The organism is Kocuria rhizosphaerae, from assembly GCF_044462265.1.
Classification (GTDB): Bacteria; Actinomycetota; Actinomycetes; order Actinomycetales; family Micrococcaceae; genus Kocuria; species Kocuria rhizosphaerae.
Map to the genome: position 1 here is coordinate 1 of NZ_JBISWL010000004.1, position 55202 is coordinate 55202.

The 55202-nt window shown below is 73.6% G+C and carries 53 protein-coding genes, 3 tRNA genes and 1 pseudogene (1 of these 57 running past the window's edge); 37 read left to right on the plus strand and 20 right to left on the minus strand.

The genetic code is table 11. From position 1 onward, the window contains the following. The 8 genes and pseudogenes from ACH9EU_RS00115 to ACH9EU_RS00150 all read left to right on the plus strand — a co-directional run. Nucleotides 1–201: pseudogene (locus tag ACH9EU_RS00115) on the plus strand (sugar ABC transporter ATP-binding protein); the annotation flags it as partial. Nucleotides 202–243: 42 nt separating this feature from the next. Further along, nucleotides 244–561: a hypothetical protein gene (locus ACH9EU_RS00120; protein ID WP_396411895.1), complete on the plus strand. Its 318-nt coding sequence runs from the start codon at nucleotides 244–246 to the stop codon at nucleotides 559–561. After that, nucleotides 558–956 (plus strand): NUDIX domain-containing protein, encoded by a 399-nt coding sequence (locus ACH9EU_RS00125; RefSeq protein ID WP_396411896.1) that lies wholly within the window; start codon nucleotides 558–560, stop codon nucleotides 954–956. The genes ACH9EU_RS00120 and ACH9EU_RS00125 overlap by 4 nt, the downstream gene beginning before the upstream one ends. A 106-nt stretch (nucleotides 957–1062) precedes the next feature. Beyond that, nucleotides 1063–1536, plus strand: coding sequence for a DUF2867 domain-containing protein (locus ACH9EU_RS00130; protein WP_396411897.1), 474 nt, complete (start codon nucleotides 1063–1065; stop codon nucleotides 1534–1536). Nucleotides 1537–1668: 132 nt separating this feature from the next. Then, nucleotides 1669–5208, plus strand: coding sequence for a proline dehydrogenase family protein (locus tag ACH9EU_RS00135; RefSeq protein WP_396411898.1), 3540 nt, complete (start codon nucleotides 1669–1671; stop codon nucleotides 5206–5208). A 294-nt stretch (nucleotides 5209–5502) separates the two neighbouring features. Beyond that, the gene (locus tag ACH9EU_RS00140) at nucleotides 5503–5754 is read left to right on the plus strand and encodes a hypothetical protein (protein WP_396411899.1); all 252 of its coding nucleotides are present in this window, start codon (nucleotides 5503–5505) and stop codon (nucleotides 5752–5754) included. Between the two features lie 289 nt (nucleotides 5755–6043). Next, a complete protein-coding gene (locus tag ACH9EU_RS00145) occupies nucleotides 6044–6748 on the plus strand; it encodes a hypothetical protein (protein WP_396411900.1) in 705 nt (234 codons plus the stop codon). 86 nt (nucleotides 6749–6834) lie between these two features. Next, the gene (locus ACH9EU_RS00150) at nucleotides 6835–7869 is read left to right on the plus strand and encodes an Atu2307/SP_0267 family LLM class monooxygenase (RefSeq protein WP_396411901.1); all 1035 of its coding nucleotides are present in this window, start codon (nucleotides 6835–6837) and stop codon (nucleotides 7867–7869) included. Between the two features lie 41 nt (nucleotides 7870–7910). Here the strand turns inward: ACH9EU_RS00150 and ACH9EU_RS00155 are convergent, their stop codons facing one another. Together ACH9EU_RS00155 and ACH9EU_RS00160 are read right to left on the minus strand one after the other, a co-directional pair. Further along, nucleotides 7911–8486, minus strand: coding sequence for an isochorismatase family protein (locus tag ACH9EU_RS00155; protein ID WP_396411902.1), 576 nt, complete (start codon nucleotides 8484–8486; stop codon nucleotides 7911–7913). A gap of 100 nt (nucleotides 8487–8586) precedes the next feature. Continuing rightward, nucleotides 8587–9054 carry a hypothetical protein gene (locus tag ACH9EU_RS00160; RefSeq protein WP_396411903.1) on the minus strand — a complete coding sequence of 156 codons (468 nt, stop codon included), beginning with the start codon at nucleotides 9052–9054 and terminating at the stop codon, nucleotides 8587–8589. 205 nt (nucleotides 9055–9259) lie between these two features. On the opposite strand from ACH9EU_RS00160, the gene ppc reads away from it, so the two are divergent. From ppc to ACH9EU_RS00185, 5 genes are all read left to right on the plus strand, one after another. Then, entirely contained in the window at nucleotides 9260–12067 is a 2808-nt protein-coding gene (gene ppc, locus ACH9EU_RS00165) for a phosphoenolpyruvate carboxylase (protein ID WP_396411904.1), read from the plus strand. Nucleotides 12068–12387: 320 nt separating this feature from the next. Then, nucleotides 12388–13107, plus strand: a complete 720-nt coding sequence (locus tag ACH9EU_RS00170) for a GAF domain-containing protein (protein ID WP_396411905.1) — start codon at nucleotides 12388–12390, stop codon at nucleotides 13105–13107. Between the two features lie 9 nt (nucleotides 13108–13116). Continuing rightward, the gene (locus tag ACH9EU_RS00175; RefSeq protein WP_396411906.1) at nucleotides 13117–13494 is read left to right on the plus strand and encodes a hypothetical protein; all 378 of its coding nucleotides are present in this window, start codon (nucleotides 13117–13119) and stop codon (nucleotides 13492–13494) included. A 144-nt stretch (nucleotides 13495–13638) separates the two neighbouring features. Further along, nucleotides 13639–14358 carry a GAF domain-containing protein gene (locus ACH9EU_RS00180; RefSeq protein ID WP_396411907.1) on the plus strand — a complete coding sequence of 240 codons (720 nt, stop codon included), beginning with the start codon at nucleotides 13639–13641 and terminating at the stop codon, nucleotides 14356–14358. A 20-nt stretch (nucleotides 14359–14378) separates the two neighbouring features. Next, nucleotides 14379–14645, plus strand: coding sequence for a hypothetical protein (locus tag ACH9EU_RS00185; RefSeq protein ID WP_396411908.1), 267 nt, complete (start codon nucleotides 14379–14381; stop codon nucleotides 14643–14645). Between the two features lie 70 nt (nucleotides 14646–14715). On the opposite strand, the gene ACH9EU_RS00190 is transcribed toward ACH9EU_RS00185, so the two are convergent. Continuing rightward, nucleotides 14716–15432, minus strand: a complete 717-nt coding sequence (locus ACH9EU_RS00190) for a GAF domain-containing protein (RefSeq protein WP_396411909.1) — start codon at nucleotides 15430–15432, stop codon at nucleotides 14716–14718. Nucleotides 15433–15749: 317 nt separating this feature from the next. On the opposite strand from ACH9EU_RS00190, the gene ACH9EU_RS00195 reads away from it, so the two are divergent. Further along, nucleotides 15750–16469: a GAF domain-containing protein gene (locus ACH9EU_RS00195; RefSeq protein WP_396411910.1), complete on the plus strand. Its 720-nt coding sequence runs from the start codon at nucleotides 15750–15752 to the stop codon at nucleotides 16467–16469. Between the two features lie 446 nt (nucleotides 16470–16915). Here ACH9EU_RS00195 and ACH9EU_RS00200 read toward each other — a convergent pair whose 3' ends face one another. Together ACH9EU_RS00200 and ACH9EU_RS00205 are read right to left on the minus strand one after the other, a co-directional pair. After that, entirely contained in the window at nucleotides 16916–17350 is a 435-nt protein-coding gene (locus ACH9EU_RS00200; protein ID WP_396411911.1) for a hypothetical protein, read from the minus strand. A gap of 298 nt (nucleotides 17351–17648) precedes the next feature. Beyond that, complete coding sequence (locus ACH9EU_RS00205) at nucleotides 17649–20066, minus strand: glycoside hydrolase family 31 protein (RefSeq protein WP_396411912.1); 2418 nt, start codon at nucleotides 20064–20066, stop codon at nucleotides 17649–17651. 117 nt (nucleotides 20067–20183) lie between these two features. On the opposite strand from ACH9EU_RS00205, the gene ACH9EU_RS00210 reads away from it, so the two are divergent. The 4 genes from ACH9EU_RS00210 (at nucleotide 20184) to ACH9EU_RS00225 (ending at nucleotide 25162) form a co-directional block, all read left to right on the plus strand. Beyond that, complete coding sequence (locus ACH9EU_RS00210; RefSeq protein WP_396411913.1) at nucleotides 20184–20879, plus strand: FCD domain-containing protein; 696 nt, start codon at nucleotides 20184–20186, stop codon at nucleotides 20877–20879. A 182-nt stretch (nucleotides 20880–21061) separates the two neighbouring features. Continuing rightward, nucleotides 21062–22054 (plus strand): asparaginase, encoded by a 993-nt coding sequence (locus tag ACH9EU_RS00215; RefSeq protein WP_396411914.1) that lies wholly within the window; start codon nucleotides 21062–21064, stop codon nucleotides 22052–22054. Between the two features lie 137 nt (nucleotides 22055–22191). Further along, a complete protein-coding gene (locus tag ACH9EU_RS00220; protein WP_396411915.1) occupies nucleotides 22192–23595 on the plus strand; it encodes an aspartate ammonia-lyase in 1404 nt (467 codons plus the stop codon). Nucleotides 23596–23638: 43 nt separating this feature from the next. Further along, complete coding sequence (locus ACH9EU_RS00225) at nucleotides 23639–25162, plus strand: amino acid permease (RefSeq protein WP_396411916.1); 1524 nt, start codon at nucleotides 23639–23641, stop codon at nucleotides 25160–25162. A 125-nt stretch (nucleotides 25163–25287) separates the two neighbouring features. Here ACH9EU_RS00225 and ACH9EU_RS00230 read toward each other — a convergent pair whose 3' ends face one another. The 4 genes from ACH9EU_RS00230 to ACH9EU_RS00245 form a co-directional block, all read right to left on the minus strand. Beyond that, nucleotides 25288–25785 (minus strand): hypothetical protein, encoded by a 498-nt coding sequence (locus tag ACH9EU_RS00230; RefSeq protein WP_396411917.1) that lies wholly within the window; start codon nucleotides 25783–25785, stop codon nucleotides 25288–25290. A 110-nt stretch (nucleotides 25786–25895) separates the two neighbouring features. Further along, complete coding sequence (locus ACH9EU_RS00235; RefSeq protein WP_396411918.1) at nucleotides 25896–27059, minus strand: acetate/propionate family kinase; 1164 nt, start codon at nucleotides 27057–27059, stop codon at nucleotides 25896–25898. Nucleotides 27060–27090: 31 nt separating this feature from the next. Beyond that, nucleotides 27091–29184 (minus strand): phosphate acetyltransferase, encoded by a 2094-nt coding sequence (pta, locus tag ACH9EU_RS00240; RefSeq protein WP_396411919.1) that lies wholly within the window; start codon nucleotides 29182–29184, stop codon nucleotides 27091–27093. Between the two features lie 120 nt (nucleotides 29185–29304). Continuing rightward, complete coding sequence (locus ACH9EU_RS00245; protein ID WP_396411920.1) at nucleotides 29305–29562, minus strand: metal-sensing transcriptional repressor; 258 nt, start codon at nucleotides 29560–29562, stop codon at nucleotides 29305–29307. A 137-nt stretch (nucleotides 29563–29699) separates the two neighbouring features. Here ACH9EU_RS00245 and ACH9EU_RS00250 point away from each other — a divergent pair, with 137 nt between their 5' ends. Further along, on the plus strand, nucleotides 29700–30017 hold the full coding sequence (locus ACH9EU_RS00250; protein WP_396411921.1) for a thiamine-binding protein: 318 nt from the start codon (nucleotides 29700–29702) through the stop codon (nucleotides 30015–30017). Nucleotides 30018–30066: 49 nt separating this feature from the next. Further along, the gene (locus ACH9EU_RS00255) at nucleotides 30067–30942 is read left to right on the plus strand and encodes a fused MFS/spermidine synthase (RefSeq protein WP_396411922.1); all 876 of its coding nucleotides are present in this window, start codon (nucleotides 30067–30069) and stop codon (nucleotides 30940–30942) included. Between the two features lie 274 nt (nucleotides 30943–31216). Here ACH9EU_RS00255 and ACH9EU_RS00260 read toward each other — a convergent pair whose 3' ends face one another. Then, nucleotides 31217–31786 carry a TetR family transcriptional regulator gene (locus ACH9EU_RS00260; RefSeq protein ID WP_396411923.1) on the minus strand — a complete coding sequence of 190 codons (570 nt, stop codon included), beginning with the start codon at nucleotides 31784–31786 and terminating at the stop codon, nucleotides 31217–31219. Between the two features lie 116 nt (nucleotides 31787–31902). On the opposite strand from ACH9EU_RS00260, the gene ACH9EU_RS00265 reads away from it, so the two are divergent. Together ACH9EU_RS00265 and ACH9EU_RS00270 are read left to right on the plus strand one after the other, a co-directional pair. Beyond that, entirely contained in the window at nucleotides 31903–32151 is a 249-nt protein-coding gene (locus ACH9EU_RS00265; protein WP_396411924.1) for a hypothetical protein, read from the plus strand. After that, on the plus strand, nucleotides 32142–32657 hold the full coding sequence (locus ACH9EU_RS00270; RefSeq protein ID WP_396411925.1) for a DUF2269 domain-containing protein: 516 nt from the start codon (nucleotides 32142–32144) through the stop codon (nucleotides 32655–32657). Before ACH9EU_RS00265 ends, ACH9EU_RS00270 begins: the two co-directional genes overlap by 10 nt. Before the next feature lie 49 nt (nucleotides 32658–32706). On the opposite strand, the gene ACH9EU_RS00275 is transcribed toward ACH9EU_RS00270, so the two are convergent. After that, nucleotides 32707–34356, minus strand: coding sequence for a hypothetical protein (locus ACH9EU_RS00275; RefSeq protein WP_396411926.1), 1650 nt, complete (start codon nucleotides 34354–34356; stop codon nucleotides 32707–32709). 226 nt (nucleotides 34357–34582) lie between these two features. Here ACH9EU_RS00275 and ACH9EU_RS00280 point away from each other — a divergent pair, with 226 nt between their 5' ends. Beyond that, nucleotides 34583–34951 (plus strand): VOC family protein, encoded by a 369-nt coding sequence (locus tag ACH9EU_RS00280; RefSeq protein WP_396411927.1) that lies wholly within the window; start codon nucleotides 34583–34585, stop codon nucleotides 34949–34951. A 10-nt stretch (nucleotides 34952–34961) separates the two neighbouring features. On the opposite strand, the gene ACH9EU_RS00285 is transcribed toward ACH9EU_RS00280, so the two are convergent. From ACH9EU_RS00285 to ACH9EU_RS00295, 3 genes are all read right to left on the minus strand, one after another. Next, a complete protein-coding gene (locus tag ACH9EU_RS00285; RefSeq protein ID WP_396411928.1) occupies nucleotides 34962–35351 on the minus strand; it encodes a YchJ family protein in 390 nt (129 codons plus the stop codon). 100 nt (nucleotides 35352–35451) lie between these two features. After that, nucleotides 35452–36921, minus strand: coding sequence for a solute carrier family 23 protein (locus ACH9EU_RS00290; RefSeq protein ID WP_396411929.1), 1470 nt, complete (start codon nucleotides 36919–36921; stop codon nucleotides 35452–35454). Between the two features lie 124 nt (nucleotides 36922–37045). Further along, entirely contained in the window at nucleotides 37046–37582 is a 537-nt protein-coding gene (locus ACH9EU_RS00295; protein ID WP_396411930.1) for a hemerythrin domain-containing protein, read from the minus strand. 202 nt (nucleotides 37583–37784) lie between these two features. Between ACH9EU_RS00295 and ACH9EU_RS00300 the strand changes: the two genes are divergently transcribed. The 8 genes from ACH9EU_RS00300 to ACH9EU_RS00335 are packed head-to-tail and all read left to right on the plus strand — an operon-like array spanning nucleotide 37785 to nucleotide 47193. Next, nucleotides 37785–39479, plus strand: coding sequence for a nitrite/sulfite reductase (locus tag ACH9EU_RS00300; protein ID WP_396411931.1), 1695 nt, complete (start codon nucleotides 37785–37787; stop codon nucleotides 39477–39479). Next, the gene (locus ACH9EU_RS00305) at nucleotides 39476–40243 is read left to right on the plus strand and encodes a phosphoadenylyl-sulfate reductase (protein WP_396411932.1); all 768 of its coding nucleotides are present in this window, start codon (nucleotides 39476–39478) and stop codon (nucleotides 40241–40243) included. The genes ACH9EU_RS00300 and ACH9EU_RS00305 overlap by 4 nt, the downstream gene beginning before the upstream one ends. An 8-nt stretch (nucleotides 40244–40251) precedes the next feature. Then, complete coding sequence (cysD, locus tag ACH9EU_RS00310; RefSeq protein ID WP_396411951.1) at nucleotides 40252–41232, plus strand: sulfate adenylyltransferase subunit CysD; 981 nt, start codon at nucleotides 40252–40254, stop codon at nucleotides 41230–41232. Between the two features lie 2 nt (nucleotides 41233–41234). After that, nucleotides 41235–42617, plus strand: coding sequence for a GTP-binding protein (locus ACH9EU_RS00315; protein ID WP_396411933.1), 1383 nt, complete (start codon nucleotides 41235–41237; stop codon nucleotides 42615–42617). Between the two features lies 1 nt (nucleotide 42618). After that, nucleotides 42619–43857, plus strand: a complete 1239-nt coding sequence (locus ACH9EU_RS00320) for an ABC transporter substrate-binding protein (RefSeq protein WP_396411934.1) — start codon at nucleotides 42619–42621, stop codon at nucleotides 43855–43857. Continuing rightward, nucleotides 43854–44618: an ATP-binding cassette domain-containing protein gene (locus ACH9EU_RS00325; RefSeq protein ID WP_396411935.1), complete on the plus strand. Its 765-nt coding sequence runs from the start codon at nucleotides 43854–43856 to the stop codon at nucleotides 44616–44618. Before ACH9EU_RS00320 ends, ACH9EU_RS00325 begins: the two co-directional genes overlap by 4 nt. Continuing rightward, complete coding sequence (locus tag ACH9EU_RS00330; protein WP_396411936.1) at nucleotides 44608–45669, plus strand: ABC transporter permease subunit; 1062 nt, start codon at nucleotides 44608–44610, stop codon at nucleotides 45667–45669. The genes ACH9EU_RS00325 and ACH9EU_RS00330 overlap by 11 nt, the downstream gene beginning before the upstream one ends. A 54-nt stretch (nucleotides 45670–45723) precedes the next feature. Further along, nucleotides 45724–47193: an FAD-dependent oxidoreductase gene (locus tag ACH9EU_RS00335; RefSeq protein ID WP_396411937.1), complete on the plus strand. Its 1470-nt coding sequence runs from the start codon at nucleotides 45724–45726 to the stop codon at nucleotides 47191–47193. 599 nt (nucleotides 47194–47792) lie between these two features. Here the strand turns inward: ACH9EU_RS00335 and ACH9EU_RS00340 are convergent. Further along, nucleotides 47793–49154, minus strand: coding sequence for a D-arabinono-1,4-lactone oxidase (locus tag ACH9EU_RS00340; protein ID WP_396411938.1), 1362 nt, complete (start codon nucleotides 49152–49154; stop codon nucleotides 47793–47795). Between the two features lie 167 nt (nucleotides 49155–49321). Here ACH9EU_RS00340 and ACH9EU_RS00345 point away from each other — a divergent pair, with 167 nt between their 5' ends. Then, nucleotides 49322–50395, plus strand: a complete 1074-nt coding sequence (locus tag ACH9EU_RS00345; RefSeq protein WP_396411939.1) for a universal stress protein — start codon at nucleotides 49322–49324, stop codon at nucleotides 50393–50395. Between the two features lie 9 nt (nucleotides 50396–50404). Here ACH9EU_RS00345 and ACH9EU_RS00350 read toward each other — a convergent pair whose 3' ends face one another. Continuing rightward, entirely contained in the window at nucleotides 50405–50758 is a 354-nt protein-coding gene (locus tag ACH9EU_RS00350; protein ID WP_396411940.1) for a metallopeptidase family protein, read from the minus strand. 136 nt (nucleotides 50759–50894) lie between these two features. Here ACH9EU_RS00350 and ACH9EU_RS00355 point away from each other — a divergent pair. From ACH9EU_RS00355 to ACH9EU_RS00370, 4 genes are all read left to right on the plus strand, one after another. After that, nucleotides 50895–50967, plus strand: a tRNA-Glu gene (locus ACH9EU_RS00355). 78 nt (nucleotides 50968–51045) lie between these two features. Continuing rightward, a tRNA-Asp gene (locus tag ACH9EU_RS00360) sits at nucleotides 51046–51119 on the plus strand. Between the two features lie 64 nt (nucleotides 51120–51183). Then, a tRNA-Phe gene (locus tag ACH9EU_RS00365) sits at nucleotides 51184–51256 on the plus strand. A gap of 94 nt (nucleotides 51257–51350) precedes the next feature. After that, complete coding sequence (locus ACH9EU_RS00370; protein ID WP_396411941.1) at nucleotides 51351–51848, plus strand: hypothetical protein; 498 nt, start codon at nucleotides 51351–51353, stop codon at nucleotides 51846–51848. A gap of 135 nt (nucleotides 51849–51983) precedes the next feature. Here the strand turns inward: ACH9EU_RS00370 and ACH9EU_RS00375 are convergent, their stop codons facing one another. Next, entirely contained in the window at nucleotides 51984–52208 is a 225-nt protein-coding gene (locus tag ACH9EU_RS00375) for a hypothetical protein (protein ID WP_396411942.1), read from the minus strand. A 136-nt stretch (nucleotides 52209–52344) separates the two neighbouring features. Here ACH9EU_RS00375 and ACH9EU_RS00380 point away from each other — a divergent pair, with 136 nt between their 5' ends. Next, nucleotides 52345–53403: a Gfo/Idh/MocA family oxidoreductase gene (locus ACH9EU_RS00380; RefSeq protein ID WP_396411943.1), complete on the plus strand. Its 1059-nt coding sequence runs from the start codon at nucleotides 52345–52347 to the stop codon at nucleotides 53401–53403. Nucleotides 53404–53461: 58 nt separating this feature from the next. Here the strand turns inward: ACH9EU_RS00380 and ACH9EU_RS00385 are convergent, their stop codons facing one another. The 3 genes in view from ACH9EU_RS00385 to ACH9EU_RS00395 are tightly spaced (at most 30 nt apart) and all read right to left on the minus strand, a layout consistent with a single transcriptional unit that may run on beyond the window. After that, on the minus strand, nucleotides 53462–53803 hold the full coding sequence (locus ACH9EU_RS00385; protein ID WP_396411944.1) for an N-acetyltransferase: 342 nt from the start codon (nucleotides 53801–53803) through the stop codon (nucleotides 53462–53464). Nucleotides 53804–53833: 30 nt separating this feature from the next. After that, nucleotides 53834–54844, minus strand: coding sequence for a pirin family protein (locus ACH9EU_RS00390; RefSeq protein WP_396411945.1), 1011 nt, complete (start codon nucleotides 54842–54844; stop codon nucleotides 53834–53836). Next, nucleotides 54841–55202: the 3' portion of a carboxymuconolactone decarboxylase family protein gene (locus ACH9EU_RS00395; protein WP_396411946.1), read on the minus strand. It continues 262 nt past the right edge of the window; only the last 362 of its 624 coding nucleotides appear in the window; its start codon lies off the right edge, out of view; it ends in the stop codon at nucleotides 54841–54843. Before ACH9EU_RS00395 ends, ACH9EU_RS00390 begins: the two co-directional genes overlap by 4 nt.

Consider the following 55202-nt stretch of genomic DNA (forward strand, 5'->3'; position numbering starts at 1 on the left):
CTCGCCCCGGTCACCGCGGCCAACACCGTGGTGCCGGTGGACAACACCACCGGGGCCGAGGACGACCCCAACGCCCACGAGTTCATCGTCCGCGTGGAGGGACGCAACCCGCCGAAGTCCGAGTCCACCATGTGGGTGACCCCCACCCTGGAGCACGTCCACCTCTTCGACGCCGCCACCGGCAACCGGCTCCCCGACTGACCCCGATCGCCGCGGGACAGGTCGCTGCCCGTTCACCTGCGGATGACCTGGTTACCGGACACTTCCCATCCGGTGCTGGGCCGGCTGTTCGCCCTCGTCCTCCTGCCCTTCGTCTTCGTGCTCGACAACGGGTTCGTCACGTGGGTCTCCCCGGACACGAACGTCGACCACCTGGGGCAGGAGGCGTACGGCAGCATCCTGATCGACTCGGTGCCGGCGTTCACCATGATCCGGGACGTGGTCCACGGGATGAGCGAGCCCGGTGGGCTCCCTGCCGGTATCCGTGAACTCCCTGGCCGGCATCACGGGTTCGGCCTCTGGCGGCCGGGACTGCCCACGCTGCTAGGGTCACGCCCATGAGGATCGTCCAGGCCGCCGCGGCGGTGGTCGTCCACCCGGACGGCCGGCTGTTGCTGGTCCGGCGCGGGCGGGAGCCGCAGCGCGGCCGCTGGAGCGTGCCGGGCGGGAAGATCGAGGCCGGCGAGACCCCGGAGTCGGCCGCGGTCCGCGAGACGTTCGAGGAGACCGGAGCCCGGGTGCGCCCCGACCGGGAGCTCGGTGTGGTCCGCATCCCCGGCGGCGCCGACGTGGTGTACGAGGTCCACGACGTGGCCGCGACCTACCTGGGCGGCGGGCTGCGCCCCGGCGACGACGCCGACGCCGTGCGCTGGGTCGCCCCCGCCGAGCTCGCGGCGCTGGAGACGACCGACGGCCTGCTGGAGCACCTGGTGCGCTTCGGCGTCGTGGTGCGCTGAAGGCGCCCCGCCGGGGCCGGAGGGGGGGGAGGGGCGCGTCCGTTCGCGGCGGGGAACGCCCGGCACGCCCCTCCTCGGCCCGGCCGTCGCGTGCTTGGATAGGGGCATGGGACAGACCCGGGGTTTCTACGTCGACACCGTGGAGCGCACGACCACCGCGGACCAGCAGGCCGTGTGGGCCGTCGTCGAGGGCATCGGCGGCCGGCGGGGCTGGTACAGCACCGACCCCGTGTGGGTCGCCCGTGCCACGGCCAACCGGCTGGGCCTGCCGCCCGGCCGGCTGCGCCACCGGGAGGACCCGGACCATCTGGCGGTCGGTCAGCGGCTGGACTGGTGGATCGTGGAGGCGCTCGAGCCGCCGAGGCGGCTCCGGCTGCGCTCGCTCGTGCGGATGCCGGGCCAGGCCTGGCTGGACATCTCCCTGGAGCCGCGGGGGGACGGCACGCTGGTGTACCGCCAGACGACGGTCTTCCGGCCGGCGGGGACGGCGGGCCGGGCCTACTGGCACGCCACGCTGGCCCCGCACCGGGCGGTCCTCGGCAGGCTGGCCACGGACGTCCTGCGGCGCGCGGAGGCCTGACGGCTCTTCCCCGCCGGGCCGCCGGGCCGTAGCGTGGAGCCACCGGCTGTCCAGACGCCCGGTGGAGGCGGCCGGTGACCGGGGGTGTGCCCCGGTGCCGCGGCCGGGCCGATGCTCCAGGAGAGTGCCACCATGACCGCCGACGCCCCTGCAGTCCCCGACTCCCGGGCCCTGGCGGACGAGGCCGTGGGCCTCGTCCGGCAGTGGCTCCTCCGTGCCGGCCGGGAGCACCGGCACCGTGACGGCGCCGCCGACCGGCTGGCCGGGATCCTCCAGGACCCCCACGGGCTCGAGTTCACCGTGGGGTTCGTGGACCGGGTCGTGCGCACCGAGGACGTCCGTGCCGCCGCCAGGGCGCTCCGGGCGCTCGCGCGCATCGTGCCCCGCGGCATGCCCGCCGCCGACCGCGCCGAGGTCCGGCTCGGCTCGGCGCTCTCCACCAAGGCGCCGCACGTCGTGGTCCCCGCCGCCCGCGCCCAGCTGCGCCACATGGTGGGGCACCTCATCGTCGACGCGCGGCCCAAGCCCTTCGGCCAGGCCGTGCGCAAGCTGACGGCCCAGGGCCACCGGCTGAACATCAACCTGCTCGGGGAGGAGGTCCTCGGCGAGGAGGAGGCCGGCAAGCACCTCGCGGACGCCGCCGAGCTGCTGGACCGGGACGACGTCGACTACGTCTCCATCAAGGTCTCCTCCGTGGTGCCCCAGCTCTCCCACTGGGGGTTCGAGGGCACCGTCACGAAGGTCGTCGACCGGTTGCTGCCCGTATACCGGGCGGCGGCGGAGGCTCCCGAGGGCAGCAAGTTCATCAACCTGGACATGGAGGTCTACTCCGACCTCCACCTGACGACGGAGGTGTTCACGCGCCTGCTCGAGCACCCCGAGCTGCACGGCTACGAGGCGGGGATCGTGGTCCAGGCGTACCTGCCGGACGCGCTGTCCGTGGTCCGGCGGCTCTCGGCGTGGTCCGCCGAGCGGGTGGCGGCCGGCGGGGCGGGGATCAAGGTGCGGCTCGTGAAGGGCGCGAACCTGCCCATGGAGCGCGTCGACGCCGAGCTGCACGGCTGGCCCCTGGCCACGTGGGGCTCGAAGCAGGAGACCGACACGAACTACAAGCGGGTGCTGGACTGGCTGTTCGTGCCGGACCGGATGCGGGGGCTGCGGCTGGGCGTGGCCGGGCACAACCTCTTCGACATCGCCTTCGCCCACCTGCTCGCCGAGCGGCGGGGCGTGACGGACCGGATCGAGTTCGAGATGCTCCAGGGCATGGCCGTGGAGCAGGCCCACGCCGTGAGCGAGGACGTGGGGCAGCTGCTGCTCTACGTGCCCGCCGTGCGCCCCGCGGAGTTCGACGTGGCCGTGTCCTATCTCGTGCGCCGGCTCGAGGAGAACGCCTCCTCCGAGAACTTCATGTCGGGGATCTTCGCGCTCGAACCGGACAACGACATCTTCGCGCGGGAGGAGCAGCGCTTCCGCGCCGCCCTCGAGGCCCTGGGCCCGCACGACGCCGCGGCCCCGGCCCCCGCCCGCACCCAGGACCGCACGGGCCCCGGTGCCGGTTCCGCCCACCTGTCCCTGGACGAGCCGTTCCGCAACGAGCCGGACACGGACGTCGCCGTGCCCGCGAACCAGGCGTGGGCCGAGGAGATCGCGGCCCGCATCGGCGACCGGCAGTGGTACGAGAACCTGCCCGTCCCCGGGCCCCTGAACGCGCAGGACGTGGAACGGGTCGTGTCCACGGGACGGGCCGCCGCCGAGGGTTGGCACGAGCGGGGAGCGCGCGAGCGTGCGGAGATCCTCAACCGCGCGGCCGACGTCCTGGCCGGGCGGCGGGGTCACCTGCTCGCCGTCGCGGGCGCCGAGGGCGGAAAGACACTGGGCCAGTCGGACCCGGAGGTCTCCGAGGCCGTCGACTTCTGCCGCTGGTACGCCCGGCGGGCCCTCGAGCTCGAGGAGGTGGACGGCGCCCGGTTCGTCCCCGACCGCCTGGTGCTGGTCACCCCGCCGTGGAACTTCCCGCTGGCCATCCCCACCGGGTCCACCGTCGCCGCCCTGGCCGCCGGGGCCGCGGTGCTGCACAAGCCGGCCCCCGAGGTCCGGCGCTGCTCGACCGCCGTGATCGAGGCGCTCTGGGAGGCCGGGGTCCCGCGCGACGTGCTGCAGCTGGTGGACTCGGTCGAGGGTGAGGTCGGCCAGGCCCTCGTCTCCCACCCCGGGATCGACCGGATCATCCTCACGGGCGCCTACGACACCGCCCGCCTGTTCGGCTCCTGGCGCCCGGGCAAGGCCATGACCGCGGAGACCTCGGGCAAGAACTCGATGGTCATCACGCCGAGCGCGGACCGGGACCTCGCCGTCTGGGACCTGGTGACCAGCGCCTTCGGCCACGCCGGCCAGAAGTGCTCGGCGGCGTCCCTGGGCATCCTGGTCGGCAGCGTGGCGGAGTCCGACCGGTTCCGCCGGCAGCTGCTGGACGCCGCGTCCTCCATGGTCGTGGACATGCCGGAGAACCTCCAGGCATCGGTGGGCCCCGTGATCACGGAGCCCGCCGACAAGCTGCACCGTGCCCTGACCCGCCTCGAGCCGGGGGAGGAGTGGCTGCTCGAGCCGGAGCTGCTCGACGACACCGGGCGGCTGTGGCGACCCGGCATCAAGACCGGCGTGGCCCCGGGCTCCTTCTTCCACCGCACCGAGTGCTTCGGCCCGGTCCTCGGCCTCATGCGCGCCCGGGACCTGCACGAGGCGCTCGAGCTGCAGAACGCCGTCGAGTACGGGCTGACGGCCGGGCTGCACTCCCTGGACCCCGAGGAGATCAGCACCTGGGTGGACCTCGTCGAGGCGGGCAACCTCTACGTCAACCGGGGCATCACCGGCGCCATCGTCCAGCGCCAGCCCTTCGGCGGCTGGAAGAGGTCCTCGGTGGGCCTGGGAGCCAAGGCCGGCGGACCCAACTACCTCGTCCAGCTCGGCTCCTGGCAGAGGGCCCCGTTCCGCGACGCGGCCGAGGACCACGACGAGGGAGCGGGATCCACGCCGTCGACGACGATCGCCCGTCACCTCGACGCCCTGCGCCCGCTCCTGAACGAGGCCGACGCCGCCTGGCTCACCGCGTGCGCGGAGCGGGACCAGGCCTGGTGGGACCACGAGTTCGGCCGCGCCCAGGACCCCACCGGACTGGACGCCGAGGCGAACCTGTTCCGCTACCGCCCGCGCGACGTCGTCGTGCGCGCCACCGAGGACGCCCGGCTCGCCGACGTCGTCCGGGTGGGGCTGGCCGCCGTGCGCTCCGGCTCCCCCGTGGTCCTCGTGCCGTCCGCGGAGATGCCCGGGGAGGTGCAGGAGCTCTTCCGCTCCGTGGCGGACCCCTGCGACGACGAGTCCTTCGTCCAGGTCGCCGCCGACTGGCCCTTCCCGCACGGGGCCGGGCGGATCCGTGTGGTCGGGTCCGCACCGGGGCTCGCCGAGGCGCTCGCGGACCGGCCCGAGGTCGCCGTGCTCGGGGACCCGGTGGTCGGGGCCCCGCGCATCGAGCTGCTCCGGATGCTCGCGGAGCAGGCCGTCTCCATCACGATGCACCGGTTCGGCAACCCCTCCTCGGACGCCGAGACGGTGGTGCACCGGCTCATCGCCGCCTCGCAGCCGACGGGCGGGCCGGCGCAACCCGTGGAGGCCTGACCGCGGCCGGCGGGAGCCGGTGCCGGGTCGGCGGCTCAGGTCGGCCCGTCCACCGCTCCGAGGCCGCACCTGGCGACGGCGTGTCCCCGGAGCGGCAGCGCGTGCGGCCGGGTCCCCCGCCGGCGCGGCGACACCGGGGCGCCGCTGCGTTCGGTGACGGTGGCCGTCCACCGGCGCCGGAACGGTCCGCGTGTCCTCGCCCCGGTCCGGGGTGACGGCGCCCGGGCGGGCGACCTGGTCGCGGGCCCTCCCGTGGGAGGCGGCGACGGCCTGCACGACGGTGGCGCGCAGCCCGTGGGCGCACAGCGCCGGCGAGTTCACGACCAGCACCGCGCGGTCGAGCTGGACCACGGACCGGACCCCGGCCTGCTCCGCCGGCGCCTCGGCCAGGTCGTCCCGGTCGGGGTGGACGAGCAGGCCCACGGCGTCGTCCGGGTCGACCCGCCGGCCGTGCTCGTCGACCTCGGCCTCGACGGAGAACCACTCCGCCGGCTCGACCGGGGGAGCCGGCCGGTTCTCCTCGCCCTCTCTGTCAGCCTTGAGTGAGGCACGGGGGGGCCGGAGACGCTCGACGACGTCGCGGGTGCGCACGGCACACGCGTACCGCCCCCACGGTCGGTGTCCGGCCGTCTGCATCCGTCCTCCGGGGCCGTCGAGGCCCTGCCGGCACGAGTCTGCGGCATCAGGTGCCAGGAACAGGCGGACACGCTGTGACCGACGCCTGGCCGGGATGGAACGTCCGGCCCTTACCCTGGGCGGACCAGGACGTCGAGCCCGCGCAACCGCACCACTCCACCGGTCCGCCGCCGGACCCCACCACCTCAGGAGCGCCACCGTGTTCAGTCACCCGCCCGCCGAGCCGCCCGGCCCCGCCGCGACCGTCCGGGGCGATCCGGCCCTCGACGCCCGGTGGCGGGCGGCGACCGCGGGCTGGCGCCCCTCCGCGATCCGCTCCGTCGACGCCGACCGTGTCTGGGCCTGGGTGCGCCACGCCTGGGAAGGTCTCCTCGCCCCCGGACCCGGCGACGAGGCCCTCGACGACGACGACGCCGACGACGGCGACGCCGACGCCGGTCCCGGCCCTCGGGTGCGGGACGTGCTGACGGTGGCGGCGCTGCTGGTCCTGCAGGAACGGTTCCTGGCCGTCGCGGCGGGGGAGCGGCCGGCGGCCGGCGTTCCGGACCCCCGGCGGGAGGGCGCCCCGCTGGACGACGACGAGGTGCTCGCGGTCGTGCGCCGGCTCTGGGACCTCGAGCCGGAGCGGGCGGAGGAGGACCCCGACGGCTTCGCGGCAGAGCTCGCGGGGTTTCTCCAGGACCACCTCGACGAGCGCGCCGAGGACGTCCGCGAGCAGCTCCTCGCACGGCACGGGGCCACCCAGGTCTTCGCGGAGCTGTGGAGCCTCGAGCACGGCGACGAGCTCGACCCCGAGCAGGAGGGGGAGCGGCCCTTCCCGCTCTCGACGGACGACGTCGCCTGGATCGTCAGCGGCGTCCCCGGACCCGAGAAGCACACCGCCTGGGAGTGGCTGACGCGCTGATCCGGGACCGCCGGGAGGGGCCGGAACAAAACGGGGACGAGCCGTCTTTATAGATACGTCCACAAAATTGCGACCAGGAGCTCCCCGTGACGATCCAGCTCGGCCTCAACACCTTCGGCGACGTCTACCCCGGCCCGGACGGGCGCATGCTCAGCGGCGCCCGGGTGATCCGCAACGTCGTGGCCGAGGCCCGGCTGGCCGACGGGCTGGGCCTCGACTTCTTCGGGGTCGGCGAGCACCACCGGGAGGACTTCGCGGTCTCCTCGCCCGAGACGGTCCTGGCGGGCATCGCGACGGTGACCGAGCGGATCCGTCTCGGCTCGGCCGTGACGGTGCTCAGCTCCGACGACCCGGTGCGCGTCTACCAGCGCTTCGCGACCGTGGACGCGCTCTCCTCCGGCCGCGCCGACGTCATCCTGGGGCGCGGGTCCTTCACCGAGTCCTTCCCGCTGTTCGGCCACCCGCTGGAGGAGTACGAGGCGCTGTTCGAGGAGAAGCTGCAGCTGTTCGACGTGCTGCGCGCCGAGGGGCCCGTCGAGTGGGAGGGCCGGCTGCGCGCGCCGATCCACGGCCTGGAGGTCTACCCCAAGACCGAGTCCGGCGGGCTGCGGACGTGGATCGCCGTCGGCGGCTCGCCCAGCTCGGTGGTGCGCGCCGCCCACTACGGGCTGCCGGTCATCTTCGCGATCATCGGCGGCCGCCCGGCCGCCTTCGCACCCTTCGCCGACCACTACCGCAAGGCCCTCGAGCACTTCGGGAAGGAGCCGCGGCCGGTGGCCTTCCACTCCCCGGGCTACGTGGCGGAGACCGACGAGCAGGCCCGCGACGAGTTCTTCCCGCACCAGGCGTACACCCACGACCGGATCGGCCGGGAGCGCGGCTGGGGCCGGCTCGGCCGTTCGGAGTTCGACGCGATGTGCGGGCCGGAGGGCGCCTACTTCGTCGGCTCCCCGGAGACCGTGGCGCGCAAGATCGTGCGCTCGTGCACGGCGCTGGGCGCCTCGCGCTTCGACCTCAAGTACGCCGTGGGCACCCTCGACCACGCCCGCATGACGCGCAGCATCGAGCTGTTCGGCACCGAGGTGCGCCGGCTGGTCGACGACATGGCCGCGGACGCGTAGCCGCCCGAGCCCGGAGCGCCGGGCGGGACAGGGCGCGCCGTTCAGCCCCGCAGCCGCGACACGGCCTCGGCCTGCTCCAGGATCTCCTGGCGCATCTCGTCGGCCAGGAAGGCCAGCAGCGCCCGGGACAGGTCGGGGTTCTCGGAGGCCACGGCGTCCCGCGCCACGGCGGCCCGGAAGTTGTGGGCGAACGCGTCGACCGCGGTCTGGGACACGCAGCTGTGCGTGGAGACCCCGCACAGCACCAGGTGCCCCGCGCCGAGGTTTCGCAGGCGGGCCGCGAGGTCGGTGTCGAAGAACGCGCTGTCCCGGGTCTTCACGAGACCCACGCCGCCCTCGGTGTCCAGGCCGGTCACGTACTGGGCCTGCTCCGTGCCCGGGTAGGCGAAGCCCTCGTCGTCGTCGTGCATGTTGACGGTCCAGGTCGAGCGGTCGCGCTCGTGCTGGGTCCTGACGAGGACGACGGGGTTGCCGCCCCGGCGGGCCGCCGCGATCAGCTCGTTGACCTTCGCCGTCACGGACTCCCGCTGCTCCTCGAGCTCGGGGAACTCGAAGTAGGAGTTCTGCATGTCGATCGCGAGCAGGGCCGTCCGGCTCTGCGCGGGGTGGTGGGTCATGGTGTCCTCTCCGTCCGGGAGTGCTCCGATCTGTGGGTGCGATCAGCATACGTACCGTCGACGGCGTGGCGGCTCCGCGCCCGGCGGGGGCACCGGTCCCTCAGCGCAGGACCGCCCGCACGTCGGACCGGCCCGCGACGGTGAGCCAGAGGACGTTGACGGCGACCAGCACGAGGGTGCTCGCCGCGGCCGGGAGGTGCCCGTCGAGCACGAAGACGGGCAGGTTGAACACGCCGCCGAGCACCGCGAGGGAGCAGAAGACGAGGCCCAGGACCCACCCCCACTGGAGGCGCCGGCGCAGGGGGAACCAGACGAGGGTGTAGAGAGCCGTCGTCAGCACCAGGTCGGCGGCCAGCACGGCGGTGGAGAGCCCGGGGACGGCCGTGAGCCCCCTCGGCACGAGGACCGGTCCGGAGCCGGTGAGCCCCTGCACCACGCCGTCCAGCACGCTCGCCGCGAAGGAGATCAGCGTCAGCCGCAGCAGCAGCCGCAACCCGGCGGTCCCGGGCCGGTGCGGCGGTCCGGCCGCGGGCCCGTGCGGGGCGTCGCCGTGCGGGTTCTGGGCCATGACGGGTTCCTCCTGGCACGTTGTTGCGCTCACCGCCGAACCTACCGTCCCGGCGGCCTCCCGGGCACGGGCCGGGCGCGCGTCACGGTGGCGCAGGACACGCCGTCCCGGTCCCGGGTAGGGTGGAAGGACAGGCACCGACGGCGCGACCGCTCGTCGGTCGTGCGCGCTTCCGCCCCGACCGACCAGCCAGGAGCAGCCGACCATGACGACGCAGCACGACCGGTCCACGGACCTCGACCGGAGCCCCGCCGGGGTGATCGACGCCCCCCTGCGGGCCGACGTCCGCCGCATCACCACCCTTCTGGGCGAGACACTGACCCGCCAGCGCGGCCAGGAGCTGCTGGAGCTGGTGGAGCAGGTCCGCCGGCTCACCAAGGACGCCAAGACGGCCGAGGAGGACGGCGCCGCCGGCCCGGTCCGGGAGCTCCTCGGCTCCCTGCCGCTGGACCGGGCGACCGACCTGGTGCGCGCCTTCGCCCACTACTTCCACCTGGCCAACGCGGCCGAGCAGGTCCACCGCGTCCGCGTGCTCGGGCAGCGCCCCGAGGACCAGGGGTGGATCGCCGCGGCCGTCGCCGACATCACCGAGGAGGCGGGGGCGGAGAAGCTGCGCGAGGCCGTGGACCTCCTCGACGTCCGCCCGGTGTTCACCGCGCACCCCACGGAGGCCTCGCGCAGGTCGGTGCTGACCAAGATCCGGCATCTCTCCGACATCCTCTCCCAGGAGACCCCCGAGGGGACGGCCGCGCGCCGGAGCCAGGACCGGAGGCTCGCCGAGCTCATCGACCTGCTGTGGCAGACCGACGAGCTGCGCCAGAACCGGCCCACCCCGCTCGACGAGGCCCGCAACGCCCTGTACTACCTGCGGGAGGTCCTCACCGAGACCATGCCCGTGCTGCTCTCGGACCTCGAGGACCAGCTCGCCCAGCACGAGGTGCACCTGCCCGCGGGCGCCCCGCCGCTGCGCTTCGGCTCCTGGATCGGCGGCGACCGGGACGGCAACCCGAACGTGACCCCTGAGATGACCCGCGAGGTGCTGCGGCTCCAGGGGCAGGCGGCCGTGGACCTCGCCCTCGGCTTCCTGGACGTGCTGGTCTCGCGGCTGTCCTCCTCCACGGCCATCGTGGACGTGGACCCCGAGCTGGTGGAGTCCCTGGAGCGCGACGTCGCGCACCTGCCCGGCCTGGACCCGCGGGTCCTGGAGCTCAACGCGCAGGAGCCCTACCGGCTCAAGCTCACCTGCATCAAGGGCAAGCTCATCAACACTCGCCGCCGGTTCGCCGAGGAGACCCCGCACGAGCCCGGCCGGGACTACCGCACCACCGCGGAGCTGATCGAGGACCTCGACGTCGTGGCCCGTTCGCTGCGGAACAACTCCGGCGGGCTGGCCGCCGACGGCACGCTCGCGGCCGCCACCCGCACCATCGCGGGCTTCGGCCTGGGCCTGGCCACCCTGGACGTCCGCGAGCACGCCGACGCCCACCACGACGCCGTCGGGCAGCTGCTCGACCGCATCGGGGAGCTCGACGGGCCGTACGCGCAGATGGACCGCGCGACCCGCGCCCGCGTGCTCGCCGGGGAGCTGGCCGGCCGCCGGCCGCTGGCCCCGCCGGGTCTCTCCACCGGGGCGGTGCACCTCGACGGCGACGCCGACCGCACCTTCGCGGTCTTCCGCGAGATCGCCCGGGCGCAGGAGACCTACGGCGAGGAGATCGTCGAGACCTACATCGTGTCCATGACCCGTGAGGCCGACGACATCCTCGCCCCCGTGATCCTGGCCCGCGAGGCCGGGCTCGTGGACCTCAGCAGCGCCGGCGACCGAGCCACGATCGGCTTCGCACCCCTGCTGGAGACCGTGCACGAGCTGCGACGCTCCGCCGAGGTCATCGACGAGCTGCTCTCCGACCCCGCCTACCGGCGCGTGGTGGCCGCGCGCGGGGACCTCCAGGAGGTCATGCTCGGCTACTCCGACTCCAACAAGGAGTCCGGCGTGCTGACCAGCCGGTGGGAGATCCACCGCACCGAGCGCCGGCTGCGCGACGTCGCCGCGAAGCACGGCGTGCGGCTGCGGCTGTTCCACGGCCGCGGCGGCTCCGTGGGCCGCGGCGGCGGGCCGACCCACGACGCGATCCTGGCCCAGCCCAGCGGCGTCCTGGCCGGAGAGATCCGGTTCACCGAGCAGGGCGAGGTGATCAGCGACAAGTTCTCCCTGCCCGCGCTCGCGCGCGAGAACCTCGAGCTGTCCCTGGCCGCCGTGCTGCGGGCCACCGCCCTGCACCAGGACCCGCGCTCCTCGGAGGAGGAGCTCACCCGCTGGGGCGAGGTCATGGACGTGGCCAGCGACGCCGCGTTCGCCGCCTACACGGGCCTGGTCGAGGACCCCGACCTCCCCGAGTACTTCGTGACCTCCACGCCCGTGGAGCAGCTGGGCGCGCTGAACATCGGCTCCCGGCCCGCCAAGCGGCCGTCGTCGGACAAGGGCCTCGGCGGGCTGCGCGCCATCCCGTGGGTCTTCGGCTGGACGCAGTCGCGGCAGATCGTGCCGGGCTGGTTCGGGATGGGCTCGGGCCTGCGCGCCGCCCGCGAGGCCGGCATGGAGGAGGACCTGCGCGCCATGGTGCAGCGCTGGCACTTCTTCCGCTCCGTGGTCTCCAACGTGGAGATGACCATGGCAAAGACCGACCTGGAGATCGCCTCCCACTACGTCCGGGCGCTCGTGCCCGAGCGGCTCCACCACCTCTTCGAGGTGATCCGCCGCGAGTACGAGCTCACCCTCGAGGAGCTCACCCGGCTGACCGGCGAGCGGGAGCTGCTGGACGGCAACCCCACGCTCAAGCAGACCCTCGAGGTGCGGGACCAGTACCTCGACCCGATCTCCTACCTGCAGGTGGAACTCCTGCACCGCATCCGGGAGCAGGAGGCCGCGGGCCGGGAGATCGACGAGGGCCTGCAGCGGGCCCTGCTGATCACCATCAACGGGGTGGCCGCCGGTCTGCGCAACACCGGCTGAGCGTCCCGGCGGGCCGTTCCCCGGCGTCGAGGCTCCGCTCGAACGCCGGGGAACGGGGCGGCCCGGCGCGGACGGTGGCCCACGGTGCACGGCGAGGATCCGGCCGGCGGCTCGTCGTCGTCGCCCCTGCCTGATCCACCCGACAGCGCCCTGACATGCAGGAGGTCGGCAGAGGCCGGGGAAGGGTTGTGCCCGCGGGGAGCCGGCGTAGTCTGAAAGTCCAGGACCAGGGCAAACTGTTGAGACGCACCCCTTCGGGCGGGGCGGTCATCGACGCCAGGACGTGAACTCCGGTCGTCGTCACGACGAGGGGAGCCCTCATGGACCCCGATCCTTCTGTTTCCGAGCTGACCGTGGCCTTCGCCCGTATCCAGGGCATGCTGTTGAGTCAGGAGAACGCGACCGCGGCGGTGGACCAGCTCGCCCAGGTCGCCCGCGCGGTGATCGGCACTGCTGTGGGCGCCGGCGCCTCCCTGTTCGACAGCCCCGGTGGGCCGAGATCCACGGGCGCCACCGACGCCCTCACCGCTGCCGCTGATGCCCGGCAGTACGAGCTCGGTGAGGGTCCGTGCCTCAGCGCCTGGGCCACCGGTGCGTCGGTGCGCATCGACGACACCGCTGCCGAGAGCCGCTGGCCGCAGTGGTGTGCGTCCGCCCGTGGTCAGGGCATCTGCTCGGTGGTGAGCGTCCCGCTGGTGCTCGGCGGCCGGCGGCTGGGGGCGATGAAGGTCTATGCCCGTGAGCCCGGCGTGTTCACCGAGGACGACGAGGGCACCCTGGGTCTGCTGGCCGGGGCGGTGGCGGTGCTGCTGGGCTGCGCGCAGCCCACCGACGCCCCGCACCGGCTGAGCGAGTCCCTGCAGTCGACCCTGGCGGACCGGCAGGAGGTGGGGGTCGCGGTCGGGGTGCTCATGGAGCGCCACGGCACCGACGTCCAGGAGGCCCGGGCAGCGCTGTTGGACGAGGCTCTGCTCCAGGACCGGCCCCTGGCCCAGGTCGCCCGCCAGACGCTGAACCGCCCGCCGGACCGGGAAGGGTAGGACACCGTCGTGGACGACGACGGGGTGAGCTCCGAGCAGGCGCGGGTTCTCCGCCGGGTGCTGGACGCGGCGGGCATCGGGGTGGGGGCGTTGTGGTTGCACTACTTCCGGCTGGGCGGGGAGGTGGGGGAGGTGGAGGTCGACGCCTACCTCCATCACGCCCTGCGGTTGCCGCGATTCGAGCGCGACCTGGTGGCTCATGCGGCCAACGAGCTCATCGACCGCGGTTCCGGCCGCTGGGCCCTCTACGCCTGCGAGGTCCTTGCCGGTGACAGGGGCGACGGCGCCGGTGACCACCGGGAGACGGCCTCGGACGTCGACGCTGACGGCGGCGCGGGTGAGGGCCCCGACGGTGCGTCAGGTGCCGACGGGAGGGCGCGGCGGTGAACGCGCTGATCGGCCGGAGGCGCGGCGGCTGATCGCCGGGGGAGCCGGAGTATTCTGGCGGGTAAGGTCCTCCACCGAACGAATCGCCCCTGTGCCGCCGGACGTCGGGGGAGCGGAGGACACTCAGGGTTGCGGGAGGCCACCATGGACACCGAGTTCTCGGGTACGGAGCTGACCACGGTCTTCGCCCGCATCCACGGAATGCTGTTGAGCCGGGAGAACGCGACCTCCGCGGTGGAACAGCTGGCCGAGGTCGCCCAGGACGTGGTGGACTCCGCGATCGGTGCCGGGGCGTCTCTGATCAACGACCAGGGGCACACGATGTCCACCGGAACCACGGACGTGGTCGCCGAGGCCGGCGACAGGTTGCAGTACGAGCTGGGGGAGGGCCCGTGCCTGAGCGCGTGGGCCACCGAGTCCTTGCAGCGGGTGGATGACACGGCCACCGAGACCCGGTGGCGGGGTTGGTGTGCTGGGGTGCTCCGGCTGGGGGTCCGATCGGCGATGAGCGCTCCGATGTTGTACAAGGGCCACTGCATCGGGGCACTGAAGGTCTACACCACCACCGCTGACGGGTTCACCGCTGCGGACGAGCGGCGGTTGAGCCTGCTGGCGGCGGCGGCGGCGACCCTGCTCGGCGCCGCGCAGACCTCAGAGGCCCCGCACCAGCTCAGTCAGGCCCTGCGCACCGCCCTGACGGATCGACAGACGGTGGATGTGGCCACCGGGATCGTGATGGAACGCCGCGGCCTGGATCAGCACCAGGCTCGGGTGGCGCTGCTGGAGGCCTCCCGGGACCAGGGGCGTCCCCTGCTGGAGATCGCCCGGGCGGTACTGGCCGATTCCCCCGGCGCGGATGCCTAGTGCCGGCGGATGATGATGCCGTGGCCCGCGAACAGGCCCGTCTGCTGCGCAAGGCCCTCCAGCAGGCCGGGATCACCAGGGACGAGTTGTGGTTGCACTACTTCAGCCTGGGGGGTGAGGCCGGGGAGACCGAGGTCGATGCCTACCTGCACCAGTCCTTCAGCCTGCCGCCCTTCCAGCGTGATCTGCTGGCGCATGCGGCCAACGAGCTGATCGCCAGGATCCCCCCGCCACAGGCCCCTTACGTCTCGGACCTCGTCGACGGCGACAACGCAGAGGAGGGCTGAGGCGGCTCCCGCAGGCGCCGGTTCCGCGGTCGTGGCGCTGCCGTGCGGAACGGCCGGACACCGTGGTCGTTCAGTCCGGTGGACGAGTCTTGTCCAGGACGTGCTCGGCGGTCCGGGCGAGGGTCTCACCCTGGTCGCGGGCGGTGTCCAGCAACCGGGTGCGGGCCGTGGACTCGGTCAGGTGCCGCCGTTCCATCAGCATGCCCACGGCGCGCTCGATCCGGTCCCGCTCCGTTGTGGCCTCGTGCAGCGCCTGGTCGAGGCGAGGAGCCCGGCGCCCGGTGCGGTCCGCCCCGAGGAGAACCGCGACCGGGCCGGCGAGCAGATTCAGCAGGTGCTCCTCGTGGTCGGTGAAGGCGTGGGGTTCGGTGGCATAGATCTCCAGCGCCCCGATCTCCTGGCCCTGGACGACCAGCGGGACGCACAGCACGGAGCGGATCCCCGCCGAGGCCACCTTCCGGGCCCAGATCGGCCAGCGGGGATCGGTCGCGGTGTCGGCGACGTACTGGGGGCTCACCGTGTCCCAGGCGCGCAGGCACGGGCCGGCCCCGAGCTCGAACTGCAGCGCGTTGGCCGCGACCACCGCCTCCCCGGTGGCCGCGACCGTGCTGCACTCCCCGTCCTCGTCGACGAGACTGATCCCCGCCCCGGCAGCCAAGGGGATCAGCTGCCGGGCCACCTCCACCAGCCGGCCCACGGACTCGGCGGCGGTTCCCGCGTCCAGGACCACGTCCCGGACGCGGGCCAGGGCAGCACTGAGCCCGGCCACCGCCGGATCCGGTTCCATCGCTTCTCCTCCGACAAGCCCGTCAGCCCCTGGGACGGCTTGCCCCTCGGGCAGGCCCTCCGCCTGCCGACACCACCATTCTCACCCTTGGGCTGCCATGCCGACAGCACGGGGCCGAACAAGGCCACGGAACATCGGCGCGTCGCGGGGCAGGCGGGCCCGTCGGGGCCACCTGGTCGGGAGCGGAGTGCGCCACGGATCGCCTCCGGAGTATTCTCGAGTCATGGAGCAGGGGTCGATCGGATCGCCTGCTGTTGTCGCTGAGCGGTTCCGCGCACGTCTGCACGGGGCCGCCCGGCCGGGCCGGGGGAACCATCGTGAACACCGCACCGTCCGTGGCCGAGCTGACCGCGGCCTTCGCCCGTCTGCAGAGCACGGTCCGGCGCCCGGGCTCTGCCACCAGCGCCGTGCACCAGCTGGGCCAGGTGGCCCGGGAGCTGATCGACTCCGCCGCAGGGGCCGGGGTGTCCTTGCGGGGAGAGGACGGACGCAAGACCACCACGGCCGCCACCGATCGTGTCGTCGAGGACGCCGACGACCTGCAGTACGAACTGGGCCAGGGCCCGTGCCTGAGTGCGTGGGAGACCGTCTCACCCCAGCGCCTGGAGGACACCGCCACCGACCGGCAATGGCCGCGCTGGTCGGCCGGGGCGCTGCGACTGGGAGTGCGGTCGGTGCTGAGCACTCCGTTGATCTACGCCGGCGAGCCGATCGGAGCGCTGCAGGTCTACGCCACCAGGGCCGGGGCCTTCTCCGCCGACGACGAGCGGATGCTGGAACTGCTGGCCCAGGCAGCAGCCATCCTCTTCGGGGCAGCCCGGACGCCGAAGACCTCACCTCAGCCGGACCGTGCCCTGGAGACTGCGCTGACGGACCGGCGGGAGATCGACATGGCCACCGGGGTGCTCATGGGCCGCAGCGGCATCGATGAGGAGACCGCACGAACCCGCCTGATGGAAGCCTCGCGGTCCCAGGACCGCACGCTGGTGGACATCGCCCACCAGGTCCTGGACCACGGCAGGACCTCGACGACGTGAATCCGGCAGATCCCCGGTGCCGAGACTCCCCGCGGAGCCCGGATGCACCGGCGGGGACCGCAGCTGAGGCAGTGGCTCGGCGGCAACAACCTTCACGAACGGTCGGATCCGCACTGCCTCGCCGTCCACGGCGGTGACCAGGTCCGCGGCCACCTGCCGCGGCTGGGTGTTGCGGTGGCTGGAGGCGGCCTCGAGGACCTCGAAGGTCTCCTCGCCCTCCCCGCCGTCGGTGCGGGGCTCGAGCATCAGCTCGGTCGTGACGGCCGAGGCGATGTCGTCCTCGTGGTGCGGGTCGACGGGGGAAGTGCAGCTGCTGGGTGACCGGCCGGGAGCCGGAGGCTTCGAAGTGGAGGTGCGCCGGGCGCCCCGGGGCCGCGACGCCGTCGGTGCTCCACCCGGGTCGTGACCATTGGTTCCCTGAGGGACCTCCCGCGGGACAGGCGCGCCTACTCCTCACGGGAAACGGTGAGCGCCGGTTCCCGCACGCCGTAGGAGAAGCCGCGCACGAACGGCTGGTCGGCGTCGTGGAGCACCGCCCGGCCCGCCGTGGGCAGGATCATCCCCGTGGAGTGCTGGAAGAAGGCCTTCCCGCCGAGGGCGAAGAACATCGCCACGTCCCCGGTGGTGTGCTCGGCGATGAGCCGCTCCGACCGTTCCGCGATCTGTGCGGAGCCCTTCACGCGGGCGAAGCGCCGGGCCGGGAAGTGGAGGTTGATCTCCTCCGCCATCAGGGGCGAGTTCTCGAGCGTGCGGATGTCCAGGCCGATGAGCGCCTCGGCGTCGTGCGACGCCCAGTGCTCGATGCGGTGGCTCGCGGGAACCCGGCCGGTCGAGAACCGGAGCAGCCTCGGCGACGACGGCTCGTCCTGGCGACCCGTCACGATATCGCCCCGAGTCCGGCGGTGTGGGACACGGCACGTCCGCAGTCATCGGGAGCCCAGGGCCTCCGATCCACGGCACCATCGGCCGAGCACGGCGTGCTCAGGACCGCGCGTGCGCCGATCCCGCGTTCTGTTCTCGCTGTCCCGGCGACCGCATTGCCCTCGTGCGCACGACCCTGCGTGTCGGCCGGCAGGGTCCCTCGCGGATCGTGTGGCCGTGGGGTTCCGCAGGTGGGCGCCATGGTCCGATGCCCGACCATCCCACGGCCCGCGTCTCCGGCCGACTCGGCACCAGAGGTCAGATTCGAGGCCGCGTGGCCAGCACGAGCTCCGTGAGCGCGTTGAGCACCGGCCCCTCGAGCCCCAGGGCCGGGGCCTGGGCGAGCGCGCCGACGGGGTCCTGCCGCACGGCCCCGTGCACGCGCTCCTTGACGTCGTAGTCGATCTGGGCGTCGTTGAGCAGGGCGAAGACCCGGCGGTCCAGGTCCGGGGCCACCACCTCGCGCAGCCCGGGGCAGCGCAGCACGAGCCGCGCCCCGGGCGGGACGTCGGCGACCGTGACCGAGGTCCGGACCCCGCGCTCGTCGTCCGTGCGCCGCACGGCCGGTGCGGCCGGCGCCCCGTCCACCGTCACGTCGGGATCGGCCGTCGCCCCGGCGCCCAGGAGGGTGACCGTCCAGGTCCGGGCGGCCGGCAGACAGCCGAGGTTGCCCCGCGCCGGGCCGATCACGACCTCGCCGGCGGCCGCGTCGAGACCGAGGGGAGTGCGCGCCCAGCGGGCCGGGTCGAGGCCGTCGCCGACGTCGTCGTCCTCGTCCAGCACGGTGGTGTGGGAGGCGCCCGCCACCACGAGCACCTCGAGCTCGGCGGGATTGCCGACGTCCGGGGCGGCGTCGTCGTCGGATCCGGCGAGGGGCACGATCGCACCCGCGCGGGCGAGGACGGGCAGCGTGCCCAGGTCCCGGTGCATCACGAGCTCGCGCCCGCCGTCGTGGACGGCGCCGGTGAACAGGTCGATCCACGTCCCCTCCGGCAGCCACACGGGCACCGCCGCGCGGGTGAGCACGGGGTCCACGGGGGTGGTGACGGGCGCGACCATGAGCTCGGGCCCGAACAGGTACTGGTGGTCGTAGCGGTGGGCCTGCTCCGCCTCGGGGTGCTCGAAGTACAGGGGCCGGACCAGCGGCACGCCATCGACGGCGGCGGCCCGGTTCGCGGTGTGCAGGTAGGGCAGCAGCCGGTGGCGCAGGCGCAGGTACCGCTCCATGGTCTCGGCGTACGGGGAGCGGTAGCGCCACGGCTCCTTGGCGATGAAGTCGTTGTTGCCCGAGTGCAGGCGCAGGATCGGGGAGAAGACCCCGTACTGGAGCCAGCGGGTCGCGAGCTCGTCGTCGCGGGCGCCGAAGATGTGGCCGCCGATGTCGTGGCTCCACCAGCCGAAGCCGATGTTGGCCGCCGTCGCCGTGAAGTGCGGCTGGAAGGCCAGCGAGGCCCAGGAGATCACCGTGTCCCCGGAGAAGCCCACCGGATAGCGGTGGCTGCCGGGGCCGGCGTACCGGGACAGGGTGAGCGGGCGGCTGCCGTCCCGGGCGGAGTCCAGGAAGTGGTAGTGGTTGAGCACCCACAGCGGGTCGACGCCGGGCAGGCGGGAGTGCTCCCCGGACTGCCAGTCGATCCACCAGAAGTCCACGCCGTCGGCCTCCAGGCCGCGGTGCAGGACCTCGAAGTACGCGGAGACGAAATCCCGGTCCGTGACGTCGAAGGCCACGGGCTCCTCCGCGCCGGGGTCCCGGCCCAGGGCCTCGAGCATCGCGGGGTAGGACTCCTCGAAGGAGCGCACGCCGTCGGCCGGGTGCAGGTTGAGGGTGACCCGGTACCCCTGCTCGTGCGCCCACGCCAGGAAGCGCCGCGGGTCCGGGAAGAGCTCCCGGTTCCACGTGTAGCCCGTCCAGCCGGAGCCGTGGTGGCGCTCCACGTGCTCGTCGGTGAGGTGCCAGTCCATGTCCACCACGAGCACGGAGAAGGGCAGGCGGCGGTCCGCGAAGTCCTCGGCCAGCTGCCGGTACTCGGGCTCGTCGTAGGCGTGGTAGCGGCTCCACCAGTTGCCCAGGGCGTACCGGGGGAGCACCGGTTGCGGCCCGGACAGCGCGTAGAACGCCCGCAGCGCCTCCTGGTGGTCGTGGCCGTAGCCGAAGAAGTAGAGGTCCACGGCCCCCTCCTCGCCGGAGCGCGGCGCGTACCAGCCGTCCTCGGTGAGCAGGACGGAGGCGGAGTCGTCGACCACGCCGAAGCCCTCGCGGGAGTTGATGCCCGGCTCGAGGGGGATGGGACCGTCGGCCTCGTCGAGGGTGCGCGCGGTGCCGCCGAGCGTGGGGACCGGGGTGCCGTAGCGCCACACGCTGTGGTAGTTGGTCACCCCGCCGCGGATCTGGACGGACAGCCCGTGCGGGGTGAACTCGCCCCCGTCGTAGCTGAGGTGGATCCGGTCGGTGATCAGCTCGAGCCCGTGCGCCGTGCGGTTCACCCGGAACTCCGGCACGGGGAAGCGGCGGTCGACGGCGAAGGCGGAGGGGCGGTCCTCGAACCGGCCGGACGGGCTGTACTCCAGGCGCAGCAGGCCGTCGGTCAGCACCGTGATGCGGTGGTTCGCGCCGGCGACCACGGCGTCGGGGTGGGCCGATCCGTTGCCGGTGGGACGGAAGTGGGGGAGAGGCATGCCACCACACTATGCACCGGACCGGGACCCGGTTCCCGGGCCGGGGCGGAGTGTCCCGGCCGCGCGCCGGGAGGGCTCCCCTTGACAGTCGGGTGTGACCTGCCTCATGCTGAAGACATGAACCTGTCAGACAGCCGGACAGCCGGACAGCCGGTGGAGCGATTCAGCGCGGCCGAAGCCGTCTTCAAGGACCTGCTGGCGCAGCTCCGGGAGGGACGCCTCGCGGTGGGGGACAAGCTGCCCTCGGAGGCGTCCCTCGCTCAGCAGTACGAGGTGAGCCGGTCCGTGGTCCGCGAGGCCCTGCGCTCCTGCGCGGCCCTGGGGCTGACGGTGAGCCGGACCGGCAAGGGGACCTTCGTCGTCTCCGGGCGGGTGGCCGAGGACCTGGCCCTGGGCGCCTACTCGGCCCGGGACCTGCACGAGGCCCGGCCGCACATCGAGGTCCCCGCCGCGGGCCTCGCCGCGCGCCGCCGCACCGAGGAGGACGTGCAGTTCCTGCACGACGTCGTCACGGCGATGGCCGCCGAGGACGATCCCCACGCCTGGGTCGAGCTCGACACCAGCTTCCACGCCGCCGTCGCCCGGATCAGCCACAACCGGGTGTTCGAGAAGGTCATCGCCGACATCCGCGAGGCGCTCTCCCACCAGTCGGAGACCCTCAACGTGGTGGCGGACCGCCAGAAGCGCTCGGACGAGGAGCACCTGCGCATCTTCCACGCCATCCGCGACGGCGCGACCGAGGAGGCCGAGACCGCCATGCAGGACCACCTCTCGGCCGTCCGCGACGCCCTCGGCACCATCACCGGCGAGTAGCCCGGCAGCCTCCGCTCCGGCGCGGGTCCGCTCCGACCGCCCCGCCGCCGTCGTCCCCGTCACCGCGCGCACCGTCGCGTCCACGTTCCCGCTCGCATTCCCGTTCACGTGCCCGCCCGGGGCGCCGTCCGGCGCCTCCCGTCGGCGCGCGCCCGCGCCGCCCACTCCCAGCAAGGACCAGCATGACCGCCGCCGCCGTTGAGGCACCCCTGACCACCTCCCGCCCGCAGCACGTGCCCGTCGCCGAGCAGACCCGCGACGGCGTCGTCGAGAGCGTCCACCACGGCTCGCTCGTCGCGACGGACGACTCCGGGCGGATCCTGCTCTCGGCGGGGGACCCCCTGGCCCTCTTCTACCCGCGCTCCTCCCTCAAGCCCCTGCAGGCGGTGGCCATGCTCCGCGCCGGCCTCGGCCTGCCCGGGCCGCTGCTGGCCCTGGCCGCGGCCAGCCACTCGGGCGCGACCCCGCACCGGGACGGCGCGCGCCGCATCCTCGCCGGGCACGGGGCGGACGAGACCGACCTGGAGAACGTGCCGGACCTGCCGTACGGATCCGCGGAGCGGGACGCCGCTCTGCGCGCCGGGGAGGGGCCCTCGCGCCTGGCCCAGAACTGCTCGGGCAAGCACGCGGCCATGGTCGCCACCTGCCGGGTCAACGGCTGGCGGGTCCGGGGCTACACCGACCCCGCCCACCCGCTGCAGCTGCTGATCGCCGAGGTCGTGGCCGAGCTGACCGGGGAGGCCCTCGGTCCCGCCAGCACCGACGGCTGCGGCACCCCCCTGCACGCCGTTCCCCTCCGGGGGATGGCCACCGCCTACGCCCGGCTCGCCGCGGCCGCCCCGGGGACCCCCGAGGGCCGGGTCGCCTCCGCCATGACCGGGCACCCCGAGCACGTGGCCGGGGAGGGCCGCGACGTCACCGAACTGATGCGCCGGGTCCCCGGCCTGCTCGCCAAGGACGGCTTCGAGGGTCTGCAGCTCGTGGGCCTGCCGGACGGACGCGGCGTGGCCGTGAAGATCGCCGACGGCGCCGACCGCGCCCGGATGCCGGTGACCGTGCAGGTGCTGCGGCGGCTCGGGGCGGACCCCGCGGCGCTCGTCGGCCTGGACCGCGTCCCCGTGCTCGGCGGGGGCCGCACCGTCGGGGCCCTGCACGCCGTCGACCTCACCCTCTGACCGACCGCCCCGCCGCTTCGGGGCCGGGGCTTCCCGGCCCGCCGGCGGTCCACGCCGACATCCCACGCCGACACCACATGCCGACGTCCCGCTCCGACATCCCACGCCCAGCGCCACCCGAGAGAGCCGAGAACACCATGACCGCTCCCGCCTTCCGCACCGAGCACGACCTGCTCGGCGACCGACAGGTTCCCGCCGACGCCTACTGGGGTGTGCAGACCCTGCGCGCCGTGGAGAACTTCCCCATCACCGGCCTCCCGCTGGGCGGCCACGCCCACCTCGTGCGGGGCCTGGCCGCGGTCAAGCTCGCCGCCGCCCGCGCCAACCACGAGCTGGGCCTGCTCGACGCCGTCCAGACCGGCGCCGTCGTGGCGGCCTGCCAGGAGATCCTGGACGGGCGCCTGCACGAGCAGTTCCGCGTCGACGTGATCCAGGGCGGCGCCGGCACCTCCACCAACATGAACGCCAACGAAGTGATCGCCAACCGCGCCCTGGAGCTGCTCGGCGCCGCCAAGGGCGAGTACTCCCGGCTGCACCCCAACGACCACGTCAACCTCTCGCAGTCCACCAACGACGCGTACCCCACCGCCGTGAAGATCGCCACGATCACCGGCGTGCAGGAGCTGCTGGCGGCCCTGGAGGTCCTGGAGGACGCCTTCGCGGACAAGGCCCGAGAGTTCCGCACCGTGGTGAAGATGGGCCGCACCCAGCTGCAGGACGCCGTGCCCATGACCCTGGGCCAGGAGTTCGGCACCTACGCGGTCATGATCCGCGAGGACCGCCAGCGCCTGGCCGAGGCGAGCCTGCTGGTCCACGAGATCAACCTCGGGGCCACGGCGATCGGCACCGGGCTCAACGCCCCGGACGGCTACGCCGCCGCGGCCTGCCGTCACCTGGCGGCCGTCACGGGCCTGCCGCTGGTCACCGCCGTCGACCTCGTGGAGGCCACCCAGGACGTCGGGGCCTTCGTGCACCTGTCCGGGGTGCTCAAGCGGGTGGCGGTGAAGCTGTCCAAGATCTGCAACGACCTGCGGCTGCTCTCCTCCGGGCCGCGGGCCGGGCTGGGCGAGATCAACCTGCCCGCGGTGCAGTCCGGCTCCTCGATCATGCCCGGCAAGATCAACCCGGTGATCCCCGAGGTCGTCAGCCAGGTCGCCTACGAGGTCATCGGCAACGACGTCACGATCACCATGGCCGCCGAGGGCGGGCAGCTGCAGCTCAACGCCTTCGAACCGGTCATCGTCCACAGCCTGCACAAGAGCGTCGCCCACCTGCGGGCGGCCTGCACCACGCTCACCGAGCGCTGCGTGCGCGGCATCACGGCCAACGAGGACCACCTGCGGGCCTCCGTCGAACACTCCATCGGCCTGGTGACCGCCCTGAACCCCCACCTGGGCTACGCCACCGCCACCGCGATCGCCCAGGAGGCCCTGGCCTCGGGCGCCGGCGTCGCGGAGCTGGTGCGCGAGCGCGGCCTGCTGACTGCCGAGGAGCTGGGCCGCATCCTGCGCCCGGAGCGTCTCGCCAACCTGACCGTCTGACCCGTCCACGAGCTCGTCCTCCACCCACGAAGGAGACCGACCCATGTCCGTCCACCACCCGGACCGGCGCCACGCCACACCGGCCCAGCCGCCCACCGCAGCCCTCGACGTGCTCCACGCCGAGGACGAGGGCTACCACAAGGGGCTCAAGCCCCGGCAGATCCAGATGATCGCGATCGGCGGCGCCATCGGCACCGGCCTCTTCATGGGCGCCGGCGGCCGGTTGGCCAGCGCGGGCCCCGCCCTCGTCCTCGTCTACGCGGTCTGCGGGTTCTTCGCGTTCCTCATCCTGCGGGCACTCGGCGAGCTCGTCGTGCGCCGCCCGTCCTCGGGCTCGTTCGTCTCCTACGCCCGGGAGTTCTACGGCGAGAAGGCGGCCTTCTTCACCGGCTGGCTGTACTGGCTCAACTGGGCCATGACCGCGATCGTGGACATCACGGCCGTGGCGCTGTACATGAAGTTCTTCGCCCGGTACTGGGCGCCCATCGGGGACGTCCCGCAGTGGCAGTACGCCCTCGCCGCCCTCCTGCTCGTCGTCGGGCTCAACCTCGTCTCGGTCAAGGTCTTCGGCGAGCTCGAGTTCTGGTTCGCCCTCATCAAGGTGGCCGCGCTCGTCGCCTTCCTGCTGGTCGGGATCTGGCTCGTGCTCTTCGGCACCCCGGCCGACGGCCAGGAGGTGGGCCTGACCCTCGTCGCGCAGAACGGCGGGCTGCTGCCCAACGGTCTGCTGCCGGCGGTCGTCGTGATCCAGGGCGTGGTCTTCGCCTACGCCTCCATCGAGCTCATCGGCACCGCGGCCGGGGAGACGGAGCGTCCCGAGAAGGTCATGCCGCGCGCCGTGAACACGGTGATCGTGCGGATCGCGGTCTTCTACGTCGGGTCCCTGACCCTGCTGTCCCTGCTGCTGCCCCACACGGCCTACAAGGCGGGGGAGAGCCCCTTCGTGACGTTCTTCGGGTCCATCGGCGTGGCCGGCATGGACACCGTGATGAATCTCGTGGTGCTCACCGCGGCGCTGTCCTCGCTCAACGCCGGGCTCTACTCGACCGGCCGGATCCTGCGCTCCATGTCCCTGGCCGGGTCGGCCCCCCGCTTCGCGGGCCGGATGAACCGTGCCGGCGTCCCGTACGGCGGCATCGTGCTGACGGCGGCGGTCGCGGTGCTGGGCGTGCTGCTCAACGCCCTCGTGCCGGCCCAGGCCTTCGAGATCGTGCTGAACCTCGCCTCGGTCGGGATCATCAGCGCCTGGGGGATGATCATGCTCTGCCACCTGCGGCTCGTCTCGTGGTCCCGGCAGGGGAGGGCGGAGCGCCCCGGCTTCCGTCTGCCCGGCGCTCCCTTCACCGGCCGGCTGACCCTGGCGTTCCTCGTGGCCGTGGTCGTGCTGATGGCCTTCGACTCCCCGGTCGGGACCTGGACCGTCGCCTCCCTGCTCGTGCTCGTGCCCCTGCTGGTGCTCGGCTGGTACCGGTGCCGCGACCGGGTGCACGAGATCGCCGCGGCCCGTGCGGCCGCCGCCCGCACCGCGCCGGCGGCGACCGAGCCCGCGGAAGCGCCCGTCCGGTAGGGATCGTGTCCACCGGGACACGCGCCCCCGGGGACCAGGCCGGTGTCCGTCTCCCGACGGGCGCCGGCCTCGCCGCGTCCTGCGCCGCGGCGGCAGCCCGGGGGTCGCGACCGTCCGCGCGTGCCCTACCGCAGGACGGCGCGCACGCCGGGTCGCACGGCGACGACGAGCCACGCGGCGTCGACGGCGACCTTGAGCAGGGCCGGGACGAGGGACAGCGTCGACCCGACGGGCACGGCGAAGAAGAGCACGAGGTTGAGCAGGGTGAACAGGATCGCCATCGAGGCGAGGACGATGCCCACGATCCAGGCCCACTGGCGTCGCTCGCGCAGCGGGAAGTACACCACCGCGTAGAGACCCGCGCTGACCACGACACCCACCAGGAACATGGCGACGGTGAAAGCCGTGCCCATCGCTCCCGCGCCGGTCGCACCCTGCTCGGGCATCGTGACGAAGCCGACCGCGCTGCCGAGCACGCTCACGGTGAAGGAGGCGACCGTGAGCCTCAGCAGCAGTCGCAGGTCCGCGCTCGGGGGCGGGGCGGCCGGGCGCCGCCGCGTGTACGGGGCGTCCCCCGGCCGCCAGGCAGCTCCGTGGGACCGCGGGTCGCGGGGCTGGGACATGGTCGGCTCCTCCTCGGCGCAGGGCCCCGCAACGGGGTCCCGGGACCGAACCTATACCGCGCGGTAGCCTCCGTGGACGCGGCCGCCGGAGACGACCGCTGCGTGCCCGATCATGACGGGGCGCCGGCGCTCCCTGCCGCGACGAGCGCCGCGGTCGCCGAGGCGATCGCCTGCTCCTCGTCCGTGGGCACCACGAGCACCTCGATCGCCGACTCCGGCGCCGAGATCCGCCGGATCCCGCGCGAGCGGGCGGCATTGGCGTCGTCGTCGAGCACGACGCCGAGGGCGCCCAGCCGGTCGCACACGCGCTTGCGGAAGGCGACGGCGTTCTCGCCGATCCCGGCCGTGAAGACCAGGGCCTGCGCGCCGTCGACCGCCACGTGGTAGCCGCCGACGTACTTGGCCAGGCGGTAGGCGGCCATCGCGAGGGCCAGCTCCGCGCGCTCGTCCCCGCGGTCGGCGGCCTCCTGGACGGCCCTCATGTCGTGGTCGCCGGCGATCGCCTTCAGCCCGGACTCCTTGTTGAGCACGGCGTCGAGCCCTTCGGGCGTCGCCGCCGGGTCCCGGCGCAGCAGGGAGGTGACCACGGACGGGTCGAGGTCGCCGGTGCGGGTGCCCATCACCAGGCCGGCGAGGGGGGTGTAGCCCATGGAGGTGTCGTAGGAGGACCCGTGGCGCACCGCCGTCACGGAGGCGCCGTTGCCCAGGTGCGCCACCACGCAGCTGAACTCCGGGCGGGGGATCCCCAGGAACCGGGCGGCCTGGCCCGTCACCCAGTCGTGGGAGGTGCCGTGGAAGCCGTAGCGGCGGATCCCCCACCGCTCGTAGAACTCCTCCGGCACGGCGTAGCGCCACACGTGCTCGGGCATCGTGCCGTGGAAGGCGGTGTCGAACACGCACACCTGCGGAAGTTCCGGCCACTTCTGCAGCACGGCGCGCAGCCCCAGGACGGCGGCGGGGTTGTGCAGGGGCGCCAGCGGGGAGAGCTCCTCGATCGCGTCGATCGTGCCGTCGTCCACGAGCGCCGGGACGGAGAAGCGCTCGCCGCCGTGCACCACACGGTGCCCCGCGGCGTCGATCGTCCGCCCGTCCAGCTCGTCCTCGAGGCGCTGCGCGAGCAGCTCGAGCGCCTGCGTGTGGTCACGGACCGCGGCGCCGCCGATGTTCTCGATCAGCCCGGAGGCCAGCACGGTGCCGCCCTCGGCGCCGGGCTCGAGCTCCCGGACCTGGTACTTGAGCGAGGACGAGCCGCAGTTGACGACGAGCACGAGCATGGCGGGACTCCCTGGGTCGGTGGGGCGGGGCTCACAGGTGCTGGGCCTGGATCGCCGTGATCGCCACCGTGTTGACGATGTCGTCCACGGTGCAGCCGCGCGAGAGGTCGTTGACCGGCTTGCGCAGACCCTGCAGGACCGGGCCCACGGCCACGGCCCCGGCCGACTGCTGGACGGCCTTGTAGGTGTTGTTGCCCGTGTTGAGGTCCGGGAAGACGAACACGGTCGCCTGGCCGGCGACGGTGGATCCCGGCAGCTTGGAGGCGGCGATCGAGGCGTCCACCGCGGCGTCGTACTGGATGGGCCCCTCGACCTCGAAGTCCGGGTGCGCCTCGCGCACGATCTCCGTGGCCCGGCGGACCTTGTCGACGTCCTGGCCCGAGCCGGAGCCGCCGGTCGAGTAGGACAGCATCGCGACCCTGGGCTCCACACCGAACTGGCGGGCCGTGCGCGCGGAGGCGAGCGCGATGTCCGCCAGCTGCTGGGAGTCGGGGTTCGGGTTGACCGCGCAGTCGCCGTAGACGAGCACGCGGTCCTCGAGGAGCATGAAGAACACGGAGGAGACGATCTTCACGCCCTCGGAGGTCTTCACGAACTCGAGGGCCGGGCGGATGGTGTTCGCCGTGGTGTGCGCGGCGCCGGAGACCATCCCGTCCACGTCCCCGGTCCGGACCATCATCGTCCCGAAGTACGAGCCGTCGTGCATCCGCTCCAGTGCCGCGTCCTTCTGCACGCCCTTGTGGGCGCGCAGCCGCACGTACTCGTCGGCGTACCTCTCGCGCAGCGCCTCGTCGTGGGCGAGGTCCACCAGGGTCAGGCCCTTGTCGTCGAAGTCCAGGTCGATGCCCTCGGTCTGGCACAGCTGCGTGATCCGTGCCGCGTCCCCGAGGATCGTCAGGTCGCAGAAGCTGCGGCGGTGGATCATCTCGGCGGCCCGCAGGATGCGGGGGTCCTCGCCCTCGGGCAGCACGATGTTCTTCCGGTGCTCCCGGGCGGCCTCCACCAGCTCGTGCAGGAAGCGCACCGGCGTGCGCCGCTGCGGCCGCGGGAGGTCCAGGCGGCTGACGAGCTCCTCGCCGTCCACGCGGCGCGCCCACTCGCCCAGCGCCGCCGCGACCTTGCGCGGATGCGCCCCCGAGAGGGTTCCGCGGGACCGGGAGACCGCCCGGGCCGCGCTGTAGGTGTCGAGATCCGTGGTCAGCACGGGGAACGGCGCGGCGGCGGTCAGCTCCTGGATCCGGCCCTCCGAGGTGAACCCGCCGGTCAGGAGCATGCCCGAGGGGACGGGCAGGGCCGGGGCCAGGGCGGAGGCCATGGACGCGACGACGATGTCGGAGCGGTCCCCGGGGGTGATGACGAAGTCCCCGTCGGCGAGCTGGTCGAGGTAGTGGCCCACCGTCATCGCGGCGACCTTCACGCCCTTGACGTCGCGGTCCAGGGAGGCCGGGGCGGACCCTTCCCCGAAGCCGTGCCGGTCCCGCAGCTCGCCCACGGTCGGCGCGGCCACGGCGTCGTTCTCGGCCAGGACGTACACGGGCAGCCCCCGCACGCCTCGGGCCGCCTCGCGCTCGATCCGCTCGACCCACTCGGGCCGGGCGCGGTTGACGATGACCGCGAAGATGTCGCACCGGGCCTGGTTGAGCTCGGCGCGGGTGACCTCGACGGCGTTGAGCACGTCCTCCGGGGTCTCGGACTCGGCGGCGCCGATGACCGCCAGGACGGAGGCGCCCAGGTCGTTGGCGATCCGGGCGTTCATGTCGAACTCCGCGGTGGCCGCGTTGTGGGCGAGCAGGTCGGTGCCGTCCACGAGGATCACGTCGCAGTGCCGGGCCATCTCGCCGTAGACGCCCACGGCGGTGCCGTCGAGCTCGTCGTGGTTGCCGGCCGCGAGCAGCTCCCGTGTGCGGGCCAGCGAGACGCCGCCGCGGCAGCGCTCGTCCGGCAGGTCGAAGCTGCGCTTCATGAGCTGGACCATGGGGTCGTCCGCGGGCGTCGAGCCGAGGTGCACCGGCCGGAGGAAGCCCAGCCGGTCGGTCTTGCGGAACAGCGAGTCCGCCAGCCCGAGTGCGACGAGCGACTTCCCGGACTGAGGGGTCATGGCGCTGACGTAGATGCCTTGGGTCATGGTCGGGACGTCCTCCGGTGAGCCGGCGCGGGCGATGTCCCGGCCCAGTCTAGGCTTCCGCGGCTCCGCGGCATCCCGGGCCCGGCCGGCGCGCCGACCCGCCGGGCGGGGCCGGGCCGCTCACGCCAGGGAGAGGAACATCTTCTCCAGCTCCGCCTTGTCCAGGGCGGGATCGTCCTGGCGCAGGCACTGCTCGAGGCCGGTGGCGATGATGCTGAACCCGGCCCGGTCGAGGGCGCGCGAGACCGCGGAGAGCTGCGTGACCACGTCCTTGCAGTCGCGGCCCTCCTCGAGCATGCGGATCACCGCGCCGAGCTGGCCCTGGGCCCGCTTGAGACGGTTCATGGTGGGGGTGAGGTCCTGGGGATCGAGTTGCACGGGGCGCTCCTGAACTGGTGGTCGACGGACACGATTCTATACCCCCAGGGGGATAGTGCATACCTCCAGGGGTATCGGGGTCGGGGAGCGTCCCCGCCGGGGTGTCGCCCGTCCGCCGACGGTGGAAGACTGGGGGCATGCTGGTTGCCTTCTCCGTCTCCCCGTCCGGCGGGTCCGATCCGAGCGGATCCGTGCACGAGGCCGTCGCGGCCGCCGTCCGCGTGGTCCGCGAGTCCGGCCTGCCCAACCGCACCGACGCCATGTTCACGACCCTCGAGGGCGAGTGGGACGAGGTCATGGACGTCGTCAAGCGCGCCACCGAGGCCGTGGGCGCCTACGGGTCCCGGGTCTCCCTCGTCCTCAAGGCCGACATCCGCCCCGGCCGCACCGGCGAGCTCTCCGGCAAGGTCGAGCGGCTCGAGGCCGCGATCGAGCGGCAGGCGCTCGAGCCCTGAACCGTCCCGCCACCGGTGTCCGCGTCCGCCCGGTCGGGCGGATGGCAGCGTGAGCCGCTCCTCCCCCCGCGCCGCCCGGCGTTCCTCCGGCGAGCGCGAGCCCGGCGGACCCGTGGCCGGCAGCTACGAGATCTCCACCGGCACCGCCGAGCTCGTCCCGGACGAGTACGCGCCCGGCTCCTGGGTGCTGCACGTCAACGGCGTCCCCTCCTCCCACGTGGATCCGGGCCACCCCGAGCGCCTGGACTTCGAGTACATGCGCTGGGTCGCCGCGCTCGTCGACGCCCACGTGGCCGCCCACCTGGACCCCTCCGCCCTGCGAGTGCTCCACCTCGGCGGGGGCGCCTGCTCCCTGGCCCGCTTCCTCGCCCACGCCCACCCCTCGGCCCGGCAGGTCGTCGTCGAGCTCGACGCCCGGCTCGCGGAGCTCGTCCGGGAGTGGTTCGACCTCCCCCGCGCCCCGCTGCTGCGGATCCGGGTGGGGGAGGCCCGGGCGGTCACGGAGTCCCTCACGCCCGCCACGCGCGACGTCGTGGTCCGCGACGTCTTCGCGGGTGCCGTCACGCCCGAGCCGCTGACCACCGTCGAGTTCGCCCGGCACGTGGACCGGGTGCTCGCCCCGGGCGGGCTGTACGTCCTCAACTGCGGGGACACCCGGGACCTGGCCGGGGCCCGGGCCGAGGCAGCGGCGCTGTCCGAGGTGTTCGAGCACGTCGCCGCGGTCGCGGACCCGGCGATGCTCAAGGGCCGGCGCTACGGCAACATCGTGCTGGCCGCCTCCCACGCTCCGTTGCCGGCCGAGGGGACCCCGGCGGGCGCGACCCTGACGCACGAGCTTCTCGGCGGCGCCGTGCCCGCGCAGTACAAGGACGGGGCCTGGGTCCGCTCGTTCGTCGCCGGGACCCCGCCGCGCCGGGACCCCTGACCGCCCTGGAGCCCGGCGTCCGCCGGCGCGGCCCGTCCGGCCCGGCCCGGCGCGGCCCGTCCGGCCCGGCCCGGCTCGGCCCGGCTCGGCCCGTCCGGCCCGACCCCTCCTGCCCGGCTCCTGTGTCTCCGCGGTTCCTCCCACCCGCGACGGGTCGCGTCGCGTGGGTCGATCCCGCGGCGGGTCCGGTGTTGCCGGTGCGAGGGGGTTTCACGTCCGGTGACGTCCCCTCGCGGGGCGGGGGTCGCAGGACGCGACTCCTCGCGCGGTGGGGTCAGTGGGGTGGGCGCACTCCGGCCAGGGTCACGGTCACGAGCCGGTGCACGGCCGCGGCCGAGTCCAGGCGGCCGGCGGCGGTGAGGGCGTGCAGGCAGTATCCCGCCAGCTCGCCGGCGGGGACGTCGTCGCGGACGTCGCCGGCCCGTGCGCCCTCGTCGAGCAGGTCGCGGACCAGCCCGAAGAGGTGTTCCTGGGCCCGCTGGATGTGCTCGCCCCGGTGCAGCAGCGCGGCGAGCTCGGTGCCGTGGCGCTCACGGGAGAGCTCCGCGTAGGCCTCCAGCACGTCGGCGAGCCGGTCGGCGGCGGGGCCCGGCCGGTCCCGGATCGCCACGAGGCGGCCCACGTGGTCGGTGATCCGGCGCTCGTGCCATGCCGTGAGCAGTGCGTGGGCGTCGGGGAAGTACTTGTACAGCGTGGCCCGTCCCACCCCGGTCCGCCGCGCCACCGCGGACATCGTGACCGACGCGGGCCCGTGCTCGGCCACGAGTCCGTCCACGGCGTCCAGGGCGGCTTCGCGGACCGCCCTGCGGTGCGACTCGATCGTCTCGTTCCACAGCTTCGGCACGGCTCCATGCTACGTGGCGCCGATGTCAGGACGCTCTGCCTTTTCTTCGACACTGTGTATCGATAAACTGGCGTCACCGCTGCACGCGGCGCCCACCCGGAGCAGAGGAGACCCGTATGGCCGACCACACCTCCGAGTCCGGGGCCCACCGTGGCGGCGAGGGCTCGGAACGCGGGCCGGGGATGCCTCGCTGGGTGAAGATCTGGGGCGCCGTCCTGTTGCTCGTGCTCGGACTGCTCGTCCTGGCGGCCGTGCTCGGTGGGCCGGGTGGGCACGGTCCGGGCCGGCACGCGTCGGCAGCCCCGGCTGCCGCGCCCGTCGGCGCCCCGGCGCCGGGCACCCAGGATCCGGGCCGGTGGCCGTGACCATGGGGCCGCGGCTGCGCAGGGCCGCGCTGCTCGCGCACGTGGCCGCCTCCGTCGGGTGGTTCGGCGCGGTCCTGGTGGTCCTGGCACTTGCTCTGGTGGGCGTGCTGGGGCAGGACCCGCTGAGCGTGCGCGGCGCGTACCCGCTCATGGAGCTGGTGGCACGGTCCGTCCTGGTGCCGCTGGCGGTCCTGTCCCTGGTGACCGGGCTCGTCATGTCCCTGGGCACGGCATGGGGCCTGTTCCGGCACTGGTGGGTCCTGTTCAAGCTGGCGCTCACGGTGCTCGCGACCCTGCTGCTGCTCACCTATCTGCCGGCCCTCGAGCTCATGGCCCGGACGGCGGGGAACGCGGGCGCCGGCCTCGACGCGGTCCGGAACGTCTCGCCGGTCCTGCACGCCGGCGCGGCACTGCTGGTGCTGCTCGCGGCCATGGTCCTGGCGGTGTTCAAGCCGCGGGGCCTGACCCAGTACGGGTGGCGGAAGGGCCGTCGGACGGCACGTTGATCCGGCCCCGCTGCCGTCGGCGGCCCGGTCCCGGACGTCGGTGGCGTGGTCAGCCGAAGGCCACGATGCGGAAGTACAGGTTGCGCGGTGTGTCCTGGAGGGGGACGGTGACCACGGCTCCCGCGCGGTTGCGATAGGTCACCGGCTGCTCGAGGACGTCCTTCGAGCCGCTCCGGTTGCGCGCCGCCTCAAGGGGCCACAGATTGTCGTACGCGTCGCGTCCGGCCCACTGCAGATCGCGCACGTGGTCTGCCTGGTAGGTTCCCCAGGCGTATCCGTAGTGCTGGAGCAGCCGGCGGAACTGGTCCTGCTTCGCCCCGCCCCGGATCGCCCCGACCCGCGTACGCGGCCAGACGGACCCGATCGTGGGGTAGTTGCGCCCGCCCGTCTCCACGCCGATCCGGATCACGGGCACGCCGTCCCGCAGCGCCGCCTCCCGGCGGACGTCCGCGAGGCCGGCCCTCGGCGGCACCTCCAGCCAGTCCGGCTCGGTGAAGAAATAGCGGGTGCCGTTGAGCGCGATGGAGGGGGCGTAGGCGCCCGGAGGCTTGAACCAGGTCATCGGGATGGCCTGGCCCGGGGTGCGGCCGGTCGGCGCCGGTGGGCCGCCCGGCCCGCCCCCCGCTCCGCCTCCGCCGGGCGGAGCCAGCGCGGCGTACTCCTCCTGCGTCGTCGCGGCGATGAAGATCTGCTTGATCAGGTCGGCGAGCTGGAACTGGTTCTCGTCGTGGGTGAGCTGCGGGTCCACCGCCGCCGGTGGGCCGTGGGCGTCGAGCTTCAGGGCTACGCCGTTCGTCCAGTGGCGGTTCAGCGAGCTCTGGACGAGGTCCCACTGCTTGCGCCACCGGAAACCGAGCAGCGCGGCCTCGATGAAGGCGCTCAGTCCGAACTGCAGCGCGAAATGGGCGGTCGCGGCCTTGTCGAACCGGAGACGGAGGTCTCCGCGGTCGAAGAGGAACCCGACCCTCCCCCCGAGACGCAGTCCCGCCAGCGCCGAACCCGTGGCGGACAGGCCGAACCCGAGACGCGCCACCTCCAGGCCGACGGCCCGGCCGACGGCGTCGAGCCGGCCGCTGACGCTGGCCGAGAGCCGGACGTAGCCCCCGACGTCCAGATCGGCCAGACCCCGCACACGCTTGGCGAAGGGCGCCAGTGCGACCAGGGTGCCGGGATCGGTGCCGAACAGACGCAGCGCCTGGGCCTGCCAGGGCTCGACCCCGATCTGGATGTTCCTGAGCCACCCGGCGTAGAACGTATCCAGGTTCAGGCTCGCGCCGGCGGACGCCCGGAGGTCCACCCGGACGCCCAGTTTCGGGATCGGGATGGTCAGCAGCGTCATCTCCGCGAGGCGGTGTCCGAGGGTCCTGGTCGGTGCGTTGCGGGGAGTGATCAGGTTCCAGTCCGGAAGACGCACGACCTCGGCGCCGGCGGGGCGCTTCCCCGCCCGGATGGCGCGGTTGCGTTCCTCGTCCTCCCTCATCGCCCTGCGGAACCGCGCGCCCATCCCGATCTGGCGCTGCAGGGGCGGAGCGGGCCCGCCCGCGCCGCTGCCCTCGAGCATGCCGCTGACGGCGCGGTTGCCGGCCGCTCGCTGCAGCGCCAGGAGCGACACCGGGCGGTCCGTCCGCGTGCCGGCGTCGTGCGACGTCCTGGCGGGCACGCGAGGAGCCGTGGCGCGCGCTTCTCGGGAGTCCGTCATGCCGGTGCTGACCGGACGATCTCGCGGCATACCGCACACTGTCCTCCGGCCACCGGGGCGTGCGGAGCCGGACCGGGACGCCGTACGGGACGATCACGGTGCCCCTCGGGGCAGTCACCGTGTGCCGGGGGTGCCCGGAGACCGTGGGCGGGAACGCCGGATCCGGGGGCGCGGGAGCGCCGGCGGGGCCCTTCCCGGGCGGCGGCCCCGTGCCTAGGCTGGGCCCATGACCAGCACACTGTTCGCGGTCGTCGTCGACTGCAACGATCCCGCGACCCTGGCCCGCTTCTGGTGCGACGCCCTGGGCTACTCCGTGCACGGCGAGGCGGAGGGCTACGTGGGCATCGCCCCCGCGGCAGGCGCCCCGGGCCCGCACCTGGACTTCGTCCTCGTCCCCGAGCCCCGGACCGTCAAGAACCGGCTGCACCTGGACCTGCGGGCGGTGGACACGGACCAGGCGACGGAGGTCGCTCGCCTGGAGTCCCTGGGCGCCCGACGGGTGGACGTGGGGCAGGGCCCGGCCGTGACCTGGGTGGTGCTGGCGGACCCGGAGGGCAACGAGTTCTGCGTCCTCGCCGATCTCGAGGACTCCTGAGCCGCTGCGGTCAGGCGGCCGTGCCGTCCAGGTAGAACCACCGGCCGTCCTCGCGCCGGAACCGGGAGCTCTCCCGCTGGGTCCCGCGGGCGCCGCCCGGGCCCCGCCAGTGGGCGGTGAACTCCACGCCTCCCTCCGTGTCGAAGGGGCCGCCGCCGGTGGTGCCGTGGACGTCCAGCCGGGTCCAGCGCAGCGAGGGGTCGAGGTCCACGGACGAGGGGCGGGTGCTCGGGTGCCAGCTGGCCAGCAGGTAGGCCTCGTCCCCGGCCGCGAAGGCGGTGAACCGGGAGCGCATGAGCAGCTCGGCCGTGGGGGCGGGGCGCCCGCGGTGGAAGCGCCCGCAGCACGCGGCGTAGGTCTCTCCGGTGCCGCAGGGGCAGCGGGCGTCGTCGTCGATCATGTCCTCGATCCTCCCACCGCGAGGTTGCGGAGGAGGGCCATGGGAGGTCCTCCGGTGGCCCTCTTCCGCAGCCTCGCGGGGGAGGGGGCGGGGGAGGGGGTCAGGCCATCCAGCCCTCGACCACGCCCTTGCCGAAGAACAGCACGAAGGCCGCCGCCACCACGTACATCAGCGGGTGGACCTCCTTGCCGCGGCCCTGCACCAGGCGGATGAAGACGTAGGAGACGAAGCCCGCCCCGATGCCGTCGGCGATCGAGTAGGTGAACGGCATGACGGCGAACGTGAGGAAGGACGGCACGGCCAGGCCCCAGTCGTCCCACTCGATGCGCATGACCTGCTTGGCCATCAGGAAGCCGACCACGACCATCGCCGGGGCCACCGCCTCGAACGGGACCACGTTGACCAGGGGGGTGATGAACATCGCCAGCAGGAACAGCACACCGGTGACGATGTTCGCCAGGCCCGTGCGGGCGCCGTCGGCGATGCCCGTGGAGGACTCCACGAAGATCTGGTTGGAGGACACGGAGCCCGCGCCGCCGGCGATCGCGCCCGCGGCGTCCACGAGGAGCACCTGGTTGACGTTCTCGATCCGGCCGTTGCGGCCCACCAGACCGGCCTGCTGGGAGAGGCCGACCATGGTGCCCATCGCGTCGAAGAAGATCGACAGCAGGATCGTGAAGACGAGCAGCAGCGCCGCGAGGGCGCCGAGGCTGCGGAACGCCTCGAGCGGGGCGGCCGAGCCGACGAGCGAGAGGTCCGGCAGCGCCACGAAGGAGGTGGGCGCGGAGGGCACCACGAGCGACCAGCCGGTGGGGCTGTCCACCGAGGACCCGGAGGGCACCACGGCCTCGAGCACGTGGGCGAGGACCGTGGTCGCCACCACGGAGATCAGGATGGCGCCGCGGACGTTGCGCACCATGAGGGCCAGGGTCAGCAGCAGCCCGACGACGAACGTCAGCATGGGCCAGCCCAGCAGCGCTCCGCCCTCGCCGAGCTGCACCGGGACCGTGGTGCCGGCGGCGTCCGGGATGCGCGTCACGAACCCGGCGTTGACGAACCCGATGAGGGCGATGAAGAGCCCGATGCCCACGACGATCGCGGTCTTCAGGGACGGCGGCACGGCGTTGAACACGGCGGTGCGGAAGCCGGTGAGCACCAGCACGAACATGACCAGGCCCGCCCACACCACCAGGCCCATGACCTGCGGCCAGGTCAGCCCCGGGGTGGTCACGATCGTCACCGCGAGGAACGCGTTGACGCCGAGACCGGTCGCGAGCGCGAAGGGCGCCCGCGCCACGAGGCCCATGAGGATGGTCATGACGCCCGCGACCAGCGCGGTCACGGCGGCCACGCGCTCGCCGCCCAGGACCTCGCCCGCACTGTCGGGCCCGTAGCCGAGGATGAGCGGGTTGAGGACCACGATGTAACTCATCGCGATGAACGTGGCCACGCCGCCGCGGACCTCGCTCGCCACGGAGGATCCGCGCTCGCTGATCCGGAAGAAGCGGTCGAGGCCGTTGCCCGGGGGGCGGGACGAGGAGTCCGTGGAGACGGGTGCGGGGGTGGACATGGCGCTCCTGGGTGCGGTCGGCGGCGTGGGTGGCGGCCCGGGTGCGGGCCGCCGCAATTCTACGCCGGGGCCGGAGGTCCTCCGGGGCGTCGGTGCCGGTCAGCGGGGCGGGGCATGACCGACGTCACTGCTGGGCCGAGGCCTCCGTGTCGCCGCCGGTCTCGACGTAGGTGTCGGGGTCCTTGTCGACGACCTCGACCCCCTCCAGGTGGTGGTGCATGAACCCCGCGAAGCGCACCGCCATCTCGTGGCGCTCCTCCAGGCCGAAGTGCAGGCGGACGTCGGCGAGACCCTGCCGCTCCTCCTCGGCCATGTGGTCCCCGTTGACCTGGTCGAGCTTCGCCACGGCCGCGAACCAGGCCGGGCTACCGAGCGCCTGCTCGTCGACGGCCCGTCCGGCGTCGCGGATCTCGTTGTGGTCCTCGATCGCGTCCTCGGTCTCCTCCTCGGCGCTGTCCGCGTCCGCGGCGCCCTTCCCCCGGGCCAGCAGCGCGGGGTAGAGGTACTGCTCCTCCGCCTCGGCGTGGGCGTCCAGCAGGTCGCGCAGCCGGCCCCAGACCGCCACGAGGGCGTCCGGCCGGCCCGGGCCGATCTCCTGGATCATGGCGAAGAGTCGGCGCTGCTCGGCGTGGTCGTCGAGGATGAGCTGGGCGATGTCCATGGGATGACCTTCCGGGGTCGGGGTCGGGCGTGGCGCGGCAGCTGGGCACGAGCCCGTGTGGCGGACGGCACACAGGGGGAGATGCTCTCAGACACACCATATCGAAGACCCCGTGTCAACCCCTGTGTCACGCCGCGACGGTTCGTGGCGGATTGTGACGACAGGCGTGACTGTCCCGGGGAAGCCGCGAACAATCGAAGCCATGACACAGACGACGCGCGCACCCCGCGCTGCCCGGAAGCCGAAGCCCGAGGGGCAGTGGAAGGTCGACGGCCGGGAACCCCTGAACCCCAACGAGGTCTTCAAGCAGGCCGACGACGGGTTGAACGTGCGCGCGCGCATCGAGGAGATCTACTCGAAGCACGGCTTCGACTCGATCGACCCCACCGACCTGCACGGCCGTTTCCGCTGGTGGGGCCTCTACACCCAGCGCAAGCCCGGCGTGGACGGCGGCAAGACCGGCTCCCTGTCCGACGCCGAGATCGAGGACAAGTACTTCATGATGCGCGTCCGGCTCGACGGCGGCGCGCTGACCCGCGAGCAGCTGCGCGTGCTCGGGCAGATCTCCGCGGAGTTCGCCCGGGACTCGGCCGACGTCACGGACCGCCAGAACATCCAGTACCACTGGATCCGCGTGGAGGACGTCCCCGAGATCTGGCGCCGCCTCGAGGCCGCGGGCCTGGACACCACCGAGGCCTGCGGTGACGTGCCCCGCGTGCTGCTCGGCTCCCCGCTGGCCGGCATCGCCGAGGACGAGATCATCGACCCCACCCCGGTGATCGAGAAGATCAAGGCCACCTACATCGGCTCCCCGGAGTTCTCCAACCTGCCGCGCAAGTTCAAGTCCGCGGTCACCGGGCACCCGTCCCTCGACGTCGTGCACGAGATCAACGACATCTCGCTCGTGGGCGTCGTCCACCCCGAGCTGGGCCCCGGCTACGACCTGTGGGTCGGCGGCGCGCTGTCCGTGGTCCCGTTCCTGGGCAAGCGGCTCGGCGCCTTCGTGACCGAGGAGCAGGCCCCCGAGGTCTGGGCCGGGGTCACGGGCATCTTCCGCGACTACGGCTACCGGCGGCTGCGCAACCGCGCCCGCCTGAAGTTCCTGGTCCAGGCCTGGGGGCCGGAGAAGTTCCGGCAGGTGCTGCAGGACGAGTACCTCGGCTACGAGCTGGCCGACGGCCCGGCGCCGGCGAAGTCCGCGACCCCCGGGGACCACATCGGCGTGCACCGGCAGAAGGACGGCCGCTTCTACATCGGCGTGGCCCCCCGCGTGGGCCGCGTCTCCGGGCAGAAGCTGCTCGCCCTGGCCGACGTCATGGCCAAGTACGGCAGCGACCGGCTCCGGACCACCCCGCACCAGAAGCTCGTGCTGCTCGACATCGAGGAGGCCGACGTCGAGGCCGTCGTCGCCGACCTCGACGCCCTGGACCTGCAGGCGCGGCCCTCCGCGTTCCGCCGCTCGACCGTGGCGTGCACCGGCATCGAGTACTGCAAGCTCGCGATCGTCGAGACCAAGCAGACGGCCTCCGACACGATCGACGAGCTGGAGCGCCGCCTCGCCGACGTCGAGCTGCCGCACCCGCTGGCCCTGCACGTCAACGGCTGCCCCAACTCCTGCGCCCGCATCCAGACGGCGGACATCGGGCTCAAGGGCCAGCTGCTGCCCACCGACGACGGCGGTCAGAAGCCCGGCTTCCAGGTCCACCTGGGCGGCGGGCTCGCCCAGGACGACCGCGCCGAGGCCGGCCTGGGACGCACCGTGCGCGGCCTGAAGGTGTTCTCCGACGAGCTGCCCGACTACGTGGAGCGGCTGGTCCGGCGGTTCCTGGACCAGCGCACGACCGATGAGACCTTCGCCGAGTGGACCCTCCGGGTCGAGGAGACCGAACTCGTATGACCACCACCGACACGAGCGCACGCACCGGGCTGCGCGACGAGACGCAGCTGCGTGCCCTGGCCGCCGCCGGCGCGGCCGCGCTGCACGCCGAGCTGGACGCCGAGGGCCGCGTGCCCGCCTCCGGCGAGGCCTCCACGCAGGAGGCGATCCGCTGGGTCGCCGAGAACTTCGACCTCTCCGAGGTCGCGGTGGCCTGCTCGATGGCCGACGCCGTGCTCCCGGCCCTGGTGGCCGAGCAGCTGCCCGGCGTGGACGTGCTCTTCCTGGAGACCGGCTACCACTTCCCCGAGACGATCGGCACGCGCGACGCCGTGGCGCACATGCTCGAGATCAACGTCGTGGACGTGCTCCCGGAGCTGACCGTGGCCGAGCAGGACGAGCGGATCGGCAAGGACCTCTTCGCCACCGACCCGGCCCGGTGCTGCTCGATCCGCAAGATGGAGCCGCTGAAGAAGTCGCTCGAGGGCTACGAGGTGTGGTTCACCGGCGTGCGCCGCGACGAGTCCTGGACCCGCACCAACGCGCCCATGGTGACGTTCGACGAGACCCACAAGCTCGTCAAGGTCAACCCCATGGTCCGGTGGACGCTGGACGACCTGGTCGAGTGGTCGCAGGAGCACGGCGTCCCCGTGAACCCGCTGATGTCCGAGGGCTACCTCTCCATCGGCTGCGCCCCCTGCACCCGTCCCACCGCGCCCGGGGAGGACCCGCGCGCGGGTCGCTGGGCCGGCAACGACAAGACCGAGTGCGGCATCCACCTGTGAGCGCACCCATCAGCGAAACGACGACGGAGGCACCCGTGAGCGCGACCCTGAGCGCACCCGACACCACCCCGGTCCCCGGCGCCCACCCCGAGGCCGGCGTGCACAGCAGCCTCGACGCCCTCGAGGCCGAGTCCATCCACATCCTGCGGGAGGTCGTGGCGGAGTTCGACCGCCCGGCCATGCTCTTCTCCGGCGGCAAGGACTCGGTGGTCATGCTGCACCTGGCCGCCAAGGCCTTCTGGCCGGGGCGGATCCCGTTCCCCGTCCTGCACGTGGACACCGGGCACAACTTCCCCGAGGTCCTCGACTTCCGGGACCGCACGGTGGAGCGGCTGGGCATCCGCCTGGTCGTGGCGAGCGTGCAGGACTACATCGACGACGGCCGGCTCCTGGAGCGCGCCGACGGCACCCGCAACCCGCTGCAGACCCTGCCGCTGCTGGACGCCATCGCGGAGAACAGGTTCGACGCCGTCTTCGGCGGCGGCCGCCGTGACGAGGACAAGGCCCGCGCCAAGGAGCGGATCCTGTCCCTGCGCGACGAGTTCGGCCAGTGGGACCCGCGCAACCAGCGCCCCGAGCTGTGGACGCTGTACAACGGCCGGCACACCCCGGGCCAGCACGTGCGGGCGTTCCCGATCAGCAACTGGACCGAGCTGGACATCTGGCGCTACATCGAGCGCGAGAACATCGAGCTGCCGCCCATCTACTACGCCCACGAGCGCGAGGTGTTCCGCCGCGACGGGATGTGGATGGCCGTCGGCGAGTTCTCGGCGCCGACCGGGGCCGAGGCCGTGGAGCACCGGACGGTGCGCTACCGCACCGTGGGTGACATGTCCTGCACCGGTGCCGTGCTCTCCGGGGCGCGCACCGTCTCCGACGTGGTGGCCGAGGTCGCCGTGTCCACGCTCACCGAGCGCGGGGCCACCCGCGCGGACGACAGGATCTCCGAGGCCGCCATGGAGGACCGCAAGAAGGACGGGTACTTCTAGAGATGACTTCCCCCAGCACCGCCGCGCCGTCCCCCGAGCACGCGTCCACCATCGATCCCGGGTCGCTGTTCCGCTTCGCGACCGCCGGGTCCGTGGACGACGGCAAGTCCACGCTCGTGGGCCGCCTGCTGCACGACGCCAAGGCGATCCTCGCCGACCAGCTCGAGGCCGTGGGCCGCACCTCCGCCGAGCGCGGCTTCGGCGGCGGCACCGGCCGGCTCGACCTCGCCCTGCTGACCGACGGCCTGCGCGCCGAGCGCGAGCAGGGCATCACGATCGACGTCGCCTACCGCTACTTCGCGACCGACCGCCGCTCGTTCATCCTGGCCGACTGCCCCGGGCACGTGCAGTACACGAAGAACACCGTCACCGGCGCCTCGACCGCCGACGCCGTCGTGCTGCTCGTGGACGCCCGGCACGGCGTGGTCGAGCAGACCCGCCGGCACCTGGCCGTCACCGCCCTGCTGCGCGTGCCCCACGTCGTCGTCGCCGTGAACAAGATCGACCTCGTGGACTACGACCGGGAGGTCTTCGAGCGGGTCGCCGCCGACGCCCGCGACGTCGCGGCCCGCCTCGGGGTCGAGGACGTGCACGTGGTGCCGGTCTCGGCGCTGGAGGGCGACAACGTGGTGGACCGCTCCGAGCGGACCCCCTGGTACACCGGGCGGCCGCTGCTGCGGGTGCTCGAGGAGCTCCCCACGGTCGACGAGTCCGGGCGCGGCACCGCACGCCCCTTCCGGTTCCCCGTGCAGTACGTGATCCGCCCCCAGGGCGGCACGGCCCCGGGTCTGGACGCCGAGGCCCTGTGGGACTACCGCGGCTACGCGGGCCAGATCGCCTCGGGCACCGTCGCGGTCGGCGACGAGGTCGTGGTCCTGCCCGCGGGCCGGCGCACCACGGTCACCGGCATCGACGTGGCCGGCACCGCGTCCGCGCCCGGCGCGCCCCTGCCCGGCGAGCAGCTCACGGAGGCCGCCGCGCCGCTGTCCGTGACCCTGCGGCTGGCCGACGACATCGACATCGCCCGAGGGGACCTCGTGGCGAGTGCCGACGACGAGCTGCCCGAGCCCACCCGGGACCTCGTGGCCTCCCTGGCCTGGCTGGGGGAGCGTCCGCTGCAGCCGCGCGCCCGCGTGCTCGTCAAGCACGGCGCCGCGACGGTCCAGGCCATGGTCACGGAGCTCGAGGGCCGGCTGGACCTGGAGGAGCTCGAGCTGCAGGACGCCTCGACGCTCGAGCTCAACGACATCGGCCGCGTGCGGCTGCGCCTGGCCTCCCCGCTGCCCGTCGACCCGTTCGACCGGCTGCGGCGCACCGGGGCCTTCCTGGTCGTCGACCCCGCCACGGGCAACACGCTCGCCGCCGGGCTCGTGCGGGACGCCTGAGGTGGGGCGGCAGCAGCCGCCGGCCCTCACCACGGTGACGGCCGGCGAGGGCGGGCGCCCCGCCACGGGCCGTCGCCGGGCGGGCTGGCCGCTGGTGCTGGCGGCCCTCCTGCTCCTCGCCGCCCTGACGGCGACGGCGACCGCCCTGCGCGTCAACGGGACGTTCTCGGCGTGGGAGGCCGCGGCGGTCGAGACCTCCGACGCCGGGCAGCTGCGCCTGGGCTACTTCGGCAACCTCACCCACGCCCCGGCCCTCGTCGGGGTGCACGAGGGGATCCTCGCCCAGGAGCTGGGCGGCACCGAGCTGTCCCCGCAGGTCTTCGGCAGCGGGCCCACCGCGATCGAGGCCATGAACGCGGGGACGCTGGACGCCGCGTTCGTCGGCCCGAACCCCGCGATCAACTCCTACGTGCAGTCCGACGGGCAGTCCCTGGCGATCGTGGCGGGTGCGGCCTCCGGCGGCGCCCAATTCGTGGTCTCGAGCGACGTGGCCGGCGCGGACGACCTCGCGGGCCGCTCCTTCGCGACCCCCGAGTTCGGGGGCACCCAGGACGTGGCCCTGCGGACGTGGCTCGCCGAGCACGGCTGGGATGCGGACGGGGACGGCGACCGTGCCGTCGCCATCACCCCCATGCCCAACGGCCAGACCCTGCAGATGCTGCGCCAGGGCCAGATCGACGGCGGCTGGCTGCCGCAGCCCTGGGCCACCCGGGCCGTGCAGGAGGAGGGCGCCAGGGTGCTCGTGGACGAGCGGGAGCTGTGGCAGGACGGCCGGTACCCGACCACGGTCCTCGTGGTGCGCCGGGACTACCTCGCCCAGCACCCGCAGACCGTGGAGAAGCTGGTCCGCGGCCTGCAGCGCTCGGTGGACTGGCTCCACGCCCACGAGGACGACCCCGTGACGACGGCGGGGACCCTCAACGCCGCGCTCGAGCAGGCCGGCACGGAGCCCCTGCCGCAGAGCTCGCTCGTGGGCGCGCTCGGCGCGCTCGAGTGGACCGTGGACCCGCTGCTCCGGACGTACCCCACGCTGCTCGCGGACGCCGTCGCCGCCGGGACCACGCAGGACGCCTCCCTCGAGGGGCTCGTGGACACCCGGCTGTTGGACCGCGTGCGCGCGACCGCCCAGGACCCGGCTCCCGCCCAGGCACCGGCTCCCGCCCAGGACCCGGCTCCCGCCCAGGCACCGGCTCCCGCCCAGGACCCGGCCCCGGCCGGGGACGAGGGGGCACGACCGTGACGGCGATCCGGCTCGAGAGCCTCAGCAAGAGCTTCGACGCGGCGGACGGCCCCGTCCTCGAGGACGTGGACCTGACCGTGGAGAGGGGACAGTTCGTGGCCCTGCTCGGCGCGTCCGGCTGCGGGAAGTCCACGCTGCTCAACATCGTGGCGGGCCTGGAGCGGCCCAGCGGCGGGTCCGTGACCGTTCCGGCCGAGGGCGCCGCCCTGATGTTCCAGGACGCCGCGCTGTTCCCGTGGCTGAGCGCGCGCCGCAACGTGGAACTGGCGCTCGAACTGCGCGGCGTGCCCCGGGGCCGGCGCACGGAGCGCGCTCAGGAACTGCTGCGGCTCGTGCGGCTCGAGCACGCGGGGGACAAGCGCCCGCACGAGCTCTCCGGCGGCATGCGCCAGCGCGTGGCCCTGGCCCGGGCGCTCGCCCAGGAGCGGGAGGTCCTGCTCATGGACGAGCCGTTCTCGGCCCTGGACGCCATCACGCGGGACCTCCTGCACGACGAGCTCCTGCGCATCTGGCGGGCCACTGGCCGCACGATCGTGTTCATCACCCACAACGTGGGCGAGGCCGTGCGCCTCGGCCAGCGGGTGCTGCTGATGTCCTCCCGGCCCGGGCGGATCGTCCAGGAGTGGGACACCCGCCCCTGGAAGGACCCGGACGCCTACGGCTTCGAGGGAAACGCCCAGTCGCTCGACGAGACCCTCGGCGAGCTCACCCGCACCATCACCGGACGACTCCGGGAGGAGATCAGCCGCCATGCGCGATGACACCGCAGCCCTGCGGGTGCCGCCGGCCGTGCTCGGCACCCGCCCGGCCGTCGACCCCGCGGAGGCGCCCGTTGCCTCGGGCGTTCCCTCGGCGCCGGCACCCGGGGCGGCTCCCGCGGGCGATCCCCGGTCCGCCGCACACCGGGGCCCGGACGCTGCGCCGGACCCCGCGCCGGCCCGGGCCGCCGCTCCGGCCGCGGCGGGCGACGAGCTCGCCGGCCTGGACGCGCTGCAGACCGAGCGCACCCGCCGGACCCCCGTGGCCGACGTGCTGCGCACCAAGGTGGCGCCGCCGGTCGTGGCCCTGCTGTTCGCGCTGCTGCTGTGGCAGCTGCTGGTCGCCGTCGTGGGACCCCGCCCGGACGTGGTGCCGGGGCCGCTCGACGTCGCCCGCGAGACGGTGGTGCTGCTCTCCGACGGCACGGTGCTCGGTGCCCTCGGCACGAGCCTGTGGCGCGGGATCAGCGGGTTCCTCATCGCGGTGGCCGTGGCCACCCCGCTGGGCCTGCTCGTGGCCCAGTGGCAGGGGCTGCGCAACGCCGTCGGACCGCTCATCTCCGGGCTGCAGGTGCTGCCCTCCGTCGCGTGGGTGCCCGCGGCGATCATCTGGTTCGGGCTCTCCGACGCCACGGTGTACTTCGTGGTGCTCATGGGAGCCGTCCCCTCGATCGTCAACGGCATGCTCGCGGGGGTGGACCAGATCCCGCCCCAGCTGCGCCGTGCCGGCCACGTGCTCGGGGCCTCCGGCTGGACGATGGCGAGCAGGATCGTGCTGCCGGCCGCGCTGCCCGGCTACGTGGCGGGGCTCAAGCAGGGCTGGGCGTTCTCGTGGCGCTCGCTCATGGGCGCCGAGCTCATCGCGATCGGCGGCTCCATCGGCTTCGGTCTCGGCTCCCTGCTCGCACAGGGCCGGACCGTGTCGGACATGGCCGTGGTGATGGTCGCGGTGCTCGCGATCCTCGCCGTCGGCATCCTCGTGGAGCTGCTGTTCTTCAACCCCGTGGAGCGCCGTCTGCTGCGCGGGCGGGGCCTGCTGGGCCACCGGTCGTGACCCGGCACACAGCGGACTCTGCGACAGATTCACTAAAATTGGACCCGGTCTACGATGCGCGCGGTGCACACCGTGCGCGCAATCGAAAGGAACCCAGTGGCTGACACCACCACCCGCCCCCTGCGCGTCGCCGTGATCGGCGCCGGCCCGGCCGGCATCTACGCCGCGGACATGCTCACCAAGTCCGAGCCCGTCAAGAGCGGGGAGCTCGAGGTCAGCATCGACCTGTTCGACCGCTACCCGACCCCCTTCGGGCTGATCCGCTACGGCGTGGCCCCCGACCACCCGCGGATCAAGGGCATCATCACCGCGCTGCGCTCCATCCTCGGCCGCGGCGACATCCGCTTCTTCGGCAACGTGGAGTTCGGCCGCGACCTCACGCTGGCCGACTTCGGCGCCCACTACGACGCCGTGATCTTCGCGACCGGTGCCGTCTACGACGCACCGCTGAACATCCCCGGCAACGACCTCGAGGGCGTCCACGGCGCCGCCGAGTTCGTCGCCTGGTACGACGGCCACCCGGACTTCCCGCGGACCTGGCCGCTGGAGGCCAAGGAGGTCGCCGTCATCGGCAACGGCAACGTGGCCCTCGACGTCGCCCGCGTGCTGTCCAAGCACGCCGACGACATGCTCGTCACCGAGATCCCCGGCAACGTCTACCAGGGCCTGAAGGCCTCCCCGGTCACCGACGTGCACATCTTCGGCCGCCGCGGCCCCGCCCAGGTGAAGTTCACGCCGCTGGAGCTGCGCGAGCTCGCCAAGTCGCGCGACGTCGACATCGTCGTCTACGACGAGGACTTCCGGTACGACGAGGGCTCCGAGCAGGCCATCGCCGAGAACAACCAGATCAAGGTCATGGTCAAGACGCTCGAGAAGTGGCGCGCCGACGACTCGCCGAAGACCGCCTCCCGCCGCCTGCACCTGCACTTCCTGCAGAGCCCCCGCGAGGTGCTCGGCGAGAACGGCAAGGTCACGGGCCTGCGCATGGAGCGCACCCGGCTCAACGGCGACGGCTCCGTGTCGGGGACCGGCGAGCTCGTCGACCACCCGGTCCAGGCCGTCTACCACGCGGTGGGCTACCTCGGCTCCCGCCTGCCCGAGCTGCCGTTCGACGACGGCCGCGGCGTGATCCCGAACGTGGAGGGCCGCGTCCTGACCGAGGACGGCACCGTCCTGCACGGGCTCTACGCGACCGGGTGGATCAAGCGCGGTCCGGTCGGGCTGATCGGCGCCACGAAGTCCGACGCCCTCGAGACCGTGACCCACCTGCTCGAGGACCGTCCGGTGCTGCCGGGCGCCACGCGCCCCGAGCCCGAGTCCGTCAACGAGGTGCTCGAGGCCCGCGGCGTCGAGTACACGACGTGGCAGGGGTGGCTGGCCCTCGACGAGTACGAGCAGGGACTCGGACAGTCCTCCCACGACGTCGAGGGCAACCCGCGCGAGCGGGTCAAGGTGGTCGAGCGCGAGGAGATGGTCAGCGTCTCCCGCGAGGGCGTGGCCGAGCCGGTCTCCTCGCCGGTCTGAAGGGGGACCCGGCCCGGCGCCGAACGCGGTTCGCCGCCCGCCGCCGAGGGGCCGTGATCCGCGTCTTCCCACCGCCGAGGGGGCCCGTCCGAGCCGAATGCGTCGTGCATCGCGTTCGGACGGGCCCCCTCGGGGTCGGTGCGGCTCAGGACGCGACCCCTCGCGGCACGTCGAGATGCCACAGAATCTGAACGGGTCTCTGTGCACGCACCTCTCGCGGCCTCGGCGGCATCCAGGCGCGGGGTCGCCGACGGAGGACGAGCCTGGGCGGGCGGGGTGTCCACCGGCCGAAGCCTCGGGTGGGGGCCGGGATGAAGGCGGCCCGCACGCCACGGTCGTCGAGTTCGCCCGGGGCGGCCATGGTGGAGCCGGGGCCCGGCGACTGCATCGGCTGTCCCGGCGACGTCCCGCACACCTGCCCGGCCCTCGACCCGGCTACCACCGCTGTGCCGGTCCTCCGACACCGCTGACCCCGGCCGACCAGCGTCGAGCGCGCACCTCGTGCCGCCGAAGGGTCCGGACCTGCGGCTTCCCACCGCCGAGGTGGCCCGTCTGAAGGGGAATCGTCGTGCCGGAGGTCTGAAGGGGACCCCTCGCGGTCAGAGGGCCAGCAGGCGCCGCACGTGGTCGTTGAGGAAGACGCCGTCGGGATCCACCTGCGCCCGCACGTCGAGGAAGTCCTGGAACCGCGGGTACACCGAGTGCAGGTACTCGGCGTCCTGCGTGTGGACACAGCCCCAGTGGGGCCGGCCGCCGTGGGCGAGGAAGACCTGTTCCGCGGCGGCGAAGACCTTCGGGTCGTAGCGCCGCCAGTACTGCCGCAGGGCGATCCAGCCGGTCTCCCGGCCGTGGGCGGGGGAGAGCCAGGGGTCCTCGGCGGGGGAGCAGCGCACGTCCACGGGCAGCGAGAAGGCGTAGCCGCGGCGCTCGATGAGCGTCTGCAGCGCCCGGAACGCGGTGGCGAGCTCCTCGACGGGCACCGCGTACTCCGTGGAGACGAACCGCACCCGGCGTGGCACGGTGAACACCCGGAACGAGAGGTCGCTGTACTGCCGTGGGCTGTTGGTCAGCGCGTCGAACCGGTTGAGGCCGGGGGTCGAGCGGGGCAGCACGGTGGCCAGCTGGTTGAGCCCGGCGGTGAGGGTGTTGCGCAGCAGGGCGTCGTCGAGCCGGCGCACGGTGCGGGCCACGGGCGAGCCCGGGCGGGTGTAGGACTCGGGAAGCTTGTGCAGCCGGGTGAGGATCCGCGTCTGCGCGCTGGGGGTTCCGGGCATCCAGAAGAACTCGAAGTGGTCGGCCCCGGCCATCCGGCTCCCCAGGGTGTCCACGAGCTGGCCGAGGGGCTCCCGGATCTCCGCGGCGTGCAGCCGGAAGGAGGGCTCGCAGGCCAGGGTCACGCTCGCGACCACACCGAGGGCGCCGAGGCCCGTGCGCGCGGCCTGGAACAGCTCGGGGCGCTCCTGCTCCGAGCACTCGAGGAGCTCGCCTCGGGCCGTGACCAGGGTCAGCGCCTCGACCTGGGCGGAGAGCGAGCCGAAACCCAGCCCGGTGCCGTGGGTGCCGGTCGCGATCGCGCCGCCGATCGTCTGCCAGTCGCTGTCGGGGAGGTTCGTGGCGGCCAGGCCGACCGCGTCGAGCTCCTCGTTCAGCTCCCGGATGCTGGTTCCCGCCAGGACGGTGACCCGTTGCCCCTCCACGTCCACGTCGGGCACCCCGGAGAGGTCTCGGAGGTCCACCAGGACGTCCGGTGCCAGCGGCAGGGCCGAGAAGCTGCATCCCGCGCCGACCGCGCGCACGCCCAGGCCGCGGCGCGCGGCGGCGGCGACGCCCTCGGCGAGCTCCGGGACGGAGGAGGGGCGCAGGACGTGCCGCGGGGTCACGGAGTGCGTCCGGCCCCACGTGGTCCACTCCTGCGCGGTGGTCTCCCCGGGCAGCGTGTCGGGCGACGAGGCCTCGTTCATGTCCGGGACCGTCCTTCCTCGAGGCGGGGTGCGCGGTGCCGTCCCATCTTCTCACTCCCGGCGCGGGTGCGGACCCCGTGCCGCGCCGGTCCGCGCGTACCATCGGAGGCGACGTCCGCGGCCGGAACGGAGCCGCGCCGACCGACCCGCGCACAGGAGGCAGGACCATGACCGACCACCCGTCCCCGGACCGGGACGACCGGCACGACCCCAGCCTGGGGGAGGAGGCGATGCGCCACCGCCTGCTGCCCGGCAGCGAGGCGCAGCGGTCCCTGGACGCCACCGGAGAGATCGTCGTGGGCATCGACGGGTCGGAGCAGAGCCTCGGCGCCCTGCGCTGGGCGGCCCGTGAGGCCCGCCGCCGCGACCGTCCGCTGCGCCTGGTCACCGCGTACAGCCTGCCCGTGTTCTCCGGGTCGGGCTTCGACACCGGGTACGCCACCGTCGACGAGGCCGCGCTCACCCGGGGCGTCCAGGAGCTGCTGGACCACGCCGCGGACCAGGTGCGGGACGTCGGCGTCGAGCTGCGGGCCACGGTGGAGACCGGGGACCCCTCGGGGGCCCTGCTGGAACTGAGCCGGACGGCGGAGCTGCTGGTCCTCGGCTCGAGGGGCCGCGGCGGGCTGCTCGGCCGGCTGCTCGGCACCGTCTCGACGGCGGTACCCGCCCACTCCCGCTGCCCCACCGGGGTCGTGCCGCTGCCGTGGTCGCGCGAGCACCTGCGCGCCGAGGACGTCAGGAGCACCCACGCCGTCGTGGACCGGGTGGTCGTCGGCTCGGACGGCTCCAACCAGGCGCGGGCGGCCATGCTCTACGCCGCGGAGGAGGCCCGCCTGCTCGGCGTGCCGCTGAGCGTCGTGTGCGCCCTCCCGCCGGTGAGCGGGGCGCTCGCCTGGATGCCCACGGCGGTGGACTTCGAGGTGATGCACGACGACGTCGCGCGGGCCCTGCGCGGCGGTGTCGCCTGGCTCAAGAGCTGGTTCCCCGACCTGGAGATCGACGCGGAACTCGCGGACGGCGCCCCGGTCCAGGCTCTCGTGGAGCAGACCCGCCGGAACCGCCTCGTGGTGCTCGGCACCCGGGGACGCGGCGGGTTCGCCGGCATGCTGCTCGGCTCCACCTCCCAGGGGGTGCTGCACAACGCGGCCGGTCCGGTGCTGGTGGTCCCGGACCGCTACGACGAGCGGATCGAGACCCGGAAGAACTTCGACCTGGACGACTTCCACCCCTGGGACGCCTGAGCGGCCGGGTCAGGCCCAGCCCAGCTCGTGCAGCCGGTCGTCGTCGATCCCGAAGTGGTGGGCCACCTCGTGGATCACGGTCACGGTGATCTCCTCCACGAGCTCGTCCCGGGCACGGCACATGCGCTGCAGCGGCCCGCGGAAGACGAGGATCCGGTCCGGCAGGGAGCCCGCCCCCCAGCCTCCGTCCCGGGCGGTGAGGGGCACGCCCTCGTAGAGGCCGAGCAGGTCGGGGGAGTGCTCCGGGGGCTCGTCCTCGACGAGGATCACCACGTTGTCCATCGCCCGGAAGAGGTCGTCCGGGATGAGGTCGACGGCGTCGTCGACGGCGGCGTCGAACTCCTCGGGCGTCATCTCGATCACCCTCCATTCCTACCGCACGGGCCCCGGCCCCGTCCCGCCGCCGGAATTGTGCAGATTCCCGGCGAACCTCTAAGCTGGTCACGGTTTCTCCCGTGTCGCGGTCGCCGAGGTCGTGGCCGTCGACGCGGGCGTCCTGGCCCCCATCGTCTAGCGGCCTAGGACACCGCCCTTTCACGGCGGCGGCACGGGTTCGAATCCCGTTGGGGGTACGCGAGGGGTGGGGGTCCCACCGATTTGCACAACCGCCGAGGAATGCTGGTAAGATCAATCCTCGTTGGAAACAGCAAGGCCCTGTAGCGCAGTTGGTTAGCGTGCCGCCCTGTCACGGCGGAGGTCGCGGGTTCAAGTCCCGTCAGGGTCGCTCGGGCGGCGTTCACATCGGAAGATGTTGCGCCGTCGCGGCATATCCCCACCGGATGTGCCGGGGCTCTGTAGCTCAGTTGGTAGAGCGTACGACTGAAAATCGTAAGGTCACCGGATCGACGCCGGTCGGAGCCACCGCGGAAACCGCCGGTCCCACCCAGGGGCCGGCGGTTTTTTCGTGCCCGGACCGGCGAGGACGCGGTCTCCTGCCAGCCTGCGCCGAGGTTGCGTGCCTACGCTGGACCCCGTGATCCGCCGTCCCCGTCGACCGAGCCCGCGCGGAGCAGTGCCGGCACTGGCCGCCCTGCTCCTGCTCGCGCTCACCGCGTGCGGCACCGACCAGGAGCCGCCGGGACTCGTCCTGGAGTCGATGACCCCCGAGCCCGCGCCGACCACGGTCTCGCCCGGGCCCGCCCCGGGGCCGCGCACGTGCTTCGAGGTGGCGACCGCCTACACCGCGCTCACCCTCGTCCCGCTGTCCACCGACGAGGCGGACCCCCGGTACCACCCCGAGCAGACCGCCGTGTCGGTCCAGCAGCTCGTCGACGGGATGCCCGGGGAGCTGCGCCCCGCGTTCGAGGACGCGGTGGCCGCCCTGCGGTCCGCGGGCGGCTCGGTGCAGCCGGCCGAGCTCGCCGACCTCCAGCGCACCCTGGTCCCGGTCCAGGACTGGATCCGGTGGCACTGTTCCGAGCCCACCCCCGCGGAGCCCGTCCCCGCGCAGTGACCGGGGCCCGGTCCCACCGCCGGGCACGGTGCGCCGGGCGGTGTCTCCCCGCGGCCGCCGCCGGACACGCGGCGGGCCCGCCCCGGACCGTCCGGGCCGGCGAACGGGATGCGGCCCGCGCGCTCGGCGGCCGGATCAGCAGCGGCGCAGATCGATGTCGTCGCCGGCGCTGAGGATCTTCCGCGCACCGGTCCCGACCTCGCGGATCCACACGACGCCCAGGTGGGGGAGGGTCTCCTCCACGCTCCCGCGGTGCAGGACGATCCCCTCCTGCAGGGCCTCCACCTGGTCGCCGGGGCGCAGCTCGCTCCAGACCACCGCGGACCGTCCGTCCCCGGCGGGGGTGCTCGACGTCGTCATGGCTGATCCTCCTCGGTCCCGTCCGGCGGTCCCGCCGGGCCCTCCATCATGGCCTACGACGGCGGGTGGCGCGGAACGCGGCGGTCGGCGCGGACGGTGCCGTGGACACCCCGGCCGATCGGTACTAGCGTCCGGCATGATCTCGACCACCGGATCCGCGACGACCCGTCGCGCCCACCCGAAGGAGAGCTCCGTGCCCGGACCACGTCCCCTGAACATCGGGCAGATCGGCGCCGGCCGCATCGGGTCCAGCCACGCCGAGCTGCTCGTCCCCGGCGTCCGGCTCGTCGCCGTCGCCGACCCTGCGGCGGAGGTCGCGGCGCGGCTGGCGGAGGAGCTGGGCGTGCCCGCGGCGTACACCGACCCGGGCCGGGTGGTGGCCGACGACCAGGTGGAGGCCATCGTGATCACCGCCCAGGCCCCCTTCCACGCGGGCCTGGTCGAGCAGGCCGCGGCCGCGGGGAAGGCCGTCTTCTGCGAGAAGCCGGCAGGCCTGACGATGGGGGAGATCGACCGCGTCCAAGAGGCCGTGCAGGCCCACGGTGTCGTCTTCCAGGTCGGCTTCGACCGCCGCTTCGCCGACGGCTTCCCCGAGGCGCGGCGGGCCGTCGGGTCCGGGCGGATCGGGCGGCCGCGGCTGCTGCGGTCCGTCACGCGGGACCCGGGTCCGGCCGACCCGACGGCCGTGGCGCCGTGGACGATCTTCCTGGACACGCTGATCCACGACTTCGACATCCTGAACTTCCTGAACCCCGGGGCGCGGGCCGTCCAGGTGCACGCGGTGGCCTCGCACGTCGCCCCGGACGTCGAGGACGCCGGGCTGCTGGACACCGCCGTCGTCACCGTCCGCTTCGACAACGGGGCGATCGCCACGGCCGAGGCCGGTTGCTCGGCCGCCTACGGCTACGACACCCGGGCGGAGGTCTTCGGGACCGGCGGCATGGTCACCGTGGGGCGGCTCGAGGCGTCGAGCATGCGCTGCTACGGTCCCGAGGGCCTCACCGCCGACACGGTCCGCCACGAGACCCGGTCGATGCGCGGGGCGTACTCGGCGGAGCTTCAGGTCTTCGCCGACGCCGCCCGCGGCGGGCCGGTGGAGGGTCCCGGCGTGGCCGACGCGCGCCAGGCGCTGCGGATCGCCCTGGCCTGCGTCGAGTCCTGCCGCACCGGCGGGCCCGTGGAGCCGGCCCCGTGAGCGGCTGCGTCCTGCCGACCCGGCCCGCCGTCCGCGGGGTCCCGGGCCCCCGCGGCTCCTACTTGGGGAGCTCGGGGACGACGGCCAGGTGCTCGGGCCGCACGGCTGCGGCCGGGTACGCGGGGTGCTTGCCCAGCCACTTCTTGATGTAGGGGCACACCGGCACGAACTCCAGACCCGCGGCGAGCGTGTCGTCCAGGGCCTCCCGGGCGAGCCTGGAGGCCAGTCCCTGCCCGCCGTAGGCGTCGTCGACGGTCGTGTGGTAGAAGATCCGCTGGGCTCTGCCGGCCGCGTCGTAGGGGATCCAGTAGGTCGCGCCGATCACGGCGTCCCCGTCCAGGAGCTCGTAGCGCCCGTGGTCGGGATTGTTCCGGACGGTGATGGCGGGATCGGTCGGCACGGCGTGCTCCTGGGTCGGTGGCGGTCGGGATCAGCCGCGAGGGCGCAGCTGGACGGTGGGCAGGGCCGGCGCCGGCAGCGGCGCGGGCTGACCCTCGGGATAGGGGCCGAAGCGCGGGAACGGGGCGCCGTCCGGATAGGCGTCCCCGGCCGGTGCCGGGGCCGGCTCGGCGCCGATCTCGGCCTGCCACGCCGCCCGGTAGGCCACGACCTCGTCGTGGCTGCGGCCCACGAAGTTCCACCACATGACGATCTGCTCGCCGAACGGCTCCCCGCCGATGAGCAGGGCCCGTGCCGGAGCCGGTCCGGCCTCGAGCACCACGGACCGCCGGCCCGTGGGCAGGTAGCCGAGGTGGTCCACCGGCACCGGGGCGCCGTCCACGGTGAGCTCCCCGGCGTCGAGCAGGACCCCGTGCTCGAACCCCTCGTCCAGATCCAGCTCCAGCCGGGCGCCGGCCTCCAGGTCGACCTGGGCCGCAAGCAGCGGCGGGGTGTGGGTCTCGACCGGCGACGTGGATCCGGCCAGCGACCCGATGAAGACCCGCAGCGCACTGCCCTCGCCGGCGACGGGCTGCGGGGCGTGGTGCTGGAACCCCGGTGGCAGGTGACGGGTCGCCTCGGGCAGGGCGTACCACAGCTGGACCCCGTGCAGCACGGTGGTGTCCGGGGTGGAGAACTCCTGGTGGGAGATCCCTCGGCCGGCGACCATGAGGTTGACCTCTCCCGGCCGCACGATCGCGTCGTGGCCGGCGGAGTCCCGGTGGGCGATCCCGCCGGTGAAGAGCAGGCTCACGGTGGCCAGTCCCGTGTGCGGGTGGCGGGCCACCGTCATGCCCCCGGACTCGGAGACGGGGTCGGGGCCGTAGTGGTCCACGAAGCACCAGGAGCCGATGAGGCTGCGCCGGCGCTGGGGCAGCGTCCGGCGCACGGTCATCGCCCGAGGACCGCCCAGCGGCACGTCGCGCGGGGCGAGGAGCTCGGCCCCGGCGCCCAGGGCCTCGGTGCACAGGATCTCCTGCGGGTGCGCGTCCAGGTTCGTCATGCCCGTCCTCCTGCGGTCGAGGGGGCCGGGGCCCCCGCTGTCGGGCTGCCGGTCGCCGGGGCCTCCGGCGGCGGGCTGCCGGTCGCCGGGACTTCCGTCGTCGGGACCTCGGTCGTCGGGACCTCGGTCGCCGGGTCCTCCGTCCGCTCGTCCGGCGCCCGGCGTGGACGGATCGGGTGGCGGGAGAGGATCGAGATCCGGTTGAAGGCGTTGATCGTGACCGCGGCCCACTGCAGCGCGGAGTACTGGGCGTCGTCCAGGTGCTCGCGGGCGTCCGTGAGCTCCCGGACGCGGGTCGTCTCCTCGGGCAGGCTCGTGGTGGCCTCCCCGATGGCCAGCGCCGCGCGCTCGAGCTCGG

Coding starts and splice junctions, on each gene's coding strand:
- ACH9EU_RS00235 (WP_396411918.1), bottom strand. CDS start 27,059: ATGCTCGTGCTCGTCGTCAACTGCGGCTCGTCCTCGCTCAAGTACCAG.
- ACH9EU_RS00300 (WP_396411931.1), top strand. CDS start 37,785: ATGACACAGACGACGCGCGCACCCCGCGCTGCCCGGAAGCCGAAGCCC.
- ACH9EU_RS00250 (WP_396411921.1), top strand. CDS start 29,700: ATGCTGGTTGCCTTCTCCGTCTCCCCGTCCGGCGGGTCCGATCCGAGC.
- ACH9EU_RS00120 (WP_396411895.1), top strand. CDS start 244: ATGACCTGGTTACCGGACACTTCCCATCCGGTGCTGGGCCGGCTGTTC.
- ACH9EU_RS00305 (WP_396411932.1), top strand. CDS start 39,476: ATGACCACCACCGACACGAGCGCACGCACCGGGCTGCGCGACGAGACG.
- ACH9EU_RS00180 (WP_396411907.1), top strand. CDS start 13,639: ATGGACACCGAGTTCTCGGGTACGGAGCTGACCACGGTCTTCGCCCGC.
- ppc (WP_396411904.1), top strand. CDS start 9,260: ATGACGACGCAGCACGACCGGTCCACGGACCTCGACCGGAGCCCCGCC.
- ACH9EU_RS00330 (WP_396411936.1), top strand. CDS start 44,608: ATGCGCGATGACACCGCAGCCCTGCGGGTGCCGCCGGCCGTGCTCGGC.
- ACH9EU_RS00315 (WP_396411933.1), top strand. CDS start 41,235: ATGACTTCCCCCAGCACCGCCGCGCCGTCCCCCGAGCACGCGTCCACC.
- ACH9EU_RS00160 (WP_396411903.1), bottom strand. CDS start 9,054: ATGGCCCAGAACCCGCACGGCGACGCCCCGCACGGGCCCGCGGCCGGA.
- ACH9EU_RS00285 (WP_396411928.1), bottom strand. CDS start 35,351: ATGATCGACGACGACGCCCGCTGCCCCTGCGGCACCGGAGAGACCTAC.
- ACH9EU_RS00215 (WP_396411914.1), top strand. CDS start 21,062: ATGACCGCCGCCGCCGTTGAGGCACCCCTGACCACCTCCCGCCCGCAG.
- ACH9EU_RS00290 (WP_396411929.1), bottom strand. CDS start 36,921: ATGTCCACCCCCGCACCCGTCTCCACGGACTCCTCGTCCCGCCCCCCG.
- ACH9EU_RS00340 (WP_396411938.1), bottom strand. CDS start 49,154: ATGAACGAGGCCTCGTCGCCCGACACGCTGCCCGGGGAGACCACCGCG.
- ACH9EU_RS00335 (WP_396411937.1), top strand. CDS start 45,724: ATGCGCGCGGTGCACACCGTGCGCGCAATCGAAAGGAACCCAGTGGCT.
- ACH9EU_RS00225 (WP_396411916.1), top strand. CDS start 23,639: ATGTCCGTCCACCACCCGGACCGGCGCCACGCCACACCGGCCCAGCCG.
- ACH9EU_RS00280 (WP_396411927.1), top strand. CDS start 34,583: ATGACCAGCACACTGTTCGCGGTCGTCGTCGACTGCAACGATCCCGCG.
- ACH9EU_RS00170 (WP_396411905.1), top strand. CDS start 12,388: ATGGACCCCGATCCTTCTGTTTCCGAGCTGACCGTGGCCTTCGCCCGT.
- ACH9EU_RS00155 (WP_396411902.1), bottom strand. CDS start 8,486: ATGACCCACCACCCCGCGCAGAGCCGGACGGCCCTGCTCGCGATCGAC.
- ACH9EU_RS00295 (WP_396411930.1), bottom strand. CDS start 37,582: ATGGACATCGCCCAGCTCATCCTCGACGACCACGCCGAGCAGCGCCGA.
- ACH9EU_RS00265 (WP_396411924.1), top strand. CDS start 31,903: ATGGCCGACCACACCTCCGAGTCCGGGGCCCACCGTGGCGGCGAGGGC.
- ACH9EU_RS00220 (WP_396411915.1), top strand. CDS start 22,192: ATGACCGCTCCCGCCTTCCGCACCGAGCACGACCTGCTCGGCGACCGA.
- ACH9EU_RS00205 (WP_396411912.1), bottom strand. CDS start 20,066: ATGCCTCTCCCCCACTTCCGTCCCACCGGCAACGGATCGGCCCACCCC.
- ACH9EU_RS00230 (WP_396411917.1), bottom strand. CDS start 25,785: ATGTCCCAGCCCCGCGACCCGCGGTCCCACGGAGCTGCCTGGCGGCCG.
- ACH9EU_RS00125 (WP_396411896.1), top strand. CDS start 558: ATGAGGATCGTCCAGGCCGCCGCGGCGGTGGTCGTCCACCCGGACGGC.
- ACH9EU_RS00135 (WP_396411898.1), top strand. CDS start 1,669: ATGACCGCCGACGCCCCTGCAGTCCCCGACTCCCGGGCCCTGGCGGAC.
- ACH9EU_RS00375 (WP_396411942.1), bottom strand. CDS start 52,208: ATGACGACGTCGAGCACCCCCGCCGGGGACGGACGGTCCGCGGTGGTC.
- pta (WP_396411919.1), bottom strand. CDS start 29,184: ATGACCCAAGGCATCTACGTCAGCGCCATGACCCCTCAGTCCGGGAAG.
- ACH9EU_RS00275 (WP_396411926.1), bottom strand. CDS start 34,356: ATGACGGACTCCCGAGAAGCGCGCGCCACGGCTCCTCGCGTGCCCGCC.
- ACH9EU_RS00390 (WP_396411945.1), bottom strand. CDS start 54,844: ATGACGAACCTGGACGCGCACCCGCAGGAGATCCTGTGCACCGAGGCC.
- ACH9EU_RS00345 (WP_396411939.1), top strand. CDS start 49,322: ATGACCGACCACCCGTCCCCGGACCGGGACGACCGGCACGACCCCAGC.
- ACH9EU_RS00190 (WP_396411909.1), bottom strand. CDS start 15,432: ATGGAACCGGATCCGGCGGTGGCCGGGCTCAGTGCTGCCCTGGCCCGC.
- ACH9EU_RS00210 (WP_396411913.1), top strand. CDS start 20,184: ATGAACCTGTCAGACAGCCGGACAGCCGGACAGCCGGTGGAGCGATTC.
- ACH9EU_RS00380 (WP_396411943.1), top strand. CDS start 52,345: ATGATCTCGACCACCGGATCCGCGACGACCCGTCGCGCCCACCCGAAG.
- ACH9EU_RS00130 (WP_396411897.1), top strand. CDS start 1,063: ATGGGACAGACCCGGGGTTTCTACGTCGACACCGTGGAGCGCACGACC.